Below are 57,671 nucleotides of genomic sequence, written 5' to 3' on the forward strand. Positions count from 1 at the left end.
CCTGTTTTAGGCAGTCAGCATGCCGGCATCAATACCATTGCAGAATTTAAAAAGGAAATCGCATCCTGCCGAACTTTCTGTTTCCTGCATGAATTGGAATACCAGTTATCTCATAACCTGATTAAGGGCGGCGATTTAAATAATGCTATTGTAATCGTAGATAAAGAGGTTACCAAAGATGAATTAAGTCATTTGGCAAAATTATTTAACCGCAAAGACATTGATGTTGCCCCGCAAGGGATTTTGAACAATATGGAACTGCGTTATCAGAATGAGCCTGCCCGCCATAAGCTTTTGGATATGATTGGCGATTTAGCGCTGGTTGGTATGCACCTGAAAGGTCACATTATGGCCGCACGCCCTGGTCATGCGGCAAACGTTGCTTTTGCCAAAAAGATTAAAGCCGCCATTAAAAAAGAGAAAAACAAAAAAATACAAAAGGTATACGATCCAAGTGCAAAACCATTGTTCGATGTAGTGAAAATAATGGAAATTTTGCCGCACCGTCAGCCATTTTTGTTCGTCGATAAAATTTTGGAACTTTCTAAAAACCACGTGGTAGGTGTTAAAAACGTTACCATGAACGAAGAATTTTTCAAAGGCCATTTTCCGGGCGCTCCGGTATTCCCGGGCGTGTTACAGATTGAGGCCATGGCACAGGTAGGTGGAATCCTTGTACTTTGTACCGTACCCGATCCTGAAAATTACCTTACCTATTTCTTAAAGATAGACAACGTACGTTTTAGGGCGCAGGTACTTCCCGGTGATACGATTGTTTTCCGTTGCGATCTGCTAGAACCGATCAGAAGGGGAATTGCCCAGATGAAAGGTGTAGGCATGGTTGGCGAAAAGATCGTCGTAGAAGCCGAAATGATGGCCCAAATTTCAAAAGTTAAACACGCAGAACCCACGCAACAATGATACAACCTTTAGCATATATACACCCTCAGGCAAAGATTGCCGAAAATGTGGTAATCGAGCCCTTTGTAGTGATACATAAAGATGTTGTAATTGGGGAAGGAACATGGATCGGATCGAACGTTACCATTATGGATGGCGCGCGTATCGGTAAAAATTGCCGCATTTTTCCGGGAGCCGTGATTTCCGGCGAACCACAGGATTTAAAATTTGCCGGCGAGGTAACCACGGCCGAAATTGGCGACAATACCACCATCCGCGAATGTGTAACCATTAACCGCGGTACTAAAGATAAATGGAAAACCGTTATCGGCAGCAATTGCCTTATCCAGGCCTACTCACACATTGCGCACGATTGCGAGGTTGGAAACAACTGTATTTTCTCAAACAGCACTACGTTAGCTGGTCATATCACCATTGGCAACAATGTAGTTCTGGCCGGTTTGGTGGCCATCCATCAATTTGTTAAAGTAGGTTCTTACGCTTTCGTAACCGGGGGTTCATTGGTACGTAAAGATGTTCCTCCTTATGTTAAAGCTGCCCGCGAACCACTTTCTTATGCCGGAATTAATTCGGTTGGCCTGCGCAGAAGAGGGTTTACCAACGAGCAGATCGATGAGATACAGGAAATTTACCGTGTACTTTTCGTAAAACATAATAATGTAACCAAAGCTTTGGATATGATCGAAGCCGAATTTAAACCAACGGAAATCCGCGATGAAATTGTCGATTTTATCCGCAACTCTAACCGTGGGGTAATGAAGGGTTTTGGCATGGGCAGTTAATAAAGGTAGAAGGCTGAAGGGTTTAAGGTAGGGGTAAAACCCATTGCCTTAACCAAATTCAAATAAATATCCATGAGTGATCTAACGCTAATCAGAACAGATTCAGGTAACGCCGATTTTAGGAAATTGGTGGCTTTGCTGGATCAGGATTTAGCGATTAGAGATGGCAACGATCATACTTTTTATGCGCAGTTTAACAAGGTTGATGCCATTAAAGAAGTGATTGTTGCCTACCAAAACAATATACCCGTTGGTTGTGGCGCCATAAAACCTTTCTCTACTACAGAAGCCGAAGTAAAAAGGATGTTTGTACATCCAGACTACCGGAATAAAGGGATTGCCGCTAAAATTGTAACCGCATTGGAAAACTGGGCAATGGAAATAGGTTTTTCGGCCACGGTGCTTGAAACAGGCAAAAAACAACCCGAAGCCCTTGCGCTTTATCAGAAAATCGGTTATCGTGTTACGCCCAACTATGGCCAGTACATTGGCGTTGATAACAGCGTCTGCATGGCCAAATCGCTTAATGTTTAATCCAAATGCACATCTCCTTAGAACACATTGGCAGAAGGTTTAATAAAGAATGGATCTTCAAAAATTTAAGTGCCGAATTCTCATCCGGCAACAGCTATGCCATATTGGGGCCTAATGGTTCGGGTAAATCAACATTATTAAGTGTTTTAAGCGGTAGCCTATCTCCTTCTGAAGGGAAAATTACATTTTCGGATACACAAGAAATCCCTGTTGAAAATATTTACAGATACATTAGCCTTGCGGCTCCGTACCTTGAACTTGTTGAAACCCTGACCTTAAAAGAGCTGATAGATTTTCATTTTAAGTTTAAAAATTTTGCGGCCGGGCTCGATGCCAAAAAATTGATCGACATATTAGGCCTGGAAAAAGCCAGGAACAAAGAAATTAAATACTTCTCCTCAGGGATGAAACAAAGGACCAAACTTGCCTTAGCCTGCTGCACAGATACGCCGATCTTATTTTTAGACGAACCCACCAGCAATTTAGATGTTCAGGGCATAAATTGGTACCGCGACCTGATCCAAAATTTTGGGAAAGACCGGTTGATGATAATCGGATCCAACCAGATCCAGGAATACGATTTTTGCACTACACAGATACAAATATCAGATTATAAGTGAGTTATTGTCATATTCAAGTCTCTTCCAAGCATTGTTTTGTCATACATTTGTACTAAAAACAAAATTTTGAAAAAAAATTTTGCAATTAAAAAATTATACCTACCTTTGCACCACCAAAAAGAGAAACAAATTTATTTAATTATCTCTTAAAGGAAATGATTGTATTTTCTGTATTACAGAATTAAAAATAGCCCTAAAAAGGCAAAGAGTTTTTCATAGTTTAGTTTGAGGTTTAGGTTGATTATGCCTTTGGAGTGGTTCCCAAAGGCATTTCTTTTATACGCTGTTTTCTCGTCCGAAAAAACCTCACAGATTTTAAATTTCTAAACATTAATCAAATCTGCCAGGCCTGGATTATGCACCCAGCCCAATGAACCAACGACTATTGAACCAATGAACCATTTTTTTTAACTTTGGCATTTAAAAATTGACAAAACCATATTTCATTATCAAATGGCAAAGGCATCAGAAGTAAAAAGCGGAAACGTTCTTCGTTTTAACGGAGAGTTGGTAAGTGTAGAAGAATATATCCACCGTACACCCGGAAATTTAAGGGCTTTCTATCAGGCCCGTATGCGGAACGTAAAAACAGGTAAAATTGTAGAGTACCGTTTCCGTACCGACGAGGAGGTTACCATTTGCCGTGTTGAAACCAATGATTATCAATACCTTTATGAGGATGGCAATTACCTGGTGGTGATGGACAACAATACTTTCGAGCAATACAACATCCCTAAACTACTTTTTGGCAGTGCGATTAAATTTTTAAAAGAAGGCATGAACGTAACCATCGCTTTTGAAAGTGATGAACCGATTGTGGCACAATTGCCGAACAGTGTAGAGCTTGAAATTACATATTCAGAGCCAGCCGTAAAAGGCGATACTTCTACCAGTGCTTTAAAATATGCCACTGTAGAAACCGGTGCTGAAATCAGGGTTCCGCTTTTTATCAACCAGGGCGACAAAGTAAAGGTTGATACCAAAACGGGTGATTATATGGAAAGGGTAAAATAATATATCGCGGCGCAGGATAAGCCTTATGCCCTAAACCTTTATAGGTTTTTATCAAAATAATTTTACCTTTGCCGTCACAAAAAATTAAAATATAAAACCCGGTTCGGGAATAAAACTATATGGCAAAAGCATCAGAAATAAAAACAGGAAACATCCTTCGTGTAAACAACGAACTGGTTACTGTTGACGAATGGAACCATCGTACCCCGGGTAAAGGAGGGGCATTTTACACAGGTAAATTCCGTAACATCAAATCGGGTAGAATTGTTGAAGCCCGTATGAATACCGACGAGGTTGTAGAAATTTGTCGCGTTGAAACCAACGATTACCAATATTTATACGAAGAAGGTGATTATCTGGTAGTAATGGATAATAATACTTACGAACAGTTTAATGTTGAAAAAGCGTTATTTGGTTCGGCCATTAAATTCCTGAAAGAAGGAATGAATGTTCTCGTTTCTATGGAAAGCGACGAAGCCATTATGGCGCAGTTGCCAAACTTTGCAGAGTTTGAAATTACCTATTCGGAGCCTGCGGTTAAAGGCGATACTTCTACCAATGCTTTAAAAGCAGCTACGCTTGAAAACGGTGTAGAGGTAAGGGTGCCGATGTTTGTAAACCAGGGTGATAAAATTAAAATCGATACCCGTACCGGCGATTATGTTGAGCGTGTAAAGTAATTTAAACGAAATACCAAAAAAGCCCCTAAAATTAGTTTTAGGGGCTTTTTTTATTTTAAGACCTGTAAGGTTTTTGAAACTGTATCTCTTGGATCTATTAAGATGACTTAAATCGTCATTTTTTTTAGGAAAGCAGGGCTAGTGCACTCTGTTTACGACAGCCCCGCTATTCGCTTCAAAGTCTTGGCTCGTGCCTCACCTTCGGGTTTTACGCTGCTATCGGGTTTATTTAACAAAAGCCTGCAGGTTTTTCGAAACCCCCGGGGTTTGAAAAATATTATCTTTGTTTTATGTTAAAAGCCGAAATCAGAAAAAAAGCATTGAAAGACCGGTTATTACTAACCGACGCAACGTATGATGCTTTAAACCAAGCGCTCTTAAACCAGTTTAAAACGCTTGATTTTGGCAAAATTAAAACGCTTCACCTGTTTTTGCCCATTACCGAAAAGAAAGAGCCTGATACTTTCCCGATGATTGACTGGCTGGCCAAAAACCATCCTGAAATTAAAATAATTGTTCCTAAAGCAGATTTCGAAACAGCATTGATGACCCATCACGAATATATCGGATCCGGGGATTTAAAGAAAAATATTTACCATATTCTTGAGCCACAAAAAGGGAAACCATATGAAGGTGAAATTGACCTCGTCATTGTTCCGCTTTTAGCATTCGATTTACAGGGCTATCGTGCAGGATATGGAAAAGGTTTTTACGATCGTTTTCTGCAAAATATAAATGCTCAGAAAATAGGCTTATCTTTGTACCCTGCAATTGAAAAAATAGACGATGTGAATGAACATGACGTCCGTTTGGATTTTTGCATCACACCTACAGGAATAATAAAATTTTAAGTAAAATGGCGCAGGAGATCGTTATTAAAACCGAAAAGCAATACGAAGACAATATGATTGCCGTGTTTGAATTGCAAGAGAAGGAAGAACTGACTGCCGATGATTTAAAGCAGATTGAACTGATGCTAAAAGCTGGCGAGAAATACGAAGCAGAGCATTTGTAGGTTTTTCATATACGTTCGTTACCCTGACTTGTTTCAGGGTCTATATAAAAGGTATTTACAGCAAGAAAGATCCTGAAACAAGTTCAGGATGACGAGACTAGCGAAATAATTCCTGCATCCGTGGCTAAACCTAAGAAATATGCGCTTTTACGAAATCACTCACCAAATAGGCAATTAATTTAGACGTGAGCTTACTCACCCTCCCATCGAGCATGCGTGTGGCGCCCTCGCACAGGTGCAGGTAAGAAAATTTCTTGGCATGCATTAAAATCAGTTTTCTAATATCATTAACTTCGAATCCAGAGGGCGTTTCGGCGCTCGAAAGCACATTTTGGATACAATCCAAATCGATTTCCAAACCTGTAACCGGCCCGAATTCGTCAAAGTGGCCATTATTACCGGCATCCATTAAAATATCATCAAAAAATACCGCCTTTAATTTAGGATTGCTTTCAATCTGACTTAATATTGCCTCATTATTATAATTTTGATGCAGGCCATACATGAAATAATGATCAAGATGGTTTTCTTTTAACGCATAAGAAAACCCATTTCCACTATGCCTGCCCTCTAATTCCCTCAAATCGGCATGCGCATCTACATTCAGTACATCAATCGGCCCCTTATAGGCTAAAGAAGTGCCTTTAATTATTCCATAAGCATTATTATGACCTCCACCAATTACTATTGGGACTTTCCCTGCAGCTACAATTTTTTCGATCACAGGATAAACCAATTCATCAATTTCAGCTACCTTATTTCTTAATGCCTTAATTGTGGATTCTTCAGGCTCATCAATTTCGAAATAACCCAAAACCAAAATTTCTTCACCATTTAAAAAGCGGTTACTCTGAATATTCAGAAAAGCGGTTAAACTGGTTCGCCATGCCGACGCGGCACCAGCAATACCCGCATTTGCCCTTACTCCTATATCTTCAGGGATGCCCAGCAACACAAATTTTGAATCGTTCGCCTTTAACCCATCTATCGAGATTACGTCATGCCTGTAGATATTAACCCTTTCACCAAGCCTGGTTTCGCCATCACGCTGGATAATTAAATGGTCAATGTCGCTTTGTGAAAGTATTTTAAGCTTATCCATGATAAATCTCACCGTTTAAAATCACCGTATCAACCTGGCTTTCGCCAAAACTATATGGTAAATAGGCTATAGAGGGCATTGGTTTTGTGATAAATAAATTTGCGTTTTTCCCAATGGCTATGCTTCCATGGCTGTTGCTTAGCTCCATTGCTGCTGCACCATTTAAAGTAGCTGCATTAATGGCCTGCTCCGGGAACATTTTCATTTTAATACAACCCAGCGATACTACAAAATTCATATTTCCTGAAGGTGTTGAGCCGGGATTGTAATCGGTAGCCAAAGCCACAGGCAAACCGGCTTTAATAAAGCTTTTAGCATCTGCAAATGGTATACCTAGGTAAAACGAACATGAAGGCAATAATGTTACAATGGTATCGGCATTTCTTAATGTCTCAATGGTTTCAGGGTCACTTTCTTCCAGATGATCGACCGAAATGGCTTTATTTTTAACCGCAACCTCAATAGCTCCCGAAACCGAAAGCTGGTTGGCGTGTATTTTGGGCTTTAATCCATATTTTGCACCTGCTTTGAGTATCTGATCGGTTTCCTCTACGGAGAAAAATCCTTTTTCACAGAAAGCATCTATATAATCGGCCAGCTTTTCTTCCGCTATACGGGGTAACATTTCTTCAATAATCAGGTTGATATAACCTTGGTGATCGTTCTTAAATTCAGCAGGAAAGGCGTGTGCAGCCAAAAAAGTTGCCTTTATAGGAATTGAAAAATGAGCTTTCAGCCTGCGGATAACCCGGAGCATTTTGATTTCACTTTCGGTAGTTAAGCCATAACCACTTTTTATTTCAACCGCTCCCGTTCCCTGCAGGATCATCTGTTTTAACCTCATGGCGGCACTTTCGAACAATTCGTCTTCGGTAGCTTTTTGAAGTTTATTGGCTGAATTTAAAATTCCACCGCCTGCTGCGGCAATCTCTTCATAGGTTTTTCCCTGTATTTTCATCGCAAATTCTTCTTCACGTGAGGCGGCAAAAACAATATGGGTATGGCTATCACACCAGGAGGGAAAAACATAGCGGCCTTTCGCGGAGATTGGAGATGGTAGATTTGAGATTTGAGAAGGCATTGAGCCCATCTCACCGAAATCTTTTATTAAGCCATCTTCTATTAAGATCCAGGCATTTTCAAGCACGGGTAAATGATCCAGTTGCGCGCCACGAAGCACTAATTTATCTTTAGGATGAAGGCCCACAAGGCCTTTTATATTGGTGATCAGCATTTTTATAAAGGCTAATTGTTCAAATGGTATAAATTGGTTAATTAATTACATCTCACCGATTTAAACAATTAACCGGTTGACCCCAAACTTAATCTATTTCCAGAAGCACCGGGCAATGGTCTGAATGGATAGCATCGGGTAAAATCCTTACATTTTTCAGCCGGTTTTCCATAGGCCTTGTTGCCAGATGGTAATCGATACGCCAACCCAGGTTCTTACCCCTTGATCCTGCGCGATAGCTCCACCAGGTATAATGATGTGGGTCTTTATTAAAATGACGGAAAGTATCAATAAAACCATTATCCAAGAATAATTGCATCCATTCCCTTTCCTCAGGTAAAAATCCCGAAGAGTTGGCATTCGATTTTGGATTATGGATATCAATAGCGGTATGGCAGATGTTATAATCGCCGCTCACGATCAAATTTGGGTATTCTTTGCGTAATTCGCCGATATATTGATCAAAAAACCGCATAAATTCATATTTTTTCACCTGCCTTTCATCACCACTCGACCCGGAGGGCATATATAAGCTCATTAAGGAGAAATTGTCAAAATCAGCCCTCAAAATCCGGCCTTCTTTATCAATCCATTCTTCACCGCAGCCAAATTCTATATGGTTGGGTTTAATTTTAGATAAAATGGCTACGCCACTATATCCTTTTTTTTCTGCGGGGAACCAATAATGATGGTAGCCCAGCTGCTCAATCAGTGCAATAATTTCAGGGATTTGCGAAGGCATTGCCTTTACTTCCTGCAAACAGACCATATCAGCATTTGTAGCTTGTAACCAGCCAAAAAAATTTTTGGTACTTGCCGCCCTAATCCCGTTTACGTTATAGGAAATAATCTTCATTCAATAAATTTCAATTTGTTGTGGGCGGTAAATTTAGAAATTAATTGCATAAATGCTTGGCAATCCAATTCGTGATATTTATTTACGATCGTCATCTCGACTGTAATGCAGTGGAATGGAGAGATCTGCCTCCATAGATCTCTCGGCCTTCGTTGCACTCCGTTCGAGATGACGCCAATCAAGAAGCTTTCATTTAATTAACCAGGAAACAGCCGCTTTTCCAATTTTTTCGCTTCCCGCTTTTTTAAAACGGTAACTTCCATTTTCACGTCTTGTTTTGGGCGGTTGTTTTTATCGGTCGCCAAAACCGCTATTTTATCTACCATATCCAGGCCAACCACAATTTCTCCGTAAACGGTATAGTTCCGGTCTAAATGCGGGGTCCCCCCAATGGTTTTATAAACCTCCCGTTGCCATTCAGGAATTTTAAATTTTAACCGTTTCTCTTCCAGGCTGTTTAACTGCTGATCGGTAAAAACCTTTCCTTGCACGAGGTAAAACTGACTACCGCTTGATGCTTTTGCCGGATTAACATCATCACCTTCGCGTGCTGCGGCTAAAACACCCTTTTTATGAAACAAACTATCATTAAATTCAGCAGGTATGGTATATTTTGGCCCACCATTGCCCAATAAAGAGTCGGGTTTGGCATTCCTGGAATCCGGATCGCCTCCCTGGATCATAAAATCTTTGATCACCCGGTGAAACAAAAGATCGTTATAATAACCACTTTTAGCCAATTTTAAAAAATTATCGCGGTGTAAAGGCGTCTGGTTATATAGTTTAACGATACATTCTCCAAATTCGGTTTTAATGCGCACATATTGATTCTTCGGCTTTGCAGCAAAGGCAGAAAGCACAGAAAAAGCGCAAAGGAATAATACTATTTTCTTCATTTAATTGATGTTTGAGGCTAAATTAAGCTAAAAAATGAAATTCAGTAAAGAAATAACTGCGTTATTCAATAATTTTTGCTTTACCTTTGTAATCATGAAGTTAAAGCAAAAAATAGCACTTTCTTTGGCTGTATTCTATACAGTTAGTGTGATGGGTTTGGCTTTAAGTCTTCATTTTTGTGGGGGTAAACTCGAAAACGTTAAACTTTTTAGCAATGAGGCTGCGTGCAAATTCTGCAAAGATATTCCTGCTGACAAAAAAGATGATGGTTGTTGTAAAAACACACAGGTAACTGTTAAAGTTAAAGATAGCCATCAGGCTGGGGCGGCGGTACAAATGCCAAAGCTTTTCTCTATCCAGCTTTTTCTTCACCCGCCAGTATTAGCATTTTTAGCCAATATTACCCCAAAATTTTTTACAACTATCCCAAATAAAGCACCGCCCCTCTCCTCGCGGATTGCTTTGCACATTTTCAATTGCATTTTTAGGAATTAGGATTTTCTGTGCTCTTCGGCATCCTGAACTGGTTTCAGGACCAATTTTACCATACCCACCCAAATGGATGATGGGAAGTAACAGTTTAAAAATTTCTAATTCAAAAAATCATGAAAGCCATAAAAATATTCAGCATCATGATGCTGTTTTTCGCCGTTAATGTTTCGGCACAACAAATAGCTACAGCCGATCTACAGGTAACAGGTTTAACCTGCTCAATGTGCTCAAACGCTACTCAAAAATCTTTAGAAACCTTAAATTTCATCAGCAGTATAAAACCCGATTTAAATAAAAACGTATTTGTTTTAACCTTTAAAAAAGATGCCAATGTTAATCTTGATCAAGTTCGCAGAAAAGTTCAGGATGCGGGTTTTTCAGTAGGCGGTTTAACCGTTATTTTCAATTTTAACGAGGTAAAAGTAGATGATAAAGGCCAGGCTGTTGTTAACGGCAACGTGTACCGCTTTGTAAATGTAAAAGGTAAAACACTTAGTGGTGCCGTAAAGGCCAGTGTGGTGGATAAAGATTTCATTTCAGGTTCAGCATTTAAAAAACAGGCCGCAACGGCTAATTCTGATGCTTATGCAAGCGGCACAGGAGTAGTAAACGGCAAAAAAACCCGTATTTACCATTTAGTTCTTTCTTAAGATGAAGCAGATATTCGTATTGGCACTGATGCTTATCGGTGTTTATAGCATCGCTGCAGCACAAGAATTATATGTATTTACTGAACCGGCAAGCAATATGCCTACCAAATCAATCGGTGTAAGGATAACCAACGAGGGCATGTTCAATTATCCCGGTTATGTAAGCCGCACCATTCCGGAAGTGATGATCGGTTTTAATAAAAACCTGATGATGCATACACAGGCTTTTTTATCCGATATGGATGGAAAATACCGCTTAGAGGGAGGTAGTTTATATGCGAAATACCGTTTCTTATCGCTGGATGAAACACATAGCCATTTCAGGGCATCGGCTTTTGGAAGGATAAGCACCAGCAGAAGGCCAACATATACCAGGGACATTAATCTGGAGGGCGACAATAGCGGCGTACAGGGAGGATTGATTTTCACCCAGCTTCTACATAAACTGGCATTGTCATCAACCCTGGGTTATGCACATGCTTTCGAAAACCACGACAGGCAAATCGCCGGAATGCCACAGCCAAAGAATATGCTATCCTATAGTTTATCATCGGGTTATTTGGTCTTACCAGTGGTTTATAAGGATTACAAGCAGCCAAATTTTAATGTATATTTAGAATTACTGGGCAAAACTGATCCAAAGAGTGGTCAATCTTATTTAGATATTGCCCCAGCCGTACAGATGATCTTAAACAGTAAAACCCGTATCGATTTAGGCTATCGTTTTCAGGCTGCCGGAAATATGGATAACCGGTACACTAAAAACATGTACCTGCTTCGCGCAGAATTTAATTTCTTTAACGTATTAAAATAATAACAATGAAAAAAATAATGATCATGATGGCTATAATCGCCATCGCTACGACTAAAATTACCTTTGCACAAAGTAAAACTGATGCCGCTTTTAATCAGCTGCTGAGCGCTTATTATGATGTTAAAAATGCGTTGGCTACAGATAAAAAAGATTTGGCTACCGAGAAAGTAAAAGTTTTATCGGCCAAAGTTGAGGCTATCCCGCATAAAGATTTACCCGCTGCGCAACATATGCTTTGGATGGGACAGGCAAAAGTAATTAAAGCTAAAGCTGCCGAACTTGCCGCCGGAAAAGATATCAAAGCCCAGCGTAAATCGTTCGAAGGGATTTCTTATGCGATGATCAAAACACTGAAAGGCCTGAAATTTAACAGCCAGACCGTTTATGTTCAACATTGCCCAATGGCTAAAGCCAGCTGGTTAAACGAAAAAGAAAACATCGAAAACCCTTATTATGGAAGCATGATGTTTGATTGTGGTGATGTTTCTGAAACCATAAAATCGAACTAATGAAACTCCATATCAAAAATATGGTATGCAACCGTTGTAAAATGGTGGTTAAGGCCGAGCTGGAAAAGCTCGGCTTTAAACCATTATTGGTTGAACTTGGAGAGGTTAGCCTGGCCGAAAATATTACCGGCGAAGATAAAATCAGGATTGCGGAGCGCCTTAATCATTTTGGATTCGAATTACTGGAAGATAAGAAAACCCAGATTTCAGAACAGATTAAAACCGCCATTATCAACTTGGTACATTATACCAAAGAACCTTTAAAAATCAATCTCTCTGCTTACCTCAGCGAGCTATTAAAGCTGGAATATACGGGTTTAAGCAGCATTTTTTCGGAGGTCGAAAACCAAACAATTGAGAAGTATTTCATTGCTCAAAAAATAGAAAAGGCAAAGGAAATGCTCACTTATGCCGAACTTACCCTGAGCGAAATTGCCTACCAGCTAAATTACAGCAGTGTAGCGCACCTGTCAGCACAATTTAAAAAAGTAACCGGCATTACACCTTCTGCTTATAAGGCTGCGTCAACAGATAGCAGAAAAACCCTTGACGAGGTTTAAGGTTCTAAAATGGAAGAGGTAAGATGGATGATGGGGAAGTTATGGTTAATGGTTAGATAGATCGTGGTTGATCGTCTATACCTATGAGTTATGAACCAAAAAACCATTAACCATTTAGCTATTCATCAGTTAACCGATTAACCAACTTCTCCAAACAATTTCTTATCATAAGTCAAGACAGACTGATTGATAATCAGCTAATTTTGTTGTAATAAAATTACTTGCTATGAAAAAATTATTATTATTTCTGATCGCTGCCTCAATCAGTGTGGCATCATTCGCTCAAACCAGCTGGAAAATAGATCCGATGCACTCATTCGTAAACTTCTCGGTTAAACACATGGGGATCTCTTTTGTTGATGGTTCGTTCAAAAAATTCGATGGAACGGTTACCGCGGCTAAACCGGATTTAACCGATGCTAAAATCAATTTTACAGTAGATGTTAACAGCATTACCACGGGGGTTGATATGAGAGATGGTCACTTAAAAACCGATGATTTCTTTAATGCGGAGAAATTTCCTGCCATGAAATTCGAAAGCACTTCTTTCAAGAAGTTAAGTGGCAATAATTATGAGTTAAGTGGTAAATTAACCATCCGCGACGTAACCAAAGATGTAAAGTTTGCTGTTGTTTATGGTGGCACAGCTAAAGATCAGCAAGGCAATACCAAAGCTGGCTTTGGTGCAACTACAACCATTAACCGTTTAGATTATAATATTAAATATGATCCAACCGGCGCGGGTGTAGCAAAAGATGTTGCGATCAAATTAAACCTTGAATTTGTTCAGGGGAAATAAAATATAGGATCATTATTTCTCCATATTGATGATCTGGTAAAAATTTAAATAAATCTGTCACATTGAGCTTGTCGAAATGCATGTAGATGCTTCGACAGGCTCAGCATGACAAACCCGATATTATGTCTGCACTATCTCAATTCAGAAACTTTACTCAACGCTTGCCCCAAACAGATTTAATGCCAACGGTTTTTATTGGCCATGGCTCACCAATGAACGGCATCGAAAACAATGGGTTTAGTCAGAGTTGGGTAGATTTGGCCAAACATATCCCTGTTCCGAAAGCAGTTTTGGTGGTATCTGCACACTGGTACACTCACGGCACTTTTGTAACTGCGATGGATTTCCCCAGCACGATCCACGATTTTGGTGGCTTCCCGCAGGCTCTTTTCGACGTTCAATATCCTGCACCGGGCGACCCGGAACTGGCAGCAGAAATACCGGGTTTAATCCATTCAACTCCTGTTGGCTTAGACCACGATTGGGGCCTGGATCATGGCACCTGGACCGTGGTAAGGCACATGTATCCCAATGCAGATATCCCGGTTTTACAATTGAGTATCGATTATACCAAATCGCCGGCCCAACATTACGAAATTGCCAGGGAAATTTACGCGCTCCGCAAAAAAGGCGTACTGGTTATCGGCAGTGGCAATATGGTTCACAACCTGCGCATGCTGAGCTGGGAAATGATTAACGGAGGTGGTTACGATTGGGCGATTGAAATGAACGATAAGTTCAAAAATTTAATTGCAAACGGAGATTATAACGCTTTAATCAATTACCGAAACCTGGGCAGCGATGCGATGCTGGCCATTCCTACTCCGGAACATTATTTACCACTTATTTATACCCTTGGAATGAAAAATGATAAGGAAGAGATTTCATTTTTTAATGATAAAGCGGTGGGCGGCTCATTAACCATGACCTCTGTGCTGGTGGGGTAATTTAGGGTTAGGGTTTAGGGTTTAGGGTTTAGGGTTTAGGGTTTAGGGTTTAGGGTTTAGGGTTTAGGGTTTAGGGAGAAACGAATCACCAAACAACTTGTTTTAGCTCTTTAAAAGTAGCTTGAAGAAAAGCCCCATGTTCTATAGTATAATGGTAACACAAAATTCTATAAAACTTTATGATTATTCTGTAACGCTTACCGGCTGATGAAGCGGTAAATTTGTATAAAGAATTTAATCATGACACATACCTATCAAATCACTGGCATGACCTGTGGCAATTGCGAAAATAAAGTTAAAAGCAACCTGCTTGTTTTACCGGATATAACCTCAGTGGAGGTTTCTAAAGACACCAATACTGCTACCATCAGTATGGATAAACATGTTGGCTTGGATACCCTGCAGCAAGCTTTGGGTGGTGCCGGCAGTAAATATCAAATTTCTGCCACACATCATAACGAAACATTTGAAGAAGCAAAATCATGGGCGGAAACCTACAAACCCATTCTGCTGATCTTCGGATACATAACCGCAATATCATTAGTGATTTCGTGGCAGGGTAATACCATCGGTTTTATGTTATTTATGCGCATTTTTATGGCCGGCTTCTTTCTTACCTTTTCTTTCTTTAAAATGCTCAACTTAAAAGCCTTTGCCGAAAGCTATGCCATGTACGATATCGTGGCTAAAAAATTCAGCGCGTGGGGTTATATCTATGCTTTTATCGAATTAGGACTAGGCTTATCCTTTGCATTAAACCTATCGCCTGTTATTGTGAATTGGGTTACCCTGATCGTAATGACCATCAGTATCCTTGGTGTGTTAGAAAGCGTTTTAAACAAAAAGAAAATTCAGTGTGCTTGCCTGGGCGCCGTGTTTAACCTGCCCATGAGTACAGTAACCATCGTTGAAGATGCCATGATGATTGTCATGAGTGCGGCCATGTTGGTTTTAATGTAGTTGAATTTTAGTCAAAAGCTCGTCAAGTGGAAAAGCCGGAATTTCTGGCAACAATATCATCCGGCTTTTCTATCTTACAAGCACAAGGCATCTCCAAGCTCTTTGTGTTTAGATTTCAATCCTTTTTCAATAAAATCCTTATCTATTTACATATGTAAAAGATTATTGCCGCTTATATCCAAACTCTGATTTTCGGCTTTTTCCATTAAGCTCACCTTCAATCCAGGCGAGCATTTCACTTTTTCCCTTGTTTTGATACACAATTCTTTGCGGGAAGTCGTGTTCCTTATTTTCGAAAATATAAATCTGATCTTTTGTAGAAATCAGTTTAAAACAAATTTCTTTTCCATTGTTCTGATTAGCGACAGTTGAACAATAAAAAATATCTTTTCCAATTGTTCTGATCTGTAATACCTCAGTAAGTACGCTATCTCCTTTCATATTTACACGGTAGCTCTTCCCACTCAATGTTTTATCAGCGCCCACGCTCCATTGTTCTACAATCTTCCCTTTTGGCGTTTGCATTTCCCATGAGCCAAGTACAAAAGAAAAGATTCTTAATGGTGCTTGTTGTGCTTTAATATTGCTATAAAAACCAACAAGAATTAAAATCAGGCAATACAAATAGATCTTTTTCATTTTGTTAGGGCGTTGGTAATGTGTGCCAAATGGTGTTTTCCATGCCAGGCATACATACCCAGCATATTGGCCAAAGTGAGCTCTTGTGTGTAGGCCGGATGAATGTATTTTCTTTCGTAATCTTCTATTCTCAATGTTTTTAAAAAAGCAACCCAACGGGTATGTAAACCGGCTAATAAATCAAGCGATAGCTGAATGTTACCATTTTTGGCCTCTTCGGTTTCTGCCCAGCGCTCCTCATCATATGGCCTGATTACCGGCACATCCTCAGGGATAGCCAGTTTAAAACGGATGTAGGCATTGAGATGACTATCGGGAACGTGATGAACAACCTGCCTCAATGTCCAGCCTCCGGGGCGATAAGGTTGATTCAGCTCTTCATCGGTTAAATTTTCTGTCGTCTTCTTAATCTGGCCAGGTAATGCCTCTATTTCAGAAATCCAGGCATCTACCTGTTTTTGATCGAAAACATCAGGCATGGCAAACTGACCGATGGGATATTTGAGTTTTTCTAAATCCATGAAACCAAAATAAGGAGAATTATCGATTTTTTAAGCGCAAAGATCAAGAGAAAAAGATATAATGCTTGCCGCTATTGATGTTGCTACTATAATTTCAAAACCAGTTTTGTATCTGTCATGCAATTGCATGACTTTGGCTTTACCTCAAAATCGATTTTCATGAAACTATAGGTTAAATTTAGTTAAAATGGCTGCGATTCATTAAAATTTCATTCATTTAAAGCATATTGCAGCAAATTTTAATAATCAAAGATGAAAAGGTTGTTTTTTGTTTTCGCATTCATAATTCCCCTGGTTATCCATGCCCAAACCTTAAAAACAGATGTACTGGTTATCGGCAGCGGCAACGCGGCCTATGCCGCATCTTTTCAATCTTTTAAATCAGGGGTAAAAACCATTCTGCTCACTCAAAAAGAACAATTGGATTTAAATAAGGTAACCGCAGCCAAGGCTTTCTATCAGGTTTTTTTAAAACGTGAAACCGAAAATGCAAAAAGCTTCGAAAGCCCGAAACAAAAGCCTGAGAAAAAGAACCAAACAAAAGTAATTGTTGTAGACAGCACACTGCTTTTAAATGTAATCAACAATACCCCTTATACCGAGATCAAACGATCAGGAAGCGGCTGGGAAGTGAAACTAACCAAAGATAAAAGCATTAAAGCCAAAATCCTTGTCCTGGCAGATCATCCCGAAAAGCTGATCGCGGCATTAAAAATTAATTCCCTAAGTGCGGCTTCTTCAGGTCCTTTAAATTATAATGAAAATACTTACCGTACCTCTGTAGCCGGTGTTACTTCAACCGGGGCCAATTTTTTATCGCTTTACAGCCTATTGATTCCAAATCAGGAAAACCTGCTTTATATTCCTGCCGATCAGTTAGAGATCGGGCCGGCAGCCGGGGCAACAGCTGCTTATGCTGCATTTTTCGACACCAAAACCAGCTTATCGAATTTAAAAAGAATTCAGGGCGAATTATTAAGTTACAAACATGCAGTAATGCCCTTTGCGGATGTAAAACCTGCCGATTCTAATTGGCTGGCGATTCAAAAGGTAGGAATAACAGGAATTATCAAAGCAGAAATTAAGCAGAACAAAGCCTATTTTAATCCTGAAAAAGAGGTTTTATATGCCGAAATCAAGGAACCGATCAAAGAATATTATTACAAGGCACAGCTCTGGTTTGATGATCACCGGAATATCCCCATTAATTTAGAAAACACCATTTCGCTGGTCTGCTACGTGGGTAATAAATCAGTTGAGGCCACAAAAGCAGAACTCCAGAAGAAATGGGACAAGAGTTACAGGTTCAAATCCAGCTACGACCTTAAAAAGGTGCTTACCCGGCGCGAATTTTCAGTCATTATCAACGAATACCTAAAACCATTCGATGATGTAAATGTAGATAAAACCGGAAGGGTGATTCGTTAGTTTTTTACCAAAAATTTGCATAAATAGATTAATATACCCAAGCTTCTCCATAAATTCTGTGCACCACCGCTAATTTTTATCAACAAGGTGTTGTAACATTTCCATTTCCTTTTAAAATTAGTTTGTGCTTTGCCTAAATTGCATCCAAACCTAAAATTCATGAAGAAATATTTACTTTTACTTTTGCTTTGCACGGGCGGATATACTTTTGCACAACAATTAGCGCCTTTAACCGTCGAAAAAATAATGCGCGATCCAAAATGGATCGGCATGGCACCAGCCAATTTCCGTTGGACTGCGGATAGCAAAACCCTTTACTTTAACTGGAATCCTGAAAATAAAACCAAAGAAGAACTATTTAAAGTTTCGGCCACTTCTTCTAAACCTGTTAAAGCAGCAGAAAAGGAAGATGAAAAATTATTGAGCTTAAATTACACCTACAATGCCGATCGTTCACTTGGTTTAGTTGAAAAAAGCGGGGATATTTATTTGCAGAACTTCAAAACGAATAAGGAAACGCGCCTAACCAATACGCAGGAAAGGGAAAGCAACCCGGTTTTTTTAACCAATGGAAATGTTGTTTATCAATTGGGCGATAATCTTTTCGCTGTTGATCTAAAATCGGCCGAAACCAAACAGCTTAGCAATTTTGTTAAAGGTAAAAAAGCCGGAAGGGCAGAAAGCAAATCTGTTACAGACCAGGATAAATGGTTAAAAGCACAACAGGCCGAACTTTTCGATATCATTAAAAAACGAAATGCCGAAGCTAAAAACGGCTTTCGTGGAAGGGCCCGGTTTGGTAATCCTTCTACAGACACCAAAACATTAAAAGAACTCTATACGGAAGATAAGTTTTTAAATGGCGTGATCATTAGCCCAAATGGCCGTTTTATTTCTTATAAATTAACTACGCCGGCACAGAATAACCACAACACCATTGTTCCGAACTACATTACATCCTCAGGTTATACCGAAGATATTCCGGGCAGAACAAAAGTTGGCGAAAATGAAAACATCTCACAGGGTTTTATATATGATACGCAAAGGGATACGGTTTACGCGATTCAGACTTCGACCATCACAGGCATAAAAGACCTGCCCGATTACCTGAAAGATTATCCAAAAGAACTGGATACCTTAAAAAAGAAAAATGCCGACAGGCCTGTAAATTTCTTTGGCCCGCTTTGGAACGATAATGGAAGTTCTGCAATTGTAGTGGCTACTTCTACAGATAATAAAGACCGCTGGATTTTGAAACTGGACGCTTTAACAGGGCGTTTTTCTTTGATCGACCGGCAGCGCGATGAAGCTTGGATTGGCGGTCCGGGTATTAGTGGTTTTTACCAGGGCAGTACAGGCTGGATCGATAATAACCGCTTTTATTATCAAAGCGAAGCGACAGGATACTCGCACCTCTATGTAGCAAATGTAGCTACGGGCGATAAAAAACAGCTTACCTCCGGTAAATGGGAAGTTCAATCGGTACAGCTGTCGAAAGATAGAAGCACATTTTATATCAAGGCTAACAAAGAACATCCGGGAATTACCAATTTCTTTAAAATCAGTGTAAATGGTGGCGAACTTGTACAGCTTACCACGATGAAAGGCTTGAACGACATTACCCTTTCTCCTGACGAAAAGTACCTGGCCATTAATTATTCTTACATGAATAAACCAGGGGAATTATACCTCCAAGCCAATAAAGCAGGAGCTAAAGCCATACAGGTAACGCAATCTACTTCAGCAGAATTTAATTCTTACCAATGGCGGGAACCAGACATGGTTACGTTTAAAAATCGTTATGGTGCAGATATTTATGCAAGGGTTTATAAATCAGACCATCCACACGCTAACCATCCTGCCGTAGTTTTTGTGCATGGTGCCGGTTATTTACAGAATGTACACTTTGGCTGGAGTACCTACTTCCGCGAATTTATGTTTAATAATTTACTGGCCGACAATGGTTACACTGTAATTGATATCGATTACACCGGAAGTTCTGGTTATGGCCGCGATCACCGGACCGGTATTTACCGCCATATGGGTGGAAAAGATTTAACCGACCAGGCAGACGGTGTTAAGTTTTTGGTAGAGAAATATGGCGTTAACCCCAAGCATGTGGGTTTATATGGCGGTTCTTATGGCGGCTTTATTACCTTAATGGCCATGTTTAACGAACCGGATGTTTTTGCCAGTGGTGCTGCCTTACGTTCGGTTACCGATTGGGCGCATTATAACCATGGCTATACCTCAAATATTTTAAATGAACCTTATAACGATCCGATTGCTTATAAAAGAAGTTCGCCGATTTACTTCGCCGATAAATTAAAGGGAAATCTTTTAATGGCACATGGAATGGTGGATGTAAACGTTCATTTTCAGGACATTGTGCGCCTAACGCAGCGTTTCATCGAGCTGGGCAAAAACAATTGGGAGCTTGCCGTTTATCCGGTAGAAGACCATGGTTTTGTTGAGCCAAGCAGCTGGACGGATGAGTATAAAAGAATATTTAAACTGTATGAGAACACATTGAAGAAGTAGTATTTAATAAAAGTCTGTCAACAACAAACAAAAATAGAACGCTGTTATATTTTTTACAAACAATATAGTTTTCATCTATATCGATATCAATAAATACAATTAACTATTGGTAAAACGGGGTTGATATACACTTGTTTTAGCCTTACCTTTGTGGCACAAAATTAAAGACAAAAAATTATGGCAATAGTAGGTAAAAAATTCCCGAGTGTTAGTATTGATGCAATGTCAGACATGGGTGATGACTTGAAAATCAACGTATTTGAAGAAGCTGTAAATAAAAACAGTAAAGTGTTATTGTTCTGGTATCCAAAAGATTTTACTTTCGTTTGCCCTACCGAATTACACGCTTTCCAGGCGGCTTTACCTGAGTTTGAAAAAAGAAATACAATTGTAATCGGTGCATCTTGCGATACCAATGAAGTTCACTTCGCATGGTTAAATACGCCAAAAGATAATGGTGGTATTGAAGGTGTTACTTACCCGATCCTTGCAGATACACACAGACAATTATCTGGTATACTTGATATTTTAGATCAGGAAGTTAACTACGACGAAGAAGGAAACGAATCTTTCTCAGGTTCAAACGTAACTTTCAGGGCTACTTACTTAATCGACGAAACCGGTAAAGTTTTCCACGAAAGTGTTAACGATATGCCACTGGGCAGAAACGTTAAAGAATATTTACGCTTAATTGATGCATATGCCCACGTGCAGAAACACGGAGAAGTTTGTCCGGCAAACTGGGAAGAAGGAAAAGAAGCCATGAATGCAAACAGAGCTGGCGTAGCTGAGTACTTAGCCGCTAACTAATTAAACAAAACATTATGTTTTTAGAATTAACAGAGGATAATCTTCAGCAATACCTGGCCGATAATTCAAAGGTGATGGTTCAGTATGCGGCATCTTGGTGCGGTAACTGCCGGATCATGAAACCCAAGTTTAAAAAACTGGCTTCGGAAAATGAAGATGTGACTTTCCTGATTGTTGATGCCGAAAAACTTCCGAACTCACGCAAATTTGCAAACGTTGATAATTTACCAACTTTTGCAGCTTTTGAAGGTGGTGCTTTGGTAGATCAGGTACAAACCAACAAAGCAGAAGGGTTGATTGAACTATTTAATAAGATAAAGTAATGAAGATTCCAGTTATAAGACAATTATTTCAAAACACCACTCCTGCACAACTGGAGAATACTTTAGAGGTATTAGAGGCTTTTTGCGAATTTAGAGGTGTTAGTGAACATGAGATTGATGTGGCAGGCGAAATGATTACCAACATTTGTGGTGCGCTGGAAGTGCACCAGATGGTAAGTGAAGGTGCCGCCGAAAAAGACGCATTAAATGCTTTCGGCCAGAAAGTAATGGGTTCGATTGACAGATAATCGTCTTAAACTTTAATCGGGCTTTTTCGAATAAAAAATCCCCTGTAGATGAAAAGATCTGCAGGGGATTTTTTTTATAAATGACTTGTCATCCTGAACGCAGTGAAGAAGCTTTTGTCTCGGTTATCTAATTCTTCGATTGCAGATTCTTCGCTTCGCTCAGAATGACAGAGGTAATAAAAAAGGCCTGTGCGGGCACAGACCTTTGATAGCTTGTTCTTTAAAACCTACAGATTTAGCAGGAAGTTAAGCTAAATTCCTTCCCGCATTTACAATACCAAAAACCGTTCTTACCGCTAGCTTTTCTAAGGCATGTTGGTATTTCTGGTTTTCATCGTGCTGCAGTTTCTCCAGGGCAAAGTGCTGGATCAATACCAGTGGCAGGATAATTTTTTCCCGTGTGGCGATCGATTTTTTATCTATAGGATAATTAGCCATTAAAGTTGGCTGTCCGGAGAGTTTTAAAAGCATCTCTTTGGTTAATTTAAACTCTTCATGCAATTGGGTCCAAAAAGCACCGAACTCCTTATCGTTCGCCAAATGGGCTGTAATTACAAAATCTGATTTGCTCATGCTCATCATACAGTTATCCACGATGGTTTTCAGGTAATCAGAATCTTCGTAAACCTTAACTACTTTATCCCAGTTCCCGGCTTTTTCCTGGCTTCTTAATGCCGTTCCCATTCCATAAAAACCAGGTACATTCTGTTTCAGCATGCTCCAGGCAGTTACAAAACTGATGGCCCTTAAATCTTCGAGTTTCATCTCGCCTCCACCGTTTCTTTTTACCGGCCGGCTGCTGATATTTGCCTGCGACAGTAGTTTTAAGGGTGATAATTTCTCCAAATAACTTACGAACAACGGGTGCTCGCGCAGGTCGACAAAAGCTTTATAACTTTCTTCAGCCATTTCATCAAGCAATGCTTTATTTTCAGGATCAAGCAGAATGTTGTGTTTTTCTTTCAATCCGGAAGTTAGGCCGGCATTGATCAATTGCTCGATATTAAACTCAGCACTTTCTACCGAACCATATTGCGAACTGATGGTTTGCCCCTGAACGGTTAACTGCATGTTTTTATTAGCAATTTCTTTACCCATCGAGGCATAAAAACGGTGGGTTTTACCTCCACCACGCGCAGGCGGTCCGCCGCGGCCATCAAAAAATGCCAACTGGATATTGTGTTTAGCCGACACCGCAGAAAGGGATGTTTTGCCGTTAAAAATAGACCAATTGGCCATTAAATAACCTCCATCTTTGGTACTATCGGAGTAACCGAGCATAATATCCTGTTTATTGCCACGGCTGGCCAAATGTGCCTTATAGAAAGGGTTGCTGTAAAGCGTATCCATAATTTCGGCAGCACCTTTTAAATCGTTAACGGTTTCGAAAAGCGGCACAAAATCAATGGTAAGTGAATCCTTGCTCCAGCCATTCCAAAGGAAAAGTTCGATTAACTGTAAAATATCACTTGCCTGCTGGCAATTACTGATAATAAAACGGTGACAAGCCTTTTCGCCATTGCGTTTTTGGATGCCTTTAATTTCCTTAATTACCTCTATCGTATCTTTTGTTAATGCATCGGCCTCGGTTGAGTATGCAATTGTGGCTTCTTTAAACGAAATGAGTTTCAGTTTTTCAGCTTCCGAAAGTTTATCATAATCGGCAGGATACAGAGAAGAGATCGGTTTATTTTCACGGCAATACGCATGTACTTTCCTCAACACGCGGCTATCCTGGCGGATATCAAGTGAAGCAAAGTAATTTCCATATAAATCAATTTTTCGGATCAGGTTGTTAACCAGGTCGACGAACAGGCCTTCGTGCTCGGCCAGTAACGTTTCTTTGATCTTGTTCAGGTTTTCCTTTAACTCGTCTGAAATATCGTGAGGTTCGCAGCTTTGATCAAAGGCATTCTGATAAAGTACATCGTGCAGTTTTGCAATATTTTCTTCCACGCCTCTAAAAGTGATGCGGCGTTTAATCACCCTGAAATCGCGGTAATAACAACGGAACAGGATCTGGCGCAACATTTTAGAAACCGCTAAAGTGGTATCGGCGTGGATATTGGGATTCCCGTCCCTGTCGCCACCTGGCCAAAAGCCAAGCTCGAGAATTTTTTTGCTTTCCAGGTTATATTCGTCAAGATTCTGATCAATCTCTTCCTGTATATTCGCAGCAGCAAAATAAAAAGTATTTTCGAGGAACCAGGCCAGGTTTAATGCTTCATCTACAGGAGTAGGCGATTTTTTATTAAAAAACGGGGTTTTACCGAGTTGCTGTAAAAGCGAGTTCATCGAAATAATGTCGTTATCCCTGATGGCTTTGGTTAAATCGGTAATAATCGCCAGCACACTGCCCGGATAAAACTGGGTAGGATGCGCCGTTAATACTAAACGGAGTGAAAGTTCATCGATCAGTTTCTCGATTTTTGCCAGCACAGGTTTATTATCGGCATTTTTCTTTAAGGTAAAGGCCAGTGTACTCTGCTCATCGGTGGTATTTAACTTGGTAAAAGAAGCATCTTCTACGGCATCGAAAAGTACTACCTGCCGTTCGATGTATTGAATGAACCTGAAAAGCAAATCAATGATATCCTTTCGGTCGGTATAACTGGTGTATTTGCCAAAAAAACCTTCGATAATCTGTGCAGGTTTTTCTCCATTTGCAATGCCCTCTTCACAGCTCTTAAAAAACAGAGGAAGTAAGGTTCCGGTGTCTTTAATTTTGTAAAAAGGCAGGGTGAGAAATAAACTGTTAAAGAGTTCGAATTTTGAGATTACCTCATTGTTAAAAATAGATTCTCGTTGTGTCGTTAAACGAAGTTTAGGCATGGCTTATGCAATGGTTTTGTATCCCGTAATACTACAAAAAATGCGTAAGGTATTAAAATTCTAAGGCTTACAATTTGGAAAATTGTAGAATAAATTTTAATTTTAAAATCTTATTTGGCCACCATGTGGTTAAGTAAGAACATTTGCAATGTTTAAGGGCATTGCATTGATTGTTAATTTTTTGGGTTAAAACAGCCGATGTGATAAAATACACCGGCTGTTTTTGTTTTTTGCCATTATTTAGGCGGTTTCGTTGCCAATTTTAGTGTACATCGGCAGGAATGTTTGCATTTTTCTTAAACTTTTGAAGGTAAAGTAATGGGATTGAAAACAGCATGATCAAGCCTGCCACCCAATACGCATCGTCATAAGTAAGTAACATGGTTTGCCTGGTAACAATTCCTTCCATCGCTTTTGTGGCCATAATTTTAGCCTCAAATAAACTCTGGCCTTTGGCCATAAATCCCTTAATTAAAGTATTAAAACGTTCTAAAAATGCAGGGTTATATTCATTCACATTGGTTAACAGATTACTTCTGTGAAGACCTGAGCGAATATGGATCAAAGTGGTTAAAGCGGCGATACCGAAAGAGCCACCCAACTGGCGCATCATATTATTCAAACCCGAACCCTGGCCAATTTCGGCCCCTTTCAAATCCTGGATCGCTAAGGTTGTTAATGGTACAAACAAAAGGGCCATACCAATACCGCGGATAACCAAAGGAAGGAAGAAGTCGCCTGTTCCTGACTGTAAGGTCGAATTGCTCAGCATCCAGCAGAATACGAAGAACAAAAACATCCCACCGGTTGCCATAAACTGGGCCGGAATGCCTTTCTTAAGCATAATACCGATAAAAGGCATCATGATAATGGTACACAAACCGCCCGGAAAGAGCAACTCTCCGGTTTGCAGGGCCGAAAAGCCCAGCAGGTTCTGACAGAATACCGGGAATACGAATACTGAACCGTATAAGCCAAATCCCAGCACGAAAGACGTAAACATACCCACCGCAAAACTCCTGTGGCGCATAATTTTAAAGTTTACGATCGGATGGTCGGTACTCATTTCTCTCCAGATGAAAAGCAATAATCCAAATACCGATGCTACGGCCAAAGCTGTAATGTATGGCGTTGCGAACCAGTCTTCGCTCTCTCCTTTTTCCAACACCGTTTGCAAACTACCTACTGCAACAGCCAGTAATGCGATACCCCACCAATCGACAGGTTGACCCTGCCCTTCTTTCGGGGTGGCCCGCACAAAGGTGTACGTACAGTAGGCCGCGACTATTCCGACCGGAATGTTCACATAAAAAATCCACGGCCAGGAACTCACATCCAGGATATAACCACCAATGGTAGGCCCAACAGTAGGTCCAACCACCGCACCCAAACCAAATAGGGCTGTTGCAATACCAACATCTTCACGTGGCCAGGTTTCGATCAGGATCGCCTGAGCAGTCGAGATTAGGCCCCCGCCAGCTAAACCCTGGATTATCCTGAAAAGAACCAGTTCTCCCAGTGAGGTTGCATTTCCGCACAAAAAAGAAACCAGTGTAAAAACAATAATGGAGGTAAGAAAATAATTTTTCCTGCCAAACCGGTTACCCAACCAGCCCGACATTGGCAACACGATAACGTTTGCTACCGCATAGCCGGTGGAAAGCCAGGCCACATCCTCCAGGGTGGCACCCAGGTTTCCCTGTATCTGTGGTATTGCCACGTTTACAATCGTTGTATCAATCAGCTCCAACAAGGAAGCCGTGATTACGGTAAACGTAATAATCCACTTTTTTAAACCTACTTCGGCCATTTTAATTTTATTTAGTGCTTACTGAAGCTTTAACGCTCATACCTGGGCGTAATTTAGCCAACAGTTCTTTTGATGGATGAATTTTGATTTTTACCGGAACACGCTGAACCACCTTAACAAAGTTACCTGTTGCATTATCAGGCGGCAATAAAGACCCTTTTGCACCGGTAATTGGAGCAAAATTGTATACTTCTCCTTCAATTTTTTCATCAGGATAGGCATCAACTTCGATCTCTACTTTAGAACCTTCCTTGATTTTCTCCAACTGGGTTTCTTTAAAGTTTGCAGTTACATAAATACTTCCGTCATTTACGATCGAAAATAAAGACTGACCAGCCTGAACCAATTGTCCTTTCTGCACATTCTTTTTAGAAACAATGCCGGTAGCAGGAGCCTTAATATCAGTATATGATAACTGAAGTTTAGCAAAATCGATATCACTCTGGCGCTGGCTGATCACATTGTTACTTACAGCCAATTGAGATTGCGTAGTACCAACCTGTTTAACCGCAGCATTATATTGATCAACCGCTGCCTGGTAAGCTGCCTGTGCAGATTCTTTAGCTGCTTTGGCCTGATCGAAAGCCTGTTGAGTAATCGATCCATCTTTTACCAGGTTAGCATATCGATCGTAGTCTTTTTGAGCTAAGTTTAATTTAACTTTCGCTGCTTCTACATTTGCTTTAGCTGTGCTGGTATTGGCCTGGGTAGCTATAATTTGTGATTGAGCCACCCCTACACCAGCTGTTGCACCTTTTTGACCCGATTCTGCCTGCTCTAATTTCACTTTATAATCGTTATCATCAAGTTTAACCAAAACCTGACCTTCGGTTACATGTGTATTTTCCTCAAAATTAATGTCTTTAACATAACCGCCTACCCGAGCAACAACAGGACTGATATCGCCATCAATCTGAGCGTCATCAGTATCTACGTGTTTGCTATAATAATTCCACTCAGTAATCCCGAAGATTATACCTATTACTAGTAAGACACCTAAAATGATGGGTACTACTATGTTCTTTTTTTTCTTTTCAGTTGTCATTGCTGTATTTATTGCGTTATTTTTCCTGTTGATTTTAATAATGTATAGTAAGCCAGACCTGCATCTGCTTTCGCGATCTCTAAGTTTATTTTTGCCTGGTATAATAAAGTTTCTGCATCGATGCGGTCGGTAACCGAAGCCACATTGTTTTTGTATTTGGATGCCAATAACTTATCGTTTTCTGTGGCCTGTGCAATTGAAGTTTCCAAAAGCTGGATCTTATTCATAGCCACCTGGTAATTTTGAAAGTTTTTGTTGATTTCGGTTTTTACCTGATCAGATAAAATATCTTTCTGAATGGTAATTTCGGTCTGCTCAATTTTTGCCTGGCTTACTTTGTTCTTGTTTGTCCAAAGGTTTCCGAAATTCCATGAAACCGTAGCACCTATTGTAACCGGCATTAAATACTGGTTTGCCGGCGGAATAAAGTTGCCACTCGGATTAATGTAGTAAAGGTTTGCACCGACACCTACAGTAGGCAACGTATTTGCCTTAACAGTTTTCACATTAAAATCAGCCACTTTGTTCTGTATATCAAGCTGTTTTAGTTCCTGGCGATTAGCAAAAGCCTGACCAATGTACTCGTTTAACGAACCTGGTGTTTTTAAACCCAGGGTTGGATCAACAATTTTAACTTCGGTATCTTCCGGTAAACCTAAAAGGATATCCAGGTTATAGTTGATTACTTTGCGGTTGCTTTCGATATCCATCTGCGTTAGCTCAACGTTTGCCTGTTGCAATTGGAAACGCAGTACGTCATTTTTAGTTACAATACCCTGCTCGAAGAAACGTTGTGCCTGTTTAATCTGCGCGGCGATCGATTCTAAATTCTGATCAACCACTTTTCTGCTTTGTATTACCTTATATAAAGAGTAGTAGGTATTAATTACAGCATAGGTAATTTCCTCTTTGCTTTTATCGGCATCTAAACGTGCCACCTCGGCCAATAATTTGGTCGATTCTTTTGCGTATTTTAATTTGCCCCCGCCATATACCAACTCCTGTACGGCTGCCGTACCCACAAAAGCATCTGCCCTTTTTGGTAAGTGGAAAGCTGATCCTCCTCCTGGCAACGAAAATGTGGTGGTCGGAATTTCAGCATGATTGTACATAAAACTTGCATTTCCGGTTGGTAAGGCATTGTCTTTTACCACTTCAAGCTTTGCAACAGCCTGATCAATTTTGTTCTGAGAAAGTTTTAAGTTTTTGCTATTGGCTATGCCAAGTTCTATTGCCTGGTTAATATTTAATTCCTTGCTGCCCTGTGCAAACAAAGCCGCCGGAATTAATGACGCCGCAAGCATTAATCTAATCGATTTGGGTATCATCTTTTTGTTGTTAAATAAACTGTTGTTAGATCCTGTAAATGAGCGATCGTCCGCTCTTTAATCATTTTTTTGTCTTTCGGATTGTTCAGGTCGAAATTAGAGCACGACATTACCTTATGGGGCGCAATAACAATATTGGTTATGGTACCCATAATGGATGCGATTACCATCCGCACATCTACCTGGTTAAAGCTGCCGTCTTCAATACCTCCTGTAATGATCCGGTCGATTAGCTGCATGTTCTGGCTCATGGCATCCTTAATCTTGTCGTACATTTCGGGTCTTTGCGTTAAAGACAATTCGCGGTGCATCATTTTATGAAATGCTGTATTACTTAATATCCTATTTACATAGCCCTCTATAACCCTGTGCAATTTTTCTAATGCCGAAATCTTATCTTCATTGATAATTTTTAACTGAGAAGCAAAACCAGCGATACGCTCGTTCATAATCTCCACAAAAACCCCTTCCTTAGACCCGAAATAATAATTTATCATGGCCATGTTCGCCCCCGATTCTCTCGCAATCTGGCGGGTAGAAGTCCCCTCATAGCCAGTTTCGCAAAACAGCTTTTCGGCTGCCTCCAAAATGGCCTGTCTTTTATCTACTTTTTCTGTTTTCATTTCTTTTTGACGACACAAAATTAATCAAACGATTGATTAATTTGCAAATGTTTTGATGCTTCTTTTACATTATCTTGATAAAACCCTAATTTTAATCACCCAATCATCTATCGAAATGAAAAATAAATCCTTTTTGATCATTGCTTTGCTCAGTATTTCCTGGTTGCTAACCTCATTTATCAGTGAAAAAAGAAAACAGGAACAGCGCTGGATCAGGATCAATCTGCTGGGCTACCCTACAGAGGCGGTTAAAGTAGCAGTATGGGCTAGTAAAACCGATGAAGTACCGGCCAGTTTTGAGATCGTAGAAAAAGAAACCGGTAATATTGTTTATACCTCAAGCCACATTAAGCGTTTTGGCAGTTACGGTCCTTTTAAGCAAACCGCCCGCTTAAACTTCAGCGATTTTAAAAAACAGGGGAATTTTTATATCCGGGCAAATGGTACAACCTCCCCCCTGCTGCTTATTAATGACGAAGTGTATAAAGGGGCGGCCGATTTTTGCCTGCAATACATGAGGCAGCAAAGAAGCGGTTTTAATCCCTACTTAAAAGACAGTTGCCACACTCATGATGGCTTTGTGTTATATGGTGCAAAAGCAGGTATTAAAGACAGTACACATTTTGACGCATCGGGCGGTTGGCATGACGCAAGTGATTACCTGCAATATTCGACCACTACCGCCAATGCCACCTATCATTTATTAATGGCCTACCGTGATTATCCGCAGGTTTTTGGCGACAAACAACAGGCAAATGGCCTGGATGGAAAAAATGGCAGGGCCGATATTCTGGATGAAGCTAAATGGGGTTTAGACTGGCTACTCAAAATGCATCCAAAGAAAAACATCATGTTTAACCAATTGGCTGATGACAGAGACCACATCAGCATGCGCATACCAAAAGAAGACAGCCAGTACGGCAAAGGATTTGAGCGCCCACTCTATTTTATTACGGGAGAACCGCAGCAACGTGGCAAATTTATGAACAACACCACCGGAACCAGTTCTACCGCAGCTAAATTTACAAGTGCATTTAACCTGGGGGCTGTTTTGTTTAAAGCAGACCGTAATTATGCCCGATTACTTGTTAAAAAGGCTAAAACTGCTTATCGCTTTGCACTACAAAAACCGGGCGTTACGCAAACGGCATCCGTAAAATCGCCATACATTTATGCAGAAGACAATTGGGTGGATGATATGGAACTGGCCGAAGTGTCATTCAATTTTTCCGGTGAAAAGGTTCAACAAAAGAAAGTGACTAAGGCTTTACAGTATGCCGGGCAAGAAAGCATCACCCCGTGGATGCAAAAAGATACAGCAGCACATTACCAATATTATCCTTTCATCAATTTGGGGCATTACGAAGTTGCCAAGCAAGAAAAGGGAAAAACGGCAGCGAGCTATTATAAACAAGGGATCGAAAAGGTTTGGAACAGGGCAAAGAACAATGCATTTTACCGCGGTGTACCTTTTATCTGGTGTAGCAATAACCTAACGGTAGCCTTTGCCATGCAATGCAATTGGTATGGTATTTTAAGTGGCGATACAGCTTATACCGAGCTGGAACAGGCGAATGTCGACTGGCTTTTTGGTTGTAATCCGTGGGGCACAAGCATGGTTTACGGGTTACCCGAATGGGCCGATACGCCAAGAGACCCTCATTCGGCCTTTACCCATTTGAAAGGCTACCCGATTAATGGAGGTTTGGTTGATGGTCCGGTGTACACCAGCATTTATAAATCCTTAATCGGCATTAAGTTAAATGAAGCGGATGAATATGCTGATTTTCAAAGCGACCTGGCTGTTTATCATGATGATTATGGCGATTATAGCACCAATGAGCCAACCATGGACGGGACAGCATCGCTCATTTATTTACTGGCGGCTAAAGAGGCCCAGGCCAAAACCCCTACCGGTCATAGCACCTTTTATTTAGGTGCTAATATCCGCAGAGATTCTACCCAAAAGAAAATTTACCTTGTTTTTACTGGTGACGAATTTGGAGACGGGGGCGAAAAAATAAATGCGGTACTGGATCGGAAAGAGGTTAAAGTATCTTTTTTTCTTACCGGTAATTTTTACAGGAACCCTAATTTTAATGGATTGATTAAAAAGCTTAAAAGCAAGGGACATTACCTGGGTCCTCACTCTGATCAGCATCTATTATACTGCGACTGGACCAAACGGGATAGTCTGTTGGTTACGAAAATGCAGTTCGAAAAAGATCTTAACAATAACTACAATGCAATGGCAGCTTTTGGAATTAAGAAAGCAGAGGCAAAATATTTCCTTCCCCCTTACGAGTGGTACAATAAAACCATTGCCAATTGGAGCAGGGAACAAGGTTTAGCGCTGATTAACTTTACGCCCGGCACAAAATCAAACGCAGATTATACGTATCCGGAAATGGGCAAAAGGTATAGGTCCAGCGATGAAATTTTTAAATCGATTACCTCCTTCAATGAGAATGGGCCAAATGGGTTAAATGGTTTTATCCTGTTGATGCACATCGGAACAGATTCGAGAAGATCCGATAAATTTTATAACCGGTTGGCAGAATTGATTACCTATTTAAAAGCTGCGGGTTATAAATTGGACAGAATTGATAATTAATTGGATTATTGAGGCAATTGGCAAATTAAAATTTAAAATAAATATTAACTTTGCCTCCAAATAATAAAAAACATGAGTGTACAAGAGAACAGCAGCAATAATTTCAACTGGTTATATTACGCTTTAGGCTTATTCTTTGGGGTTTTAACCGGGGCCATCATCACGCAAAACTATATTTTCGCTTTATTGGGCGGCGTTCTTGGCTTGCTAAGTGCAGGTTTATTTTTAAACGCTATTGTAAAAGGAAGAAAATACTAGTTTCTATTTAATTCCATCGTATGGTTCTTGCCAAACAGGCTTAGAACTGTAGTTAAGCATTGCCACAGAAAACAAAAACCTATAAATGAAAAATATCTTCATTGTTGTTTTCGCTCTTTTATGCTTTGGTGCAAAGGCGCAACAGCCGGCTGTTACCGAAGTAAAATTTCCTGCTGCAGACCCAAGTCCGGCAGATATTGTGTATTTCCCGCTTAATGCCCCCAAGGCTAAAGCAGGCGATGAGACCAAGCCAATTATAAAAATCGTTTATTCCCGTCCACAGAAAAAAGGGCGCGAAATTTTTGGGGTGTTGGAGCAATATGGAACAGTTTGGCGTTTTGGTGCTAACGAAAGTACGGAAGTACATTTCTTTAAAAAAGTAAGTATTGGCGGCAAAAAAATTAAGGCCGGTACCTATAGCCTGTTTGCCATTCCGAATAAAGATACCTGGACAATTATTGTAAACAGCGAAACCGATAAGTGGGGTGCTTTTACCTATAACCAGGCAAAAGATGTTGTAAGGGTAAATGTTCCGGTGAAAACACTGCCTAAACCGATCGAATATTTTTCGTTAACCTTTACACCTCTTAACGAAGGTGCAACCCTGGTTATCGGGTGGGATAAAACGCTGGTAGAATTACCGATCAGTTTTTAAAATAAAATGTTTAAATATAAAGTCCCGGCTTTGGCCGGGACTTTTCTGTTTTAACGGGTATTTGAAACCAGTTTTTTTGCTTCGCTTTCATTTGAAAGGAATACTTTGTAAACATTGGTGATCTTCCAATCGCCGTCATTATTTTTTTCGATAACAACAAAGTTCTGCTGCGCACCATCAAACAATTCATAATCAATATCTATACGGGCAATTACCAGGGCATCGGTTTCAGATATAATGGTAGAACTGATGTTACAATCGCGTTGTATTACGCCTTCATTCTTTTTTAGCTGGTTCAGTACCTCGCTTGCTTTGTGTTTAACGACCCTTACATCCCTATTTGAGGTAAAAACGGCATCCTCGCTTAAAACGGCTTTTAATTTCTTGTAATCAGAATTTATATAGCTGTCCATATAATAATTGATCACTGATTTATGGCTTGCTGTTGGTTTCTCGGCTGCCGCAACATAATTGGTGATTGTAATACCTAGTAATAAAATCACTAAAGCTTTTAGTTTCATAATTGTCGGTGTTTTTTTTTATTAAAGTTCGGCTGGATCAAAGAAAAATAATATGCCGATAACACCTTAATGGTGAGGTAACTAAAATGTGATACGTAATAAAAAAGCCCTTTCCAAACTGGTTGGAAAGGGCTCTATTGCGGAGTTAAATCCGGCGTAAATGTAGGTTAATAACCCGGGTTTTGCTGTGGTTTTAAAACCGGGTTTGCATCTAGCTCTGACTGCGGAATTGGAGAAACCAATCTGTTATCCCCCGACGGGAAGTTCACGATTTTCCAGTGTACGGTGGAGCCTGTTCTATTCACACCTTTTTTGGTACGCAACAGATCAAAAAACTTATGTCCTTCGCCATATAGTTCTTTATTGCGTTCCAATAATATCTCTTCAATTAAAGCATCACCGGTATTAGCCGATACAGCCGTTGCTACGCCAGCCCTTTGTTGAATGGCCAATAGTGCCTGTTTTGCCGCAGGTTCGTTACCTAATCTTGCTTCGGCCTCTGCCTCGATAAGGTACATTTCAGATGAACGTACCAATACTTGGTTATTTGCATTTGTAGTAGTAAAATCGAATTTATTGATTAAATAACCTTCGCCTCTTCTTCTATATGTCGCAGTACTTGCTGCTGCAGTTGGACTACTTTTAACCAAAAACTGTTTTTTACGCTCATCAATAGCAGCAAATGAATTAAAAAAGTCGTCAGTTACCCTAAAACTAGAATAACCTACATTATACGGATCGTAGAAAGAAGATACTGCAAGAAAGCCTTGATTATCATCCGTGCGCACGTTTATTGCGTAAATCCATTCAGAAGTTGGATTATTAAATCCGGTTAACAGTGCTGCAGCAGTGCTTAGTGGTTTTGCTGCACGGGCCAGTTTTGCATAGCGGCTTGCTTCTGTCCAGTTGCCCATTGTTAAATAAACCCTGGCCAATATTCCCTGAATGGCTGCAGTGCTCATTCTATAAATACTTGTCCTATTGGTTGGCAAGTTTGTTTCTGCATATTTCAGGTCATCAATAATAAATGCATAAACATCTTTTATCTTATCCCTTGATGGAGATACTTCAGTAGGTAACAATGGTTTTTTCAAAATAGGAACCCCCAAACCTTCTGGATTAACGGTATAGGGCTGTGCAAACCATCGTACCAACCAAAAATAGGTATAGGCCCTTAGCGCTCTTGCCTCTGCCAGGTATTCTGTTTTTAAAGCATCGCTAATAGGTGCGTCAGGTATATACTGTACAAACTGGTTTGCATTTGAAATAACTTTGTAGCTATACTCCCACCAGTTGCCCACATCGCTATTGTTAACCGTTTCGATAAACTGGTACTGGGCAACAAAGCGGTTATAGTTTGCCGAACCACTTACAACCATTACATCATTACCTTTAACATCAGCACTTAAAAGCATATTGTTGGTGTATCCCGAGAATGTAGTTAAGTCGTAAATTCCCGTCATGGCTGCCTGAATTTTAGCTCCTGAGGAGAAAGCATCTTTTGCATTAATCTGCTGTGTAGGCGTTACCTCCAAAAACTCTTTCTTACAAGATGTTATGCTAACTAAAAGCAGCATAACCCCTGTGTAAAGGGCAGTTTTATATATTTTTATATTTCTCATTTCTTTATCAATTAAAATCCAACATTAAGCCCTAGTGTAAACGTTTTAACGTTTGGAATATCGTTATTAGTTAATCCAGTTAACGCAGATTCAGGGTCCATTCCTTTATGCTTTGCCCAGGTAAATGGATTTTCGGCCATTAGGTATACCCTTAAATTCGACAAGTGGATCGTTTCTAACCAATTGCGTTTTAAAGAATAACCTAAAGCAATATTTTTAACCCGCATAAAAGAACCGTCGTATAGGAAACGGGTTGATTGGTTGTTTCCTAAATCGGTATTAGCAATCATAAATCTTGGTACATCCGTTACATCCCCAGGTTTTTGCCATTGGTTAAAGATATCAGTTGACAGTTGTTTACCCACATTGGCACCGCTATGCATTAAATTTCCGTATAGGGTATCGTAAATTTTGCCCCCTGTAGAGAAATAGGTGTAAATGCTTAAATCAAACTCTCTGTACCTGAAGGTATTGTTGAAACCGCCTGTAAATTTTGGTAAAGAAGATCCAAAATTATTGTAACGGGTTGCTCCAGACCAGGCTTTGGTTGTAATCCGGTTTCCGGTTGGCTGCCCATTTGTGCCTATTTCATCTGTATACCACATTGGTCTACCATCAGCAGGGTCAACACCCGCATACTCACGTAAATACCAATCATATCTGGTTCCACCTATCGTCCATCTTTTGGTCGGGTCGTCTGAATCAATCACTTCAGGTTGAGTCATTTGATTAATCCTATTTTTATTTGAAGTAATGTTGAATGAGATATTCCAATCAAAATCTTTCGTTTTTACCGGATTTGCATTTAACAATACTTCTACCCCATAATTATCCATAGAGGCCAGATTGGTAATTAAATTACGGAAACCGGTTAACTGCGAAAGTGGCTGGTTAAACAATATTCCTTTTGATCCGCGTTTATAATAAGATACTTCACCACTTAATTTTCCTTTAAACAGGGCAAACTCTAAACCAACATCGAGGGTTGAGTTTTCTTCCCATTGTAAATCCGGATTCTCCAATTGAACATAGTTAATTCCTGATTGGCCTTCGTAATTTTTACCCAATCCGTATAAACCCTGGGCTGCGTAACGGTCTATTCTATCGTTACCCGATGTACCATAACTGGATCTTAGCTTCAATTCGTTGATCCAGCTTACATCCTTTAAGAAATTTTCTCTACCGATACGCCAAGCACCACCAACTGAATAAAATGTACCATACTTATTATTTTTACCAAAAACAGAAGATCCATCCCTTCTTAAACTTCCTGATAAATAATATTTGGTATCATAGTTATAGGTTAACCTTGAAAAATATGATGCAAACCTCTTTTGTGTATAATAAGACTGCGTGGTATTAGGCGTTGATGCTGCAATCAGCTCGTTTGTTCCCGGAAAAGGAAAGCCGGTTGCTTGTGCATAAATATAATCTTGTTTGGTGCGATAAGCCTCCTGGCCTAACAACACGTTAAAGCTGTGCTGGTTAAAGGTCTTATCGTATGTTAAGGTATTTTGAAAAGTTACGGTTACATCTTCTTTAGAATAGCGGTAAGCCCTTCCTTTAACGCTTACTCCATCGCCATGTTCCATGTTATAAAACTGGCGTTCACGGTTATTGATGTAATCAACAGCCACCATGCTTTTGGCAGTAAAGTCTTTTAAGAATTTAACTTCGGCATACGGGCTCGATATTACCCTGTTGGTAATGGTGTTATACTCATTTAATTTAGACAAACCCACAGGGTTAAAGTCTGGCGTAACCGGGTTCACATAACTATAAACCGGATTTCCTGTAGCATCATATACAACATTTCCATTTGCATCTCTTACATATAACGGATAAATATTAGCCGTTTGATCAGCAAAATTTACCGGGTTATCTGACCCTGTACTACCTGCGGGTGTATTTTGTTCGGTACGCGCCAAACTGTTGTTAATTCCTACTTTTAAAAAATCAGTAACATCGCTATTAAGGTTAAATTTCCCTGAATAACGTTTAAAATCAGAACGGATAACAATTCCATTCTGTTCAAAGTACCCACCAGATATAAAGAATTTAGTTTTTTCAGTACCTCCACTAGCTGATAAATCGATGTTCTTGGTTACGCCTCTGCGTAATACCTCATCGCGCCAATCAGTATCATACAACAATGCTGCACCATTTGTTAATACACCATCTGCGCCATAAGGATTAGCGGTATTATATGGATTAACGCCTAAACCACCTATATTTGAGTTAGTTAATGCATTTGCGGCAGTAGCAGCAGCAGCAGGCGTTAAACCAGCAGCCAAACGCTGAGCATAAAAAATATCCCAATAGGTTTTATAGTATTGAGTGGCATCCATTACCTCTGGTTTATCTACCGCCTGGTAAGAATAACCGGTGCTAGCACTCAAGCCCAATTTTGTTTTACCTGCTTTACCTTGTTTTGTGGTAATTAAAACTACTCCGTTTGCTGCTCTGGATCCATAAATGGCCGCTGCGGTTGCATCTTTTAGTACGGTAATTGAAGCAATATCGTTAGGATTTATTGTAGAAAGCACGTCAGATGTCTGCGCAACATTACTCAGATCACCGTTTGTAATGGCAATACCATCAACTACATAAAGTGGGGTGCTAGAGGCGGTAAAGGAACCTACGCCGCGGATCCGTACAGTAGAGGTTGCACCTGGCTGTCCTGATACGCTGGTAACCTGCACGCCTGCCGCCGCACCTTGTAATGCTTTTTCGAAAGAAGTTACCGGGCGATCCTGCAAAACGTCGCTTTTAACCACTGCCGCCGATCCCGTAAAATTTTCTTTCTTAACTGTCCCATAGGCTACAACGATTACATCCTGCAGGTTTTTAGATGAGGCTACCAAACGCACGTTTAATGTTTCGCCGGTTATTCTTACCTCCTGCTCCGTGTAACCTACATAACTTAATACCAATGTTTGTGCATTAGCTGGCACAGAAATCGAGAAAGTTCCCTGTCCTGTGGTTTGTGTTAACTGGGTAGTTCCTTTAACTTTTATTGACACACCGGGCAAGGGTAACCCATCGTCTGCATCAACTACTTTTCCGGTTATTGTTCTATTCTGCGCAAGGACATTGAAATAAGACAAAACCGTTACCATTAAAATCAATAGTAATTTTTGTTTCATGTTTGTAAATAAATAGTTAGTAATTCGTTTGCTCTTTAGTTTTTTTGCTGGGATGCATGAAACCAAATCAATAAGCAATTTACAGGGTTAGTAAACCCCAAAATGTGCGAAAATCACCGTTTTGGGAAAAGGGGCAATAAATGCAAAAAGCAAACCCCAATCCTGGCAGTTTGCTTTTTTAATCATTATTAACCTAAACAGGAAAAAACTTCTACAAATTGTCCTGCAAGAGCTTCAAAAATAGTTTTATCCCCATATACTAAATATGCAGAAATCACTATTTATATTCAATTCAACCTACTCTTTCTGTATTTTAAAGGCGTAATGTTAAATGTATTTTTAAATAACCTGATGAATGAACTCGGGCATTCGAAACCTACCAGTGCCACAATTTCGTTTAACGAATAACCCGTAGTTTGCAATAATCCTTTGGCCCGGTTTAACCTCAGCTGCATCAGAAACTGATAAGGGCTGATCTCGTACGCCTCTTTAAATGTGCGCAGAAGATGGTTAACCGATAAACAGGCCTGTGCGGCAATATCTTCCAGGGTGATATTCTGGTTGTAGTTGCTGCTCATGTACTCTTTGGCCAGGGTTAACCTTTTTAAAACCTCTTCGCGGGTTTTGGTTTTGATAAAGCTCAGTTTATCCAGTTTTTGTACCACCTCCCGGTCATAAATTTTATAATAGTTTAATAGGCAATGGTACAAATATTCGTTGATGAGCATTTCATCTTTTAACCCTTTATCTAGCTGGTTTTTCAAGTGCAGCACGTTAAAACGCATATCACCTGCAAAAGGATACAGCGATTCAGTAAAGACCGGTGTTGATTTAACGTCCTTTCCATCCAATAAACCCTCGTTGCTGCTGGAGACGGTATGGTGAAAATCCTTGATAAAATTTTCTCCAAAGGAAACCGAAAATGTGTTTACCGGGTTGATCGAATCTATTTTGCTGCTGAAATTGGTTCCGGCATTAACCACAGCAAAAGTATCGGGATAAATGCAGAACCTGCGCTTGTTTAATTCGCAGTCTTCGGTACCATTAAAAACAAATTTGATGGTATAAGCATCGTTCTGCTGTTCATAAAGCGCTTCGCAGGTATGTTCGCTTATAATTTTGTTCCTGTTGCTTAATTCCTTTACGTACCTCATGTTAGTCTTCATTATAGTTACGTTCCTCCAAAATGATGAAATCGTTACCAGAAGGATCAGAAAATTCGGCACTTAAGCCCTCGCTTAAATAAGACGGCGTTTTTTTAAAAATGACTCCCCTCGATTTTAGCCTGCAATATTCCTCTAAACAATCATCGCTGTTTAATACAATTTTATTGGTTTGGTTCTGGTGCTTACGTTCCGACAGAAAAATATTGGTCTCCTCGTCTGCCTTAACCAATATTCCTTTTTCCTCGCCATGAAGCATGGTTGCTTCCGTAGCCATCCCTAAACAATTGGCATAAAAGGCCCATGCATCATTTAGTTGCTTCACTCGCACATAAAAGAGTTTTCCACATGGGCTCATTATTCCACTTAATTTGTATGGTGTAAAATTAAGACGGAATTGAAGCCAAAGAATCACCCAAAAAGGGTGATTTTAGCATTTTTTTTTACGGCGAATTCTTATCGCTTAGATAAAACGCTTTTCTTTTGCTGTTTTGATCGCATCGGCTTTAGAGTTTACATCGAGTTTGATGTAGATATTTTTGACGTGGCTCCTAACCGTTTCCTGATCGATAAAGAGATCGTTGGCAATTTGCGGTTTGGTTTGCCCATTGGCTATCCTGTCCAATATTTCAGTTTCTCTTTTGGTTAATGGAGAGTTAAGGTTTTTTTGAAATGAGTGCATTACAATCCGGGCCACATTGGTACTCATGGCCCCCCCACCTGTACTTACTTCTCTAACTGCATCGATAATTTTTGCTGCGCTCGAATTTTTGGTGAGGTAACCGCCGGCACCCATTGTTAAGGCTTCAAAAACCAGTTCAGGTGAATCGAATACAGTTAAAATGATGATATGTGCATGGGGCAAGGTTTTTTTTATAAAAGGCAACGCCTGCAAACCGTTTGTACCCGGCATCTGAATATCAAGCAGGATAACATTTGGCTGATCGTCTTCAAGATGTTTCTTTGCTAAATCGTACGATGAATAAGCATTAACCACTAAAAAATCATCAACATCGCTTAATAACGATTCATAACCCATCCGTAAAATATCATCATCTTCTATTAGAACAATTCGTAAATTCTGGCTCATTTTTGTGCTTGGTTTTAATTATAATAGTGTTTAGTGCTATTTTGTAACGGTAATTCTGGTAGAAATTGTGGTAGTAGTACCTTTTCCCTTAACAGAAGAAATCTGGAAAGTTGATTTTATCCGCTTACAGCGGGTTTGGATATTATTTAAGCCCCTTCCCCTTTCTACCGATTCGAGGTCGAAACCCCGCCCATCATCGGTAGTTAGAATATTAATGGTATCGTGATCGGTTTCGATCACCATGATCAATACCTGTTTTGCATTTGCATGTTTTAATACATTATTAAGCATCTCCTTAAAAATAAGGGTAAGGTTACGGTTAAATTCCATCGATAGATGTAGCTTTTCGTATTTGGCCAGTACACCCTCCATTTTAAAATCAACGCCGGTATTCTGAAATAAATCTATTCCGAAATTTTTAATATGAACCAAAATTTCGAAGAGGTTATCACTATGCGGATCAAGCGCCCAAAGGATATCTTTTGTTCCGGTATATAGCAGACCCGCATTTTCCCTGATCAAACGGATCAATTCTTTCAGCTCCTTCTCCGAACCGGCTACTTTTTTATCTAAAATCTCGGATAGAACATTAATCCGCGTTAATTTATTGCCAATATCATCATGAAAATCTTCGGCGGTCTGTTTTCTGATTTTTTCCTGTTCTTTCTGCTTCAGTTTTTCAAACCGGTGTTTTTTTTGCTCCCTGGTTTTAAAAATCAGGTAGAAAATAAGCCAGATCAAAAATATCAATACCAAAAATGCAACGATCTTAAATAATACGGTATCATAAATAGGAGGTACAATCGTAAAACTGAATTGCTCTATATTAGACTGCTGACCGTTTGCTACGGCATAAACCTGAAAAGTGTAACTGCCGGGTTTAATCGCTGAGTACTCGATCTCGGTATTGGGTACAGGCTTGCTAAAATCGTTATCTACGCCAATTAGTTTATACCGGTACAGCACACTTAACGGATTGGTAAGATAAACCCCCTTAAAGCTGATGGCAATATGGTTCTGGCTATAATCTAATTTATAAAATCCTTTCTTTTCCTGGTTTAAATCAATACATACATCCTTTGAACGGTCATTTTTGTGAAATAAATTAATGCACTGGAAATGAATGAACGGACTTTTTTTGTTTTCGGCCGGTAGAGCGGTTTGGCACCTCACCAATCCCTCGGTGGTACCTACCAAAATATTGTTTTTGTAATTTATAATGGCATTCTGGTTGCATTCTACAACCAGGGGCTGATCCCTGAAAACCTCATAACGCTGCTCTGCCCTATTATACTTTAACTTGTTTATCCCACGGCCCGTACCAGCCCATAAATTGTTGTTATTATCTATTACAAGGCCATAAATATCGTTCGAATTCAGTCCATTGGCAATCACATAGCGCTTGCTTGCTTTTGTTTGTAAATTCCAGGTGATGATGCCATCGCCAAGTGTAGCAAAAACCAGGTTACTCCCATGTTTAATAATAGTGAGCACATGAGCATCCTGAATTGATCTGATCTGAAAGGTTTTATCAATTTTTTTGTCCCGGATGAGCATAACACCCTTCGATGTGCCCAGCAGCACACTATCCTTACTCAATGGAAAAGGGAAAATACAGGATGAATAGCCTTCGAAACCGGCTATCTTTTTAGTTTTACCATCTTTTAAATAAACCGATGATTTTAATCCATTGATCCAGATCCCACCCTCACTGTCTTCGGCGATCGAACTGTTATCATAACGTTCGGGCTTTAATACCTGCCAAAATTTATTTCCATCATATTTCCAAACGCCATTTCCATAAGTCGAAATCCAGATATTCTTTGCTTTATCGGCATATACAAAATAAATCTTGTTGTTCTTAAAGGCCGGATGATTAATATTGGTTACATGGTTTCCATCGTACTTAAAAATCCCTTTGTTGTACGTACCGAACCAAAGGTTGTTATTCTTATCCGCAGCGATGCCGCTGATGGGATAGGCAACATTCTGACCTTTAAATTTATGGTACCGGATAAAGGAGTCGCCCTCGTATTTATAAATCCCATCACTAAAACAGGATATCCAGATGTTGTTTTCAGCATCGCTAAAGATTTCTTCGACCTGGTTATCGCTTAATCCATTGTCGGCATTGAAATAAACAAACGAGCCGTTTTCATGAACAAGGTAAGCCCCCTTTTCTGATCCGATCCATATATTACCCTTGCTATCCTGTGCAATGGCATAATAGGTATCAATCGCTTTATTTTTAAAAAACGGTTTTATCTTACCATCCTCAACCACATAAATGCCGTTACGGTTAGTAAGCAGGTAGAATTTATTCTTTATTTTTTTATCGAAAAGAACTTTCCTGATGGATAGGGCATTTAGTGCCGCCGGTAATTCCTGGTAAATTACCCAACGATTGTTTTTAAGTAGGTAAATCCCCCGTTCTGCGACAACAGCATACAGATTCCCATACTGATCGGCACTAATGGCATTGATGTATTTGCCGGCAATGGAATAAAAAACGGGTTTGCCTTTTTCAATTCTAAAGAGCTTATGCTCGCTTATTCCCCAAATATAACCCTGTTGATCTTTAAATAAATGGCTTACGCTCTTTCCCGAAAATAGGGTGCCTATTTTTCTCTTTTTAAGGATATTGATGCCCGATTCTGTCCCGAAATACACCTGGTTCTGATTATCCTCAACAATGCTGTTTACGGCATTTGAGCCTAATCCATCGGCTTTGCCGTAGGAAATAAATTCCTTTCCATCGAAATTGCTTACACCACCAAATGTTCCCAGCCAAAGTGTTCTATCCCTGGCTTGATAAATGGCTGTTACCTGCGATTGCGGCAAACCATCTTTTAAACTGTAATTGGTAAAGTTATAGCTTTGGGCCGATAGCTGGAAACTACAAGCCAAAATGAAAGAAACTATGAAATTTACCTTTACTATAGACAGTTTACTGCACATATAATACAAAATAAACATAATTTCTTTCAAATACCATCCCCCAAAAAGGGGGATATTTATGCGTTACCCATATAAGGATCGGTCTGTGTAATTTCTCCGGTTTCTATTTTACCTGCATAACGTTGTTTAAACAGGGTATTACCAGTTTGTACAATGCTGAAATCGTACCAGTTGGCATTTTTTGACAGATTAAATACAACCTTAGTCTCCGATTTCGGTTTTATGGTTAGGGTTTTAATCCCGGTTTTGAACTTATTATCGATAATTTGCAGGGTAATTAAAGCAGCTCCTTTATTTTTTATTGCAAATACCAGGTTTCCATTAAGTTTTTTACTTACTAAACCGCTCTCTTCAGGAAAAACTTTTACTGCAATGGGAGGATTTTTTTTGCTTCCTGCAAAATACCGGCAAAACCCATTCGGACCACTGATGGCCAAATCGTAGACTTCGTTGTCGAAATCATCAATCTTGATATTATCTTTAACAAGATCGCCCGCTTTTACCGCATAGGCCCATGATTTCCCTGAAACCCCTTTAAATTTGGCGATGGTATTCATGTTAAACGGGGCACCGATACTTTCTGTTTCGCTGCCAAACAAGGTTTTCGCCGATTGGAACGTGAGTTCGATTTCGTCGTTTACCAGGTTGGCATCAACCGTTAAATGGTAGGGCAGCGCACAGGCATGTTTGGTTCCGTTTTCCTGCTTTGGTGCATGCGCACTTGTTTCACGTGAAAAGGCTTCGAATTTATTGATTTTGGCCACCTCGGTTTTATTTAATGCAGTTGGACCTATCTGTGCAGGTTTACTTTTGGCATTGCCGATATTGGTAATCACATTATCACGCTTTAAAGGCTCCGGAGATTTAATTTCTTCCCCGTTATAAGGCCTGAATACCGAAGTTAAATCACCACAGATGTTTCTTCGCCAATCGCTGATGTTATTGCTTTTAATGACTTTGCCTGTTTTTTTGGCCAGCCATTTTTCCATAAACATCAGTGAAGAAGTATGATCAAAAACCTGAGAGTTCACAAAACCACCCTTGCTCCATGGCGAAGCAATAACCAGAGGTACACGGTAGCCTAAACCGATCGGACTCCCCTTTCTGGCTTCAAAATCGGTAGCAAAATTGATTCCGCCAGATACTTTCCCGCTGGTCGGATCATCAGGATTAGGAACTACAAATGGTGGCTGATGGTCGAAATAACCATCATTTTCATCGTAGGTTAAAATAAAAATGGTTTTTTTCCAAACTTCAGGGTTTTTGGTTAAAATATCAAGGGCTTCACTTACGTACCATGTGCCGTACAAAGGCGAACTGGTATGGTCAGAAAAACGCTGTGGCGCAACCAGCCACGAAACGGTTGGTAATTTTCCGCTATCTACATCTTTTCTAAACTGGTAAAAAATATCCCCTTTAGGAACATTTATCGTTTCAGTTTGACCCTGATCGTTTTTAAAAGTAAAAGGTTCAAGTTCCAGGTAATCTTTTTGCGAAATATTGGTGGTAAAGGCTTTATCGATCAGATTTTTTTCCCTTTGCGATAATTTATCATATTTTTCCTGAACTTCTTTGGCCGTTAAAGGAGGCTTAACGGTATTATCGCCATTTTTTCTAAAATAAGCCGATAATTTAACTTGGTGCCTGCTGATATATTCAATAGGGTTATCGCCATAATTTCCCAACCAATCGTCTATTTCGCCTTCCGGCAGTCGCGATGTCCAAAGTTCGTTCTGGTAAATGCGCCAATCAATGCCATTATCTTCAAGTGTTTCCTGGAAAGTTGGCCAATCAACAAATACATTATTCTGCGATTCGGCCTGGTCATTATTTACAACGGCCACCCTGTTGGCACTTTTTTCCCCTCGTATGGTTCCGGTGAAAAAAAACAAACGGTTAGGTGTTGTTCCGGTTAACGACGAACAAAAATGCTGATCGCAAATCGTAAAAGCATCGGCCAGGGCATAATAGAAAGGAATATCGTTACGATCATAATAAGCCAAAGTCATCGGGCTTTTAACCGGAATCCATTTATCATAACGGCCGCCATTACGTGCAGCCACCTGATCATTCCAGGAGTGTGGTAAACCACCCTGCCAGGTAATTTTTGTTTTATTGATGTCTACATGAAACGGTGCATAGGTGTAACCCTGACCGTCTTTTTGCAGCCAGACTTTGTTGCCATCAGGCTGGATATGCGGATGCGGGTCGTTAAATCCCCGTACCCCCTTCATTTTACCGAACATGTGATCAAAAGACCTGTTTTCCTGCATCAGAAAAACAATGTGTTCTGCATCATAAAATGTGCTGCCTGGCTCAGGGTTGATCGACATGGCTTTTAGCACTGAACCGGGTAAAGTATTGGCCATACCCGTGGCCCCGGCAAGCAAAGCTGCCTTTTTTAGAAATTCTCTACGTGAATCCATAATTATACAATATAGCTTAGATACCGCAAGTTATTGTTTTAAGTTGGCAGTTTGCAGTCGAGTAAGCCATTCATCCCAACAATATAACAATCAAGCAACGGAACAATTCTCAGTTGGCAGTTTGCTATTACCAATGAACAAATGGCTAATGAACTATTGAACCATCTTCCATCGTACCTATCACATCTTAAATTATTTTTGGAACACCCTTACGTAATCAACTTTCATGGTTGCAGGGAAAATCGTATCATCAACGCCTTTTTTTCCGCCCCATCCACCGCCGACGGCTACATTTAAAATCAAGTGGAAATTCTGATCGAAAGGCCAATCGCCTGATCCTTTTTTCGTATTGTTAAAAGTGAAGTATTTTTGGTCATCAACAAAGAAGTCGATACGGTCTGCAAACCACTCTATCGCATAAACATGGTATTCTGTATAAGGATTATCTATTTTTAAAGCCTTACCCACCTGGGTTTTAATGACGTGATTAAATTTTTCGGTATGTACCGTTCCATGTACACTATCAGGATCGTAACCAACATGTTCCATAATATCAATTTCACCGCTTTTGGGCCAGTTGCCATATTTAAAATCGGTAGGTAAAGCCCATATTGCAGGCCATAAGCCCCTGCCTTTAGGCAACATGGCACGTACCTCAACCCGGCCATATTTAAAATCAAATTTGTTTTTGGTTACCAGCCTGGCCGAGGTATATTGGTTAGCCTCTTTATCAGCTTTAATTGCGGTAATATTCAGGTTTCCTTTTTTTACCAATACATTTGCACTATCGGCATCTGTATAATATTGAAGCTCCTTATTCCCCCAGCCTTTACCACCTACATCGTAGCTCCAGTTTTTGGTTAAAGGGAGTCCGGCATCATTAAATTCGTCAGCCCATTTTAATTTCCATCCCTGCGCAACCGGAGTTTTTTTAATTTCTTCGAAAAGCAGTTCAGGCTCATTAGTGGTAATGTATTCTACTTGATGGGCCAGTAACCACTGCATTTCTGGCACCGTATTTACGGTCCATGCATTTACAGTCAAACCCAGTTTTTTTGCATTTTCTATCCAGTTGTCTTTTTGATAAACGCTGTAATGATAATCAGCTCCTGTTAATTTATCAGCTTTCATCTGTTCGGCACTAATGTCGCCTTTTAAGTAGGCTACTTTCGCTTTGGGCAACAGCGCTAAAATCCGTTTACAGTAATCGTAGTCAAAACTGATATACTCTGTCCACTCCACGGCCTTGAGTTTCTGAACCATTTCAATACATTTATTGGTTACCTCAATGCCGCGTTCCTTACTGATTAACGAAGGTTTTATTTCTAAAATCAGTTTAGTAGTTTTCTGTTTTTTACCTTCTAACAGGTAGGCTTCCAATGTTGGTATCTTTTCGCCATTGGTCATGGTTTTAGTCAACAGCTCGGCATAATTTACCTTCTCTATCGTTAAACCCTGAAATTCGGGATCGTGGTTGATCACCAAAACATGATCTGCCGTCATCCACACATCGAATTCAGATCCGTAACAACCCAACCTCACAGCTTCCTTTAGCGAAGCGATAGAATTCTGGGGGAAATTATTCTTCTTCCAGGCGCCACGGTGTGCAATTACCTGGTTTTTATTCCAGTTAAACTTTTGGGCAAAAGCAGAGGTAAACATGAAAACCATACAGGCCGAAATTAATGCGCGTTTCATATCTTTATTTTTGGTAAAAATTCAAAAGTAGATTTTTTAGCCGAAAACAAATTAAAGTTAATGTAACCATTATATAAACAAAAGCAAAAAGCTTATCCATCCGGATAAGCCTTTCGCTCATTAACTACATTAACTATTAAATATTCCACCACTTCTACATGATGTAATTTCTTGTTTATTTTGAAGATGAAGCCTCAGCAGTTTCTGGTTTCATTTGATAACTGGCTGTATAAGCTGTTGCCATTTTTACAAATTTGCTATAGCCGGCTTCGTCTTTGGCCAGCCGATGTACAGCTGCAGCTGTTTTCATGTATTCAAGCCCGCTGTTTTCGGTAACAATAGTACTGGCCCATTCGCAGAAGAGCCTGGTTACCTCAGGGTTGAAGCCTTTTTTAGCTGCCAACGTACTGTAAAGTGCATTGAAATGATACTGATATAAAACCGGGTTTTTGATCGAAAACTTCAGGAAACCTACCGTATCTTTTTTCATCCCCAGATAATACCGGCTGCCCAGGGTTTGAAGGCATATTTTCCAGGTTTTATCTGAAAATTTTTTCTTCTGGCTGGCCAAAAAATCATTAAAAGCTTCCTGATCTGAATTTGTTTTCAGCGCTTTAACCAGTTTCTGGCTCAATCCGTAGTCTACGACCGGTTGTAAAACCTCTTCGCCATAAAGCGCGGCAAATACATTATAATCGGCAAAAATGGTTTCAATCGCTTTTTCATCTGCTGATCTGGTAACCAGGTAAGGCAATAAGGCATTTTCGGCTTTAAAGTTTTTTAAAGTATCGGTATAGGCAGCGATGGTTTCGCCGGTTACTCCTTTACGCGTTTTGCAGAATTCTACGTAAAATGCCGGATATTTTGCTTCGTTATAGCTGGTAGAAAATCCCGACAAAAATTTATGCTGTTCAGCCTTTTGGCGGGCATCAGTAAACAGCGCAATCAGGTTACCCGGATCTTTATAGCCTGATGAGGAATTGATGAGTTTTCCGTCGCCATTCAAGACCAAAAAGGTAGGAAAACCATTTAAAATATGTTGCACCTTTAAAGTATCGCCCAATTTATCTTTAAAAATATCAACTTTAAGCATCAGAAAGTTTTTATCCATTTCTGCCTTAATCAGCGCATTTGGAAAAACATTTTCGTCCATTTGGGCGCAAGGAATACAGCCGGTGAAGTAACAATCGACAAAGATGAGTTTATCTTCTTTTTTAGCCTGCTTCAATATGCTGTTTAAGGATTGATTTTGCGCCAGGCAGCCTATAGCAGTTAACAACAGGCAAAGGGTATGAAATACTTTTTTCATAAATCTATTTTTTGGTTACTGAAATATGTTGTTTCGCTCCGTCGGCGGTGTAAGTAATTTTGAAGATTTTACCCGCCGGTGCGCTTAAAACGGAAAGCATTTTTTTGCTGTCTTTAAGCAAGGTTGCTGCTACAACACCATCAATACTTTCGATAATTTGTCCGGCTTGCAGGATTTCGCTTTCTACCGGACCTACAATACTGAGCAGCTTTAATTTGCCATCGGGATCGAAACCCAAAAGGTAAGCCCCCAAAACAAAATCATGAGGAAAATTAAAGGTGTGGTTGGGTACAAAATGAATTTCCTTCTGCTGCATGTTAATGGTGAAGTTGTAACGGCCAATGGTTCTGATACCAATAGATCCATCAAAACCAGGATTCCAGTTTTCGCTTTGTCCACCTCCCGCCATCAGGGTAACCGGAAAATCGGTCAACCTGGGCATACTTGCAAAAGAAAACGATGCCGCCCGGCCACTATAGGTCGGTGTGCTCATGCCCATGCTGGTGGTGGTACCATTGTATTCTGGTTTAAAACCGCTTACCAGTAGTTTATATTTTTTTACAAAGGGCCTGAAGCAAATGAGGTTGTAAGATGCGCCGGTATCGAAAACAAATTCGCCGGTATTGGCCTGTCCGGGTACTACGGTAACCTCGCCCGGAATAATAAACAAACCTGCAGGTACGGTTACCGGCACAGATATGCCCTCATCCTGGTAAGTATAATCGCCAAAAGTGTAGAGCGAAAGCTCCTTTTTATCGAAATCTACTTTAGTGATATAGTTTTTAGCGATGCTATTGCCAATAATGCCGTCGCTTCCCTTATGCATTTCAGGAAAAATAGCAAAACTCTGGTTTTTGAGTTCAAAGGTGCCGATCCTGATGGTATTTCCTTCTGAAACAGCAATATTCATATTGCCCCCTACTACCGAGGTATTTTGCTGGCGACTGGCTTTAATGCCTACCGAGTCGGCCAGGGCTTTGGTAATGGCCATACCATCAGCACCTGTATCGAAAAGTAGCTTTAAAGGCCTTTCGCTGGTATTAACTTTTACGGTTAAAATAATCGAGCCATTCTCGACCTCGAAAGGAACTTTGGTCACCAGTACCGACTTTTTATAGCGGTTCATGCCGTAAAGCTGGTCGAAAATATCAGCATAAAGCAGCTTATAGCTTGTATCAGTATAAATGCTGCTTTCTTTACCCGCTTTTCCTTTGCTAAAAGGCACGATGGTTAAGCGCATCATTCCGGCTGCTTTAGTTTCATTTTTGAGTTGAATCGAATCGCAAGGATACCGTTCCAATATTGTTTTTAACAGCCTGTCGGCCGAGGGCCTCGTATAAGCCGCAATTGAAAAACTGCTGCTTAATTTGGCTGCGACCGGATCAACTGCCTTTTGGGCAAACATCAGGTTCATGCTTTCAATGAGTGTATTAGCCTGCTGTGCCCGAAGCTGGACCGACCAAACCAAAAACCCAAGAAATAATATTGTTTTTATTTTCATTTTATCTGAATAGGTAGATTAAAACCCATAAATTTTTTCGAGGGCACGATCAATATCATCCGTTGCACTCGAAGTAATACGGAGTAATATTTTGCCTTCGTTACTCACCAGTATTTTGGTCGGAAAAGCTATGATATTGTAATCCTTTACCAGGTTTTGCTTTTCGACGCCCTCGTTATTGAGGATGTTGATGTAGGTTAGCCCATCTTCTTCTATGGCCTTTAGCCAGGCCGTGCGCGCTTCTTCCAATATCTTTTTCTGTTCTTGCGCAATGGCAATAATTTCGAAACCTTTGGTTTTGTATTTGGTGTATAAAGCCTTTAAATGAGGGTTGCTGGCACGGCATGGCCCACACCAGCTGCCCCAAAAATCGAGCAACACGGTTTTCCCTTTAAAATCAGCCAGGTTAATCAGCCTGCCATCCTTGTCATTTTTTTGAAAACCAATTGCATCCGAACCATCAGGTGTAGCGCTTACCTTTTTGATGTAAGCTTTAATTTTTCCGGTAATGGGATGATTTTTATACCGGGGTGATAGACTGTTCCATGTGGAAATAAAATCGCCTGCCGTATAGAGGTTTTCCATTCGCGTTAATAAAAACACTGAGGCAAAAGCATTGGGGTGTGTTTTAACGAAATCTCTTTTTACATTAACGAGTTTTCTGTTGATGGCTGTAGCCTCAGCCATTAAAACTTCTTTATTTGCAGAACTGGTTGTTTTTCCTTCACTAAAAAGCTCTTGCATAATCTCATAATTACGCATTTCGCCCTTTTTTACCAGTTGCTTATATACCGCTAATGCATTATTTTCTTCATCGCCATTTACATCGGCAAACTGAAGCAATAGCGCATCGCCCTTTATGCTAATATCCTGATCAAAAACGAACAGATCCAGTTTGGGTGCAGGATTAGAATTCGTGCCACTTGTTCTTGATATCGAGACGTCGAAACGGGCAATGGCCGGATTTTGCAAACGCGGCACTTTTAATGCAAAAGCATCATTATTGGCATTGGCTTTATAGCTCCTTGATAAACCGGCATCATTTGCAAAAGAAATCCAAACCGACTTATTGCCCAGCCCTTTTAAGCGGCCAGAAATCTGGATGCTATCGTTCTGGGAGTAAGCTTTAGGTAAAAAAAAATGCAAAAACGCAGCTATAAACAATGTTTTCATTGTTTTCATATCAGATGTTTTAAGGTAAAAATGACTCCGGCTATTGGTTTATAACCGGAGTATAGGGATGGCTAGTTAGCGAGTGTTTTTTGTAATAATGCTTTTAATTCAGGATTAGATGGCCGTGGTGAATCAACGGTCACAATCTTGCCTTGTTTATCGAAAACCAGGAAACGTGGTATAGTGTTAACCTTATAATATTTCGAAAATTCGTTCTCAGGCCCTCCGGCAAAAAGTTGTAAACCACCTAAATTTTCATCTTTGATCATTTTTTGCCATTTTTCCTTATCCTTAACCGCATCAGTTGATAGGCTGATAATTTGAACATCGGTACCCTTCATTTCTTCTTCCAGTTTTTTCAGATAAGGAATTTCAGCTCTGCAAGGCCCACACCAGGTAGCCCAAACATCTACCAATACTACTTTTCCTTTCATGCTCGCCATCGTAACCTGTTTACCATTCTTATCTTCATAGGCAAAATTAAAAGCATCGGTACCAGGCTTGTAGGTCAATAAAGGATTCATAATGGCAGCACTTCTATCTGCCTGTCTTTTGGTAAGAATATATTTCTCCCTGCCTTTTATTAATGCCTCGTACTCGGTAATCGTTTTATAACCTGCGGCATTATCTAAAATCAAATCACCTTTTAAGGTATCGTTGGGTACAAAAGATGCCATTAGATCTACCCCCTCAGGGCCGCGTTTATAGGCTTTACCATCCTGGCGCATATTTAGGCTAATGAGGCCCGTTAAAGTTCTAAAGCCATAGGGATAGCGGTAAACATTTTCTGTTGTTTTTGCAAAATCGGTGGTTTTAAGCGTGCTGTAAAAATTGCTGTATTCTTCAACAGAAGGATGTGCGCTCCTTGGGGTATTTAAGAAGTTGGTTGCATAGCAGGCCAGATCCCAGGACATAATAGATTTAATTTCCTTATCGAAATTTACATTTCCGGTGGCTTTACCATTTAAGAAAGTTTTACTTTTGGCCACAATTTCCTCCTGCTGAGGGAAATAATCAACAAAGGTACTTTGCACTTTCATAAAGTTAATGGCCTTTTGCTCCAGCGGATTTGTTAAATCGTGCCATTGGCTTAGCACCGTATTTTCTTTCGAATTCTTTTTACCTGTTAGTACGTAACTCGAATCTAAAAGGTTTAGGGATAGCTCTTCCCCTCCTTTAAAATAGAATTTATAATTATCGTTCGGGCTACCTTCATTGCCTGTACCGATTACGTACAAACCTTCATACTCAGGATAAAAAAGGAAACCAAACTGGCCTTTTTCGGCAGGTGTAGAGTTGGCAATTTCTACTGCCTTGCCATCTTTAACTTTAAAGAGTTTAACGGCAGAAAGGCGTTTTTTCTTTAACAATCCTTTTACTTCTACAGGCAATTGCGCCATAACAGTTAGTGAGGCGAGGCATAAAAGGCCGGCACTTAATACTTTTTTCATTTTCATTGGTTTTATTTGGATGATTTTTAATTAACGTTCCCTGTAGGTTATGCTTTTTACCTTTCCGAAACCGGTGTAGGATTTGGCCAAAACAAGGTCGCCATTAAGCCCTGGAACTGTGTAGATACCCAGGCTGCCTTCAGTTCCATCGCTGATTGATGGATCGTAGCTACCAACCATTAGCTTCATGCGATCGGGATATTTAGTATTACTTTTAAATTCGTAAAAATTGAGGTAAGATATTTTTTTACTGCCAAAATCTAACATCAATTTTGACGTTTTGTATACCATATCATATTCATAAATTTTGCTGCCCACTGCGTAAAACAAATAACCGAATTCTGGATTTACAGCATAAAACTCAGCATTAACAAAATCTGTCCCTAAAATCTCAGCATAGTAAGTTTGAACATTGTCACTGGTATTGAAGCGGGCCAAATATCTTTTGGTAGAATTTGGATCTTTTAGTACTGCAAAAATACCCCCACTGGCATAGCTCGACCATTTCATGAATAACAAATCCATTTTGGTACTAAAACTGAATAATTTGTTGGCGTCAGGCGGATCAGGCAAGGTAGTACACGTAGAAGCGCTACCTGTATGTTTTACAAATCTGCGATTGGTTTTATCATAGAATATTGCCTGTGTGATACTTGAAGGGTCACCGCCGACAAACGGCGCGACTTCGAAACCCTTTTGCTCGGATGTGATGTAATTGATTGGTACGGAATAATATATATTCTGTACTCTTTCATAATAATAGGCATTGCCTTTTCCTATCATATAGGACGTACCGCTTCCGCGCTGCTGTATCACATCTGCGTAAAAGCCGGCTGGAATGTCGCCAAACATTTCATAGTTTAGTGTCATTGTTTTTGTCCACTTAAATGTATTTGGGTCTATTTTGGTCGTACCTTGATCGGTTCCTAAATATAATCCATAGCTGATCGCATCAGGACCTATGAGTAGGCCAGTGTTGTAGGTGTAGGCCATTACTGGCTTGCCAGTAAGGGTAAGTCCAGAATTGGTTGTGGCCAATAAATCGTTGATTACGTCGAAGGTCCCGGCAGTATTCAGGGATAACATATCAACCCTTGCCCGGCCATTTACTTCGTTCATCATAATCCAGCCTTCATTAATTTCGTTGCTTATTTTTAATGTAAATGGCTTGGTATATTTAATACCTGTGTCCTTATTTGTTACCGAAAAATATGCACTATAGGTGCCCGCAACTATACTGACTTGCATATTTAGGTTTTTGGTTGTGGCTAATTGGAATAGTTTCGAACCTCCCAAGCCATTGGGACCAATGTAAGTCCACTCATAAGTATATTTTGTTTCGTCAAAATTGGCATCTTGCGTAAAAGAAACTGTTGGATTGAAGACTAACTGTTTACCATAAATTGCGGTTATTTCTTTTGGAATGTCAGTTTGTTTCAATTCGTTAATTTCCGTATAGTCGTAATTTCCAATATCTTTTTTACAAGAGTTGAGCATTAGCAGCGCCAACAGCACCATAAGAATGCGATGATATATTTTCATTTTTCTAATCCTTAGTGTTAATTATTGAACCGATGTTCCCATGATCATTTCGGAACCGTTATCTTCTAGAATGACATTACCTGCCACTTTTTGCTCATTCAGATAACGTTGCATAAATTTTCCGTAGGCAGCAAGTTCTGCAATAGAGACAGACGAGTCTAAGTATGAAGGATCAACTCCCAATACGCTTACCATCAAAAAAAGCTTTTTTCGAGAAAACGTTCCTAAGTAACCATCTACCCATCTCGCAGGTTTCTTAATGATGTCGTTAATAAGCCATCTATAATTCACAAAAGACAGCTTCTGTCCGGTAGTCGTATTTATCACTTTATTATTCATATTTGTTGCAAAGTTTTCATTACTCTGCAGGTCAAAGCTCAACAGGAAAGTGGTGGTTTGCATTTCCACTTTTCTGAAAAACTTAATTTTTACCGTATCTAAGGTTTTGTTTTTCTTAATAGAAAAGTTCTTGCTTAAAATCTGATAGTGTACACCTTCTATAGCAGTTGATGATGGATTGACGATTAATTTATAGGGTCTATCCTGATCCGATTTTGGACCAGTTGCGGTAATGACCATATTAATGATCGAGTCCTGAGATTTAGCCAGACTAAAAGAAACGATAGTCGAATCTTTAATAGGCTCTCCTGAATAAGCTGGTAATCTTGCCGCATCATTAAAATAGATACTTGGTTCGCCCTCATATTTATGAAGTTCCTTTTCACAAGAAAAAAGTACTATGGCCAAAAGAACTGGAAACAGTGTTTTTAGAAAATTCTTTTTCATCACATTAAAATTTAAGGTTAACGATATTGCGATTCTGATAATGGCATTGGTACCGCGTAATTAACCGTAATACTTGACGTACCTGAACCGTTGCCTATAGATGTTATATTTCGGCGTTTGTAGTAGTAGAATAACTGCCCCTCGCCAAAAAACTCTTTTTGATACTCTTTCTGAAGCTCCGTGTTCACTACTGCTGTAGTAGCGAGTGGCAGCAGACCCCTATTTGCCCTAACTATATTAATAAGGGCAATACCATCAGCACTTAATGGTTCTGACTCGGCTGCTATATAATACATTTCGCTAATCTTAAGTAAAGGGATGGTGAAACGGAACAGTTTGGTTTTATCAACAATGTCTGCATACTTGTAAAAGGTACGATACGATTTAACTCCAGTTGAAGGGATTTGCCAGTTTAGGTTAAATCTGTAATCGTTTTCATTGGTTTCGAACACCGTATTTAATCTCGCAGGCAGAGGAGCCAAAATAGTTCCATCGGTAACAGAAGGATCAAAAAGTGCTGTATATCTTGAATATAGTTGGGTATTGCTGACACCCAATAACATCTCTGTTGAGAAAACACGGTCAGGGTTTTGTTTTTCGCTCAGCGCATTGGTTGAGGTTGTCCATGGAAATTTGTTTGCAACAGCAATAACCTCCTTGGCATTTTTCAGTGCAGAAACCTTGTCTCCCCGGTACAAGTACACACGCGCCAAAAGACCTTTAACTGCGTAATAATTAAATCTAAAATTCCTATTACTCTTGAAGAAATCAACAGTTTCATTCACACGAGGCGTACTTACACCTGTTGTAATAACGGGGTCGTTTTGTAAAAGATTAGCCGCTGTATTGAGATCGTTAATGATGTTAACAATAAATTCGTTGGCTGGTAGCAATGGGTTAATACTCGATTTGGTTGCAGCGTAGTAGGGCAAACTTTGTTTGGTAGAATCTGCTGTTGAATACCTCGGTCCGTATAACCTCAACAGATCGAAATGCAGGAATGCACGCATTGCGATGGCTTCTCCCTTGAAAACGGACTCGGTCTGTTCGTCGACGGTGCCTTTGTATTTTTCTATATTTTCTAAAAAACTGTTAACGTTAAGAATGGTCCCATATGCATTTGTCCAGATGGTTTCCAGGCGTGTGGAAGCAGGAGCATCCGTATAAGCATAAGTTGCAATCTTGTACAGATCGTGGGTGGAAGGGATATTATAACGCTGTGCCAGTACTTCAACCGTTGATAGGGTGAGGTTATCGCCATACAATTGATTAGTGGCTAGGCTCAGGTATAATCCGTTCAATGCCGTTTGGACACCTATTTTTGTACTGAAGATCTGTGTTTCGATAACCTTATCTTCAGGTGTTACGTTTAAGAATTTTTTGCACGATCCTAACGTCAATATGGCTAACGCTGTCGTGATTAGTAGGGTAAAATAAGTTCTTTTCATGTTCAAACATTTAAAATGAAGCCCTTAAAGAAAATGCGAAGGTTCTTGCATAAGGGTAGTCTATACCGCGCTCTCTTCTGACAGTGGATAAATAAAGAAAATCATTACCGAACAAAGTCGCGTTCAGTGTACGCATTCCAACAGCCCTCAACCACTGTTTACCATCAAATGTGTAACCAACACTTAGCGTTTCGCTACTCAGCGTATTCTCTTTCTGAACAAAACGTGATGATATTGGCGTAGTGCTGGTCAATGAAATTCCTTTAAATTGTGAAACATCGCCCGGATTTTTCCATCTGTCGTAAAGTGCCCGACGATCTTGGTTGTTTGCTATGCTTGTTGATGAAATGTTCTCAACCTTATTGTACAAGGCATTGTTAAAAATATCGCCGCCCACTCTATATCTTAACCCCAAACCAAAGTTGAAACCTTTATATCTCAAGTTAGTCGAAATTACTCCCTCGGCAACAGGTACAGTGTTACCCACATTTACAATATTTCCCGTATTGTAATCGAAAGTATACTGGCCGTCTTTTGTTAAGAAAACCTCTCTTCCTGTTGCTGGATCAATTCCCATCGACTTAATTGCCCAAATTGCTTCTGCACTATTGCCATCGATGTACCTCAATAAGGTCTTGCTATTTTCCTGTTGCTTATTAAGGGTATTTAAGGTATTGCCAAAGCCGCCATACTTACTCCTGTAGGTAGACCCTGTTAAGCTAACACTCCACACGATTCCTTTAGCCAAATCATAAACAGGAGAGTATGATATTCTT

General features: G+C 39.9%; 52 protein-coding genes (2 of these 52 running past the window's edge). 24 read left to right on the forward strand and 28 right to left on the reverse strand.

What is annotated here, in order from left to right:
* The 8 genes from GGQ60_RS16705 to GGQ60_RS16740 all read left to right on the forward strand — a co-directional run.
* Positions 1-921 carry the 3' portion of a bifunctional UDP-3-O-[3-hydroxymyristoyl] N-acetylglucosamine deacetylase/3-hydroxyacyl-ACP dehydratase gene (locus GGQ60_RS16705; protein WP_183766484.1) on the forward strand. Its footprint begins 495 nt before the window's first position, so the window shows 921 of its 1,416 coding nt (coding positions 496-1,416); its start codon lies beyond the left edge, outside the window; it ends in the stop codon at positions 919-921.
* On the forward strand, positions 918-1,703 hold the full coding sequence (gene lpxA / locus GGQ60_RS16710; RefSeq protein ID WP_010599175.1) for an acyl-ACP--UDP-N-acetylglucosamine O-acyltransferase: 786 nt from the start codon (positions 918-920) through the stop codon (positions 1,701-1,703). Before GGQ60_RS16705 ends, lpxA begins: the two co-directional genes overlap by 4 nt.
* 72 nt (positions 1,704-1,775) lie before the next feature.
* The gene (locus GGQ60_RS16715) at positions 1,776-2,237 is read left to right on the forward strand and encodes a GNAT family N-acetyltransferase (protein ID WP_183766486.1); all 462 of its coding nucleotides are present in this window, start codon (positions 1,776-1,778) and stop codon (positions 2,235-2,237) included.
* A 5-nt stretch (positions 2,238-2,242) separates the two neighbouring features.
* Positions 2,243-2,857: an ABC transporter ATP-binding protein gene (locus tag GGQ60_RS16720; protein ID WP_183766488.1), complete on the forward strand. Its 615-nt coding sequence runs from the start codon at positions 2,243-2,245 to the stop codon at positions 2,855-2,857.
* Between the two features lie 453 nt (positions 2,858-3,310).
* Positions 3,311-3,871, forward strand: coding sequence for an elongation factor P (gene efp, locus GGQ60_RS16725; protein ID WP_183766490.1), 561 nt, complete (start codon positions 3,311-3,313; stop codon positions 3,869-3,871).
* Between the two features lie 119 nt (positions 3,872-3,990).
* Positions 3,991-4,551, forward strand: a complete 561-nt coding sequence (gene efp / locus GGQ60_RS16730; RefSeq protein ID WP_183766492.1) for an elongation factor P — start codon at positions 3,991-3,993, stop codon at positions 4,549-4,551.
* A gap of 290 nt (positions 4,552-4,841) precedes the next feature.
* A complete protein-coding gene (locus GGQ60_RS16735) occupies positions 4,842-5,402 on the forward strand; it encodes a 5-formyltetrahydrofolate cyclo-ligase (protein ID WP_183766494.1) in 561 nt (186 codons plus the stop codon).
* Positions 5,403-5,407: 5 nt separating this feature from the next.
* On the forward strand, positions 5,408-5,566 hold the full coding sequence (locus tag GGQ60_RS16740) for a hypothetical protein (RefSeq protein WP_156131537.1): 159 nt from the start codon (positions 5,408-5,410) through the stop codon (positions 5,564-5,566).
* 130 nt (positions 5,567-5,696) lie between these two features.
* On the opposite strand, the gene GGQ60_RS16745 is transcribed toward GGQ60_RS16740, so the two are convergent.
* The 4 genes from GGQ60_RS16745 to GGQ60_RS16760 all read right to left on the reverse strand — a co-directional run bounded on the left by GGQ60_RS16745 (position 5,697) and on the right by GGQ60_RS16760 (position 9,654).
* Positions 5,697-6,668, reverse strand: coding sequence for a formimidoylglutamase (locus GGQ60_RS16745; RefSeq protein WP_183766496.1), 972 nt, complete (start codon positions 6,666-6,668; stop codon positions 5,697-5,699).
* The gene (gene hutI, locus GGQ60_RS16750; protein ID WP_183766498.1) at positions 6,661-7,902 is read right to left on the reverse strand and encodes an imidazolonepropionase; all 1,242 of its coding nucleotides are present in this window, start codon (positions 7,900-7,902) and stop codon (positions 6,661-6,663) included. Before hutI ends, GGQ60_RS16745 begins: the two co-directional genes overlap by 8 nt.
* An 88-nt stretch (positions 7,903-7,990) precedes the next feature.
* A complete protein-coding gene (locus GGQ60_RS16755) occupies positions 7,991-8,758 on the reverse strand; it encodes an exodeoxyribonuclease III (RefSeq protein WP_183766500.1) in 768 nt (255 codons plus the stop codon).
* A gap of 197 nt (positions 8,759-8,955) precedes the next feature.
* A complete protein-coding gene (locus GGQ60_RS16760) occupies positions 8,956-9,654 on the reverse strand; it encodes a peptidylprolyl isomerase (RefSeq protein WP_183766502.1) in 699 nt (232 codons plus the stop codon).
* A gap of 34 nt (positions 9,655-9,688) precedes the next feature.
* Between GGQ60_RS16760 and GGQ60_RS16765 the strand changes: the two genes are divergently transcribed.
* The 8 genes from GGQ60_RS16765 to GGQ60_RS16800 all read left to right on the forward strand — a co-directional run bounded on the left by GGQ60_RS16765 (position 9,689) and on the right by GGQ60_RS16800 (position 15,386).
* On the forward strand, positions 9,689-10,150 hold the full coding sequence (locus GGQ60_RS16765) for an HYC_CC_PP family protein (RefSeq protein WP_221235984.1): 462 nt from the start codon (positions 9,689-9,691) through the stop codon (positions 10,148-10,150).
* A 110-nt stretch (positions 10,151-10,260) separates the two neighbouring features.
* Complete coding sequence (locus tag GGQ60_RS16770; protein ID WP_183766505.1) at positions 10,261-10,797, forward strand: heavy-metal-associated domain-containing protein; 537 nt, start codon at positions 10,261-10,263, stop codon at positions 10,795-10,797.
* Between the two features lies 1 nt (position 10,798).
* Positions 10,799-11,611: a transporter family protein gene (locus GGQ60_RS16775; RefSeq protein WP_183766507.1), complete on the forward strand. Its 813-nt coding sequence runs from the start codon at positions 10,799-10,801 to the stop codon at positions 11,609-11,611.
* 5 nt (positions 11,612-11,616) lie between these two features.
* Positions 11,617-12,120, forward strand: coding sequence for a DUF3347 domain-containing protein (locus GGQ60_RS16780; RefSeq protein WP_183766509.1), 504 nt, complete (start codon positions 11,617-11,619; stop codon positions 12,118-12,120).
* Complete coding sequence (locus GGQ60_RS16785) at positions 12,120-12,680, forward strand: helix-turn-helix domain-containing protein (protein ID WP_183766511.1); 561 nt, start codon at positions 12,120-12,122, stop codon at positions 12,678-12,680. The genes GGQ60_RS16780 and GGQ60_RS16785 overlap by 1 nt, the downstream gene beginning before the upstream one ends.
* 226 nt (positions 12,681-12,906) lie before the next feature.
* The gene (locus tag GGQ60_RS16790; RefSeq protein WP_183766513.1) at positions 12,907-13,479 is read left to right on the forward strand and encodes a YceI family protein; all 573 of its coding nucleotides are present in this window, start codon (positions 12,907-12,909) and stop codon (positions 13,477-13,479) included.
* A 122-nt stretch (positions 13,480-13,601) separates the two neighbouring features.
* Entirely contained in the window at positions 13,602-14,426 is an 825-nt protein-coding gene (ygiD, locus tag GGQ60_RS16795) for a 4,5-DOPA-extradiol-dioxygenase (RefSeq protein ID WP_183766515.1), read from the forward strand.
* A gap of 240 nt (positions 14,427-14,666) precedes the next feature.
* The gene (locus tag GGQ60_RS16800; RefSeq protein ID WP_183766517.1) at positions 14,667-15,386 is read left to right on the forward strand and encodes a heavy-metal-associated domain-containing protein; all 720 of its coding nucleotides are present in this window, start codon (positions 14,667-14,669) and stop codon (positions 15,384-15,386) included.
* 162 nt (positions 15,387-15,548) lie between these two features.
* Here the strand turns inward: GGQ60_RS16800 and GGQ60_RS16805 are convergent, their stop codons facing one another.
* Positions 15,549-16,025, reverse strand: coding sequence for a DUF6265 family protein (locus GGQ60_RS16805; protein ID WP_183766520.1), 477 nt, complete (start codon positions 16,023-16,025; stop codon positions 15,549-15,551).
* Positions 16,022-16,546 carry a YfiT family bacillithiol transferase gene (locus tag GGQ60_RS16810; protein WP_183766522.1) on the reverse strand — a complete coding sequence of 175 codons (525 nt, stop codon included), beginning with the start codon at positions 16,544-16,546 and terminating at the stop codon, positions 16,022-16,024. The genes GGQ60_RS16805 and GGQ60_RS16810 overlap by 4 nt, the downstream gene beginning before the upstream one ends.
* 252 nt (positions 16,547-16,798) lie before the next feature.
* On the opposite strand from GGQ60_RS16810, the gene GGQ60_RS16815 reads away from it, so the two are divergent.
* From GGQ60_RS16815 to GGQ60_RS16835, 5 genes are all read left to right on the forward strand, one after another.
* Positions 16,799-17,974: an FAD-binding protein gene (locus GGQ60_RS16815; RefSeq protein WP_183766524.1), complete on the forward strand. Its 1,176-nt coding sequence runs from the start codon at positions 16,799-16,801 to the stop codon at positions 17,972-17,974.
* A 159-nt stretch (positions 17,975-18,133) separates the two neighbouring features.
* A complete protein-coding gene (locus GGQ60_RS16820; protein WP_183766526.1) occupies positions 18,134-20,515 on the forward strand; it encodes a S9 family peptidase in 2,382 nt (793 codons plus the stop codon).
* Between the two features lie 177 nt (positions 20,516-20,692).
* Complete coding sequence (locus tag GGQ60_RS16825) at positions 20,693-21,325, forward strand: peroxiredoxin (protein ID WP_183766528.1); 633 nt, start codon at positions 20,693-20,695, stop codon at positions 21,323-21,325.
* A gap of 14 nt (positions 21,326-21,339) precedes the next feature.
* Positions 21,340-21,648 (forward strand): thioredoxin family protein, encoded by a 309-nt coding sequence (locus GGQ60_RS16830; RefSeq protein ID WP_183766530.1) that lies wholly within the window; start codon positions 21,340-21,342, stop codon positions 21,646-21,648.
* The gene (locus GGQ60_RS16835) at positions 21,648-21,896 is read left to right on the forward strand and encodes a DUF6952 family protein (protein WP_183766532.1); all 249 of its coding nucleotides are present in this window, start codon (positions 21,648-21,650) and stop codon (positions 21,894-21,896) included. The genes GGQ60_RS16830 and GGQ60_RS16835 overlap by 1 nt, the downstream gene beginning before the upstream one ends.
* A 246-nt stretch (positions 21,897-22,142) precedes the next feature.
* On the opposite strand, the gene GGQ60_RS16840 is transcribed toward GGQ60_RS16835, so the two are convergent.
* The 5 genes from GGQ60_RS16840 to GGQ60_RS16860 form a co-directional block, all read right to left on the reverse strand.
* Positions 22,143-24,728 carry a phosphoenolpyruvate carboxylase gene (locus GGQ60_RS16840; protein WP_183766534.1) on the reverse strand — a complete coding sequence of 862 codons (2,586 nt, stop codon included), beginning with the start codon at positions 24,726-24,728 and terminating at the stop codon, positions 22,143-22,145.
* 262 nt (positions 24,729-24,990) lie between these two features.
* Positions 24,991-26,538, reverse strand: coding sequence for a DHA2 family efflux MFS transporter permease subunit (locus tag GGQ60_RS16845; protein ID WP_183766535.1), 1,548 nt, complete (start codon positions 26,536-26,538; stop codon positions 24,991-24,993).
* Between the two features lie 7 nt (positions 26,539-26,545).
* Positions 26,546-27,583: an HlyD family secretion protein gene (locus tag GGQ60_RS16850; protein ID WP_183766536.1), complete on the reverse strand. Its 1,038-nt coding sequence runs from the start codon at positions 27,581-27,583 to the stop codon at positions 26,546-26,548.
* 8 nt (positions 27,584-27,591) lie between these two features.
* On the reverse strand, positions 27,592-28,911 hold the full coding sequence (locus GGQ60_RS16855) for a TolC family protein (protein ID WP_183766537.1): 1,320 nt from the start codon (positions 28,909-28,911) through the stop codon (positions 27,592-27,594).
* Complete coding sequence (locus GGQ60_RS16860; protein WP_183766538.1) at positions 28,908-29,534, reverse strand: TetR/AcrR family transcriptional regulator; 627 nt, start codon at positions 29,532-29,534, stop codon at positions 28,908-28,910. Before GGQ60_RS16860 ends, GGQ60_RS16855 begins: the two co-directional genes overlap by 4 nt.
* Positions 29,535-29,649: 115 nt before the next feature.
* Between GGQ60_RS16860 and GGQ60_RS16865 the strand changes: the two genes are divergently transcribed.
* The 3 genes from GGQ60_RS16865 (at position 29,650) to GGQ60_RS16875 (ending at position 33,061) form a co-directional block, all read left to right on the forward strand.
* Complete coding sequence (locus GGQ60_RS16865) at positions 29,650-32,148, forward strand: bifunctional glycoside hydrolase family 9 protein/polysaccharide deacetylase (protein ID WP_183766540.1); 2,499 nt, start codon at positions 29,650-29,652, stop codon at positions 32,146-32,148.
* Between the two features lie 72 nt (positions 32,149-32,220).
* Complete coding sequence (locus GGQ60_RS16870; protein WP_183766542.1) at positions 32,221-32,406, forward strand: hypothetical protein; 186 nt, start codon at positions 32,221-32,223, stop codon at positions 32,404-32,406.
* 85 nt (positions 32,407-32,491) lie between these two features.
* Positions 32,492-33,061 (forward strand): DUF2911 domain-containing protein, encoded by a 570-nt coding sequence (locus GGQ60_RS16875; protein ID WP_183766544.1) that lies wholly within the window; start codon positions 32,492-32,494, stop codon positions 33,059-33,061.
* 50 nt (positions 33,062-33,111) lie between these two features.
* On the opposite strand, the gene GGQ60_RS16880 is transcribed toward GGQ60_RS16875, so the two are convergent.
* The 17 genes from GGQ60_RS16880 to GGQ60_RS16960 form a co-directional block, all read right to left on the reverse strand.
* Positions 33,112-33,582 carry a Cif family virulence factor gene (locus tag GGQ60_RS16880; RefSeq protein ID WP_183766546.1) on the reverse strand — a complete coding sequence of 157 codons (471 nt, stop codon included), beginning with the start codon at positions 33,580-33,582 and terminating at the stop codon, positions 33,112-33,114.
* 167 nt (positions 33,583-33,749) lie between these two features.
* Positions 33,750-35,204: a RagB/SusD family nutrient uptake outer membrane protein gene (locus GGQ60_RS16885; RefSeq protein ID WP_183766549.1), complete on the reverse strand. Its 1,455-nt coding sequence runs from the start codon at positions 35,202-35,204 to the stop codon at positions 33,750-33,752.
* Between the two features lie 11 nt (positions 35,205-35,215).
* Entirely contained in the window at positions 35,216-38,350 is a 3,135-nt protein-coding gene (locus GGQ60_RS16890; protein WP_183766551.1) for a SusC/RagA family TonB-linked outer membrane protein, read from the reverse strand.
* A gap of 287 nt (positions 38,351-38,637) precedes the next feature.
* Positions 38,638-39,504 carry a helix-turn-helix transcriptional regulator gene (locus tag GGQ60_RS16895; protein WP_183766553.1) on the reverse strand — a complete coding sequence of 289 codons (867 nt, stop codon included), beginning with the start codon at positions 39,502-39,504 and terminating at the stop codon, positions 38,638-38,640.
* 1 nt (position 39,505) lies between these two features.
* Positions 39,506-39,838 (reverse strand): VOC family protein, encoded by a 333-nt coding sequence (locus GGQ60_RS16900; protein ID WP_183766555.1) that lies wholly within the window; start codon positions 39,836-39,838, stop codon positions 39,506-39,508.
* A 138-nt stretch (positions 39,839-39,976) separates the two neighbouring features.
* On the reverse strand, positions 39,977-40,603 hold the full coding sequence (locus GGQ60_RS16905; RefSeq protein WP_183766557.1) for a response regulator transcription factor: 627 nt from the start codon (positions 40,601-40,603) through the stop codon (positions 39,977-39,979).
* A 36-nt stretch (positions 40,604-40,639) separates the two neighbouring features.
* Positions 40,640-43,561, reverse strand: coding sequence for a ligand-binding sensor domain-containing protein (locus GGQ60_RS16910; protein WP_183766559.1), 2,922 nt, complete (start codon positions 43,559-43,561; stop codon positions 40,640-40,642).
* A gap of 56 nt (positions 43,562-43,617) precedes the next feature.
* Positions 43,618-45,987, reverse strand: coding sequence for a phosphocholine-specific phospholipase C (locus GGQ60_RS16915; RefSeq protein ID WP_183766561.1), 2,370 nt, complete (start codon positions 45,985-45,987; stop codon positions 43,618-43,620).
* A gap of 192 nt (positions 45,988-46,179) precedes the next feature.
* Complete coding sequence (locus GGQ60_RS16920) at positions 46,180-47,685, reverse strand: family 16 glycosylhydrolase (protein ID WP_183766563.1); 1,506 nt, start codon at positions 47,683-47,685, stop codon at positions 46,180-46,182.
* A 175-nt stretch (positions 47,686-47,860) separates the two neighbouring features.
* A complete protein-coding gene (locus GGQ60_RS16925; RefSeq protein WP_183766564.1) occupies positions 47,861-48,994 on the reverse strand; it encodes a thioredoxin family protein in 1,134 nt (377 codons plus the stop codon).
* Between the two features lie 4 nt (positions 48,995-48,998).
* Positions 48,999-50,495, reverse strand: a complete 1,497-nt coding sequence (locus GGQ60_RS16930; RefSeq protein WP_183766565.1) for a retropepsin-like aspartic protease — start codon at positions 50,493-50,495, stop codon at positions 48,999-49,001.
* 18 nt (positions 50,496-50,513) lie between these two features.
* Positions 50,514-51,677: a TlpA family protein disulfide reductase gene (locus GGQ60_RS16935; RefSeq protein WP_183766566.1), complete on the reverse strand. Its 1,164-nt coding sequence runs from the start codon at positions 51,675-51,677 to the stop codon at positions 50,514-50,516.
* 62 nt (positions 51,678-51,739) lie between these two features.
* On the reverse strand, positions 51,740-53,119 hold the full coding sequence (locus GGQ60_RS16940) for a TlpA family protein disulfide reductase (RefSeq protein ID WP_183766567.1): 1,380 nt from the start codon (positions 53,117-53,119) through the stop codon (positions 51,740-51,742).
* Positions 53,120-53,149: 30 nt separating this feature from the next.
* Positions 53,150-54,661 carry a PKD-like family lipoprotein gene (locus GGQ60_RS16945; RefSeq protein ID WP_183766568.1) on the reverse strand — a complete coding sequence of 504 codons (1,512 nt, stop codon included), beginning with the start codon at positions 54,659-54,661 and terminating at the stop codon, positions 53,150-53,152.
* A gap of 21 nt (positions 54,662-54,682) precedes the next feature.
* On the reverse strand, positions 54,683-55,447 hold the full coding sequence (locus GGQ60_RS16950; protein ID WP_183766570.1) for a DUF4843 domain-containing protein: 765 nt from the start codon (positions 55,445-55,447) through the stop codon (positions 54,683-54,685).
* 17 nt (positions 55,448-55,464) lie between these two features.
* Complete coding sequence (locus GGQ60_RS16955; protein ID WP_183766572.1) at positions 55,465-56,895, reverse strand: RagB/SusD family nutrient uptake outer membrane protein; 1,431 nt, start codon at positions 56,893-56,895, stop codon at positions 55,465-55,467.
* A 10-nt stretch (positions 56,896-56,905) separates the two neighbouring features.
* Positions 56,906-57,671 carry the 3' portion of a SusC/RagA family TonB-linked outer membrane protein gene (locus GGQ60_RS16960; protein WP_183766574.1) on the reverse strand. It continues 2,318 nt past the right edge of the window, so the window shows 766 of its 3,084 coding nt (coding positions 2,319-3,084); the start codon falls outside the window, past its right edge — the gene reads right to left on this strand; the stop codon is at positions 56,906-56,908.

The organism is Pedobacter zeae (assembly GCF_014196715.1).
Classification (GTDB): domain Bacteria; phylum Bacteroidota; class Bacteroidia; order Sphingobacteriales; family Sphingobacteriaceae; genus Pedobacter; species Pedobacter zeae.

Bases quoted from the DNA above. Each gene is read 5' to 3' on its own strand.
- GGQ60_RS16755 (WP_183766500.1), bottom strand. From the start codon at position 8,758: ATGAAGATTATTTCCTATAACGTAAACGGGATTAGGGCGGCAAGTACC.
- GGQ60_RS16895 (WP_183766553.1), bottom strand. From the start codon at position 39,504: ATGAGGTACGTAAAGGAATTAAGCAACAGGAACAAAATTATAAGCGAA.
- GGQ60_RS16955 (WP_183766572.1), bottom strand. From the start codon at position 56,895: ATGAAAAGAACTTATTTTACCCTACTAATCACGACAGCGTTAGCCATA.
- GGQ60_RS16915 (WP_183766561.1), bottom strand. From the start codon at position 45,987: ATGGATTCACGTAGAGAATTTCTAAAAAAGGCAGCTTTGCTTGCCGGG.
- hutI (WP_183766498.1), bottom strand. From the start codon at position 7,902: ATGCTGATCACCAATATAAAAGGCCTTGTGGGCCTTCATCCTAAAGAT.
- GGQ60_RS16820 (WP_183766526.1), top strand. From the start codon at position 18,134: ATGAAGAAATATTTACTTTTACTTTTGCTTTGCACGGGCGGATATACT.
- GGQ60_RS16860 (WP_183766538.1), bottom strand. From the start codon at position 29,534: ATGAAAACAGAAAAAGTAGATAAAAGACAGGCCATTTTGGAGGCAGCC.
- lpxA (WP_010599175.1), top strand. From the start codon at position 918: ATGATACAACCTTTAGCATATATACACCCTCAGGCAAAGATTGCCGAA.
- GGQ60_RS16840 (WP_183766534.1), bottom strand. From the start codon at position 24,728: ATGCCTAAACTTCGTTTAACGACACAACGAGAATCTATTTTTAACAAT.
- GGQ60_RS16905 (WP_183766557.1), bottom strand. From the start codon at position 40,603: ATGAGCCAGAATTTACGAATTGTTCTAATAGAAGATGATGATATTTTA.
- GGQ60_RS16910 (WP_183766559.1), bottom strand. From the start codon at position 43,561: ATGTGCAGTAAACTGTCTATAGTAAAGGTAAATTTCATAGTTTCTTTC.
- GGQ60_RS16950 (WP_183766570.1), bottom strand. From the start codon at position 55,447: ATGAAAAAGAATTTTCTAAAAACACTGTTTCCAGTTCTTTTGGCCATA.
- GGQ60_RS16800 (WP_183766517.1), top strand. From the start codon at position 14,667: ATGACACATACCTATCAAATCACTGGCATGACCTGTGGCAATTGCGAA.
- GGQ60_RS16815 (WP_183766524.1), top strand. From the start codon at position 16,799: ATGAAAAGGTTGTTTTTTGTTTTCGCATTCATAATTCCCCTGGTTATC.
- efp (WP_183766492.1), top strand. From the start codon at position 3,991: ATGGCAAAAGCATCAGAAATAAAAACAGGAAACATCCTTCGTGTAAAC.
- GGQ60_RS16715 (WP_183766486.1), top strand. From the start codon at position 1,776: ATGAGTGATCTAACGCTAATCAGAACAGATTCAGGTAACGCCGATTTT.
- GGQ60_RS16875 (WP_183766544.1), top strand. From the start codon at position 32,492: ATGAAAAATATCTTCATTGTTGTTTTCGCTCTTTTATGCTTTGGTGCA.
- GGQ60_RS16780 (WP_183766509.1), top strand. From the start codon at position 11,617: ATGAAAAAAATAATGATCATGATGGCTATAATCGCCATCGCTACGACT.
- GGQ60_RS16865 (WP_183766540.1), top strand. From the start codon at position 29,650: ATGAAAAATAAATCCTTTTTGATCATTGCTTTGCTCAGTATTTCCTGG.
- GGQ60_RS16720 (WP_183766488.1), top strand. From the start codon at position 2,243: ATGCACATCTCCTTAGAACACATTGGCAGAAGGTTTAATAAAGAATGG.
- GGQ60_RS16735 (WP_183766494.1), top strand. From the start codon at position 4,842: ATGTTAAAAGCCGAAATCAGAAAAAAAGCATTGAAAGACCGGTTATTA.
- GGQ60_RS16745 (WP_183766496.1), bottom strand. From the start codon at position 6,668: ATGGATAAGCTTAAAATACTTTCACAAAGCGACATTGACCATTTAATT.
- GGQ60_RS16765 (WP_221235984.1), top strand. From the start codon at position 9,689: ATGAAATTCAGTAAAGAAATAACTGCGTTATTCAATAATTTTTGCTTT.
- GGQ60_RS16845 (WP_183766535.1), bottom strand. From the start codon at position 26,538: ATGGCCGAAGTAGGTTTAAAAAAGTGGATTATTACGTTTACCGTAATC.
- GGQ60_RS16740 (WP_156131537.1), top strand. From the start codon at position 5,408: ATGGCGCAGGAGATCGTTATTAAAACCGAAAAGCAATACGAAGACAAT.
- GGQ60_RS16770 (WP_183766505.1), top strand. From the start codon at position 10,261: ATGAAAGCCATAAAAATATTCAGCATCATGATGCTGTTTTTCGCCGTT.
- GGQ60_RS16890 (WP_183766551.1), bottom strand. From the start codon at position 38,350: ATGAAACAAAAATTACTATTGATTTTAATGGTAACGGTTTTGTCTTAT.
- GGQ60_RS16880 (WP_183766546.1), bottom strand. From the start codon at position 33,582: ATGAAACTAAAAGCTTTAGTGATTTTATTACTAGGTATTACAATCACC.
- GGQ60_RS16850 (WP_183766536.1), bottom strand. From the start codon at position 27,583: ATGACAACTGAAAAGAAAAAAAAGAACATAGTAGTACCCATCATTTTA.
- GGQ60_RS16760 (WP_183766502.1), bottom strand. From the start codon at position 9,654: ATGAAGAAAATAGTATTATTCCTTTGCGCTTTTTCTGTGCTTTCTGCC.
- GGQ60_RS16830 (WP_183766530.1), top strand. From the start codon at position 21,340: ATGTTTTTAGAATTAACAGAGGATAATCTTCAGCAATACCTGGCCGAT.
- GGQ60_RS16885 (WP_183766549.1), bottom strand. From the start codon at position 35,204: ATGAGAAATATAAAAATATATAAAACTGCCCTTTACACAGGGGTTATG.
- GGQ60_RS16775 (WP_183766507.1), top strand. From the start codon at position 10,799: ATGAAGCAGATATTCGTATTGGCACTGATGCTTATCGGTGTTTATAGC.
- GGQ60_RS16920 (WP_183766563.1), bottom strand. From the start codon at position 47,685: ATGAAACGCGCATTAATTTCGGCCTGTATGGTTTTCATGTTTACCTCT.
- GGQ60_RS16855 (WP_183766537.1), bottom strand. From the start codon at position 28,911: ATGATACCCAAATCGATTAGATTAATGCTTGCGGCGTCATTAATTCCG.
- GGQ60_RS16925 (WP_183766564.1), bottom strand. From the start codon at position 48,994: ATGAAAAAAGTATTTCATACCCTTTGCCTGTTGTTAACTGCTATAGGC.
- GGQ60_RS16935 (WP_183766566.1), bottom strand. From the start codon at position 51,677: ATGAAAACAATGAAAACATTGTTTATAGCTGCGTTTTTGCATTTTTTT.
- GGQ60_RS16790 (WP_183766513.1), top strand. From the start codon at position 12,907: ATGAAAAAATTATTATTATTTCTGATCGCTGCCTCAATCAGTGTGGCA.
- ygiD (WP_183766515.1), top strand. From the start codon at position 13,602: ATGTCTGCACTATCTCAATTCAGAAACTTTACTCAACGCTTGCCCCAA.
- GGQ60_RS16805 (WP_183766520.1), bottom strand. From the start codon at position 16,025: ATGAAAAAGATCTATTTGTATTGCCTGATTTTAATTCTTGTTGGTTTT.
- GGQ60_RS16810 (WP_183766522.1), bottom strand. From the start codon at position 16,546: ATGGATTTAGAAAAACTCAAATATCCCATCGGTCAGTTTGCCATGCCT.
- GGQ60_RS16835 (WP_183766532.1), top strand. From the start codon at position 21,648: ATGAAGATTCCAGTTATAAGACAATTATTTCAAAACACCACTCCTGCA.
- efp (WP_183766490.1), top strand. From the start codon at position 3,311: ATGGCAAAGGCATCAGAAGTAAAAAGCGGAAACGTTCTTCGTTTTAAC.
- GGQ60_RS16825 (WP_183766528.1), top strand. From the start codon at position 20,693: ATGGCAATAGTAGGTAAAAAATTCCCGAGTGTTAGTATTGATGCAATG.
- GGQ60_RS16785 (WP_183766511.1), top strand. From the start codon at position 12,120: ATGAAACTCCATATCAAAAATATGGTATGCAACCGTTGTAAAATGGTG.
- GGQ60_RS16945 (WP_183766568.1), bottom strand. From the start codon at position 54,661: ATGAAAATATATCATCGCATTCTTATGGTGCTGTTGGCGCTGCTAATG.
- GGQ60_RS16870 (WP_183766542.1), top strand. From the start codon at position 32,221: ATGAGTGTACAAGAGAACAGCAGCAATAATTTCAACTGGTTATATTAC.
- GGQ60_RS16930 (WP_183766565.1), bottom strand. From the start codon at position 50,495: ATGAAAATAAAAACAATATTATTTCTTGGGTTTTTGGTTTGGTCGGTC.
- GGQ60_RS16940 (WP_183766567.1), bottom strand. From the start codon at position 53,119: ATGAAAAAAGTATTAAGTGCCGGCCTTTTATGCCTCGCCTCACTAACT.